The sequence below is a fragment of the Mesobacterium hydrothermale genome, assembly GCF_035818635.1.
Classification (GTDB): domain Bacteria; phylum Pseudomonadota; class Alphaproteobacteria; order Rhodobacterales; family Rhodobacteraceae; genus Mesobacterium_A; species Mesobacterium_A hydrothermale.
The window spans coordinates 1-56,052 of record NZ_JAYLLH010000019.1; the positions used below are offsets into that span (position 1 = coordinate 1).

Below are 56,052 nucleotides of genomic sequence, written 5' to 3' on the forward strand. Positions count from 1 at the left end.
GCATCAGCATGACTCGCACGGCCAGCACCAAATGGGAATCCCAATTCGGACTCGTTTGTCGCGATCAATCCACTAGGGTCTGGCGCAAAGCAGCAAGGAACATTCAAGAGGGAAACATGCCTGACCAAACCGATCGCGACGTGCTGGAATACCTGCGTGTCTATGTCATGGTCTGGCAGAAGATCGACTTTATCTGGGGCATGTTCCTGACGACCTATCTGCCGCTTATGGGGTTCATCAATTTCTATCAAAAAGACATCTCGCCTATCTTCGCGTTGCTGATGACGCTGGCAGTGGGGTTGTTTACGCTGATCAATGGCCGTGCGCTTCGGGCGCATTACGACATTGCCAACACCATGTCGGCCGAATTCCGACGCCTGAACCGCAGCTATCCCGATCTGAACGGGGCATTGTCGCGCCGCGCAAACATGATGAAGCCGGGCAGCGTGGCGTTGACGCATTACCTTGCCTTTGCCGGTTTCGTCTATCTGGTCGCGGGCCGGGTGTTGCCGGGGGTCTGCGGAACACAGACCGGATGGTCCTGTATCGGAATGTGGCTGGGGCTGTAGGTTCGCTGCCAGGATGGCGGCAGCCTGAAACGACAACGCCCCGGACAAAGCCCGAGGCGTTTTGGTTTGCAGCCAGAGGTGTGCGGGGTCAGACCAGCCGCGACACTTCTTTCGCGGCCTTCACGAAGTCGCGGAACAGCGGGTGGGGGGCGAAGGGTTTGGATTTCAGCTCTGGGTGGAACTGGACGCCGATGAACCACGGGTGGTCCTTCCATTCGACGATTTCCGGCAGGCGACCGTCGGGCGACATGCCCGAGAAACACAAGCCTGCCTTTTCCAACTGGTCGCGATAGGTGATGTCGACTTCGTAGCGGTGGCGGTGACGTTCGTCGATGGTGGTGGTCCCATAGACCTGTGCCACTTTGGAGCCTTCGGTCAGCACCGCGTCATAAGCGCCAAGGCGCATGGTGCCGCCCTTGTCGTCGCTGACCTTGCGGTTGACCTTTTCATTGCCCTGCACCCATTCCTTGAGGTGGTAAACCACGGGTTCGAAACGCTTTTCGCCTTTTTCGTGGTCAAATTCCTCGGACCCGGCGCGGGCCACGCCGGCGACGTTGCGGGCGGCTTCGATCACCGCCATCTGCATGCCAAGGCAGATGCCCAGATAGGGGATCTTGTGTTCGCGGGCGAATTGCGCGGCCTTGATCTTGCCTTCGGTGCCGCGTTCGCCAAAGCCGCCGGGGACGAGAATGGCGTCGAATTTTTCTAGGTGCGGGGCGGCGTCTTCGGATTCGAAGATCTCGGCATCGACCCATTCGACCTTGACCCGCACGCGGTTGGCCATGCCGCCGTGGGTCAGGGCCTCTGCGATGGATTTGTAGGCGTCTTCCAGCTGAACGTATTTGCCGACGATGGCGACGGTGACTTCGCCCTCGGGGTTGTGGACGCGGTCGCTGACGTCTTCCCACTTGGTCAGGTTGGGTTTCGGCGCCGGAGTGATCCCGAAAGCGTCCAGAACGGCCTGATCCATCCCTTCGCGATGATAGGCCAGCGGAGCGTCGTAGATCGACGGCAGGTCTTGCGCAGCGATCACTGCATCTGGGCGGACGTTGCAGAACAGGGCGAGCTTTTCGCGTTCCTTTTGCGGGATCGGTCCTTCGGAACGGCAGACAAGGATGTCCGGGGCAAGGCCGATGGAGCGCAGTTCCTTGACCGAATGCTGCGTCGGCTTGGTCTTCAACTCGCCAGAGGCCTTGATGTAGGGCAGCAGCGTGAGGTGCATGAAGATACACTGGCCGCTGGGCTTGTCCTGGGCGAACTGGCGGATCGCCTCGAAGAAGGGCAGGCCCTCGATATCGCCGACGGTGCCGCCGATTTCGCACAGCATGAAATCGACCTCGTCCTCGCCAATCGAGATGAAGTCCTTGATTTCATTGGTGACGTGCGGGATCACCTGGATCGTCTTGCCAAGGTAGTCGCCGCGGCGCTCTTTTTCCAGAACGTTGGTATAGATGCGGCCCGACGAAATGGAATCGGTCTTGCGCGCAGGGACGCCGGTGAAGCGTTCGTAGTGGCCAAGGTCGAGATCGGTTTCGGCGCCGTCGTCGGTGACGAACACCTCGCCATGTTCAAACGGCGACATCGTGCCGGGGTCGACGTTCAGATAGGGATCGAGCTTGCGCAGCCGGACCGAAAAGCCGCGCGCCTGCAACAAGGCGCCCAGTGCCGCCGAAGCCAGACCCTTGCCAAGCGAAGAAACCACACCGCCGGTGATAAAGATGAAGCGTGCCATGTGGCGATAACCCCGTGATATTTCAGTATATTCTGCCCGGTGACGCGCAGAAGGCGTCACAGCATCACGGGACTTGACCTATAAGGGATTCGGACGCGCCTGTCCAGACGACCGCAAGATGCTGTTGCGGCCGCGACAATTTTCCCCAAGCTGTAGTATGTTAGTCGGCTTTCGGAACCAGCGGTGCGTCGGGCGCATCGGCCGGCGGCGGCAGCAGACCTTCGGTGTCGATGGGGGCCGGTGCGCTGTCGGCCTGGCGGGCCGGTGCGCCGCCCAGGCGGTCAACGACCGAAGTGCCTTCGGCGTTCTTGGCCGACAGGAACGTCAGCGCCATCGAGGTGATGATAAACGCAATCGCCAGCGCCCAGGTGACCTTGGCCAGCGGAGACATCGCCGGACGGCTTGAAATCCCGCCACCGCCGCCGCCGATGCCCAGGGCGCCGCCTTCGGACCGCTGCATCAGAACGATGCCGATCAGCGAAAGCGCAAGCAGCAGATGAACGATAAGGACGACGTTTTCCATGGGCGGGCCTCTGGTTCCGGATGGGCGGTATCTAGAGCCTTGCGCGCGGTGCTGCAACCCCACATCCGGCCTGAATCCCGCCTCGGACGCGGCTTTCCGGCCAAGGGCCGTTGATGCGCGGCGGTTTGCCGGCGGCAAAAGGCGCGGACGCGCTATTCCTCGACGTCGTCCACGTCGGCCTGGCCCGACAGCTTGCGCCGCACCAGACTCCAGCTGAGCCCGATGCCAAGCACCAGCGACAGCGCGAAGATGCCCAGCCACAGCGTCAGGTCGCGGTTCGACAGGTCCAGCAGGCCATAGTCATACAGCACCCAGAGCAGTGCGCTGACCAGCGCCAGCACCAGCAACATCCCGAAGGCTCCGATCGACCTCAGCGTGGCGCGCAGGTAGATGATATAGCCCACCAGCAGCACCAGCCCGAACAGCACCGTCATCGGCAATTGTTCGGCATAGTTCGCCATGCCCCAGCGGACGAAATTCCATTGGGTCGGATTGTAGGTGGCCGCCAGCAGCAGAAAGGCGAATCCCCATCTCAGCACGAACCCCATCACTCGGCTCCTCATGACTTGGCTTGGGCGGACTGTCGCAAGGGCACGGGCGGCTGTCCAGCGCCTTGCGTCAATTTCGTGGTTTCGCTTGGCCGCGCGCGCCGCTATACCAGCGCCGGTTTGATACCGGACAAAGGGCCGAATTCTCATGGCAAACGTGGTTGTGGTCGGCGCCCAGTGGGGCGACGAGGGCAAGGGCAAGATCGTCGACTGGCTGAGCGAGCGCGCGGATGTGATCTGTCGCTTCCAGGGCGGGCATAACGCCGGTCATACGCTGGTGATCGACGGCAAGGTCTACAAGCTGCATGCGCTGCCGTCGGGCGTCGTGCGCGGTGGCAAGCTCTCGGTCATCGGCAACGGCGTGGTGCTGGACCCCTGGCACCTGGTGTCGGAAATCGCGACCGTGCGGGCGCAGGGCGTCGAAATCACGCCGGAAACGCTGATGATCGCGGAAAACACCCCGCTGATCCTGCCGATCCACGGCGAGTTGGACCGCGCCCGCGAAGAGGCCGCCTCGCAGGGCACCAAGATCGGCACCACCGGCCGCGGCATCGGCCCGGCCTATGAGGACAAGGTGGGCCGCCGGTCGGTGCGCGTGGCGGACCTGGCCGACGAAGCCACGCTGGTGTCCCGCGTGGACCGGGCGCTGCAACACCACAACCCGCTGCGGCGGGGCCTGGGGATCGACACGATCGACCGCGACGCGCTGATCGCGCAACTGCACGAGATCGCACCGCAGATCCTGCCCTTTGCCGCACCGGTCTGGAAGGTGCTGAACGAAAAGCGCAAGGCCGGCAAGCGCATTCTGTTCGAAGGTGCCCAGGGGGCGTTGCTCGACATCGATTTCGGCACCTATCCCTTTGTCACCTCGTCGAATGTGATCGCTGGGCAGGCGGCCACGGGCGTTGGCATGGGGCCGGGCGGCATCGACTATGTGCTGGGCATCGTCAAGGCCTATACCACACGCGTCGGCGAAGGCCCGTTCCCGACCGAACTGCGTGATGCCGACGGCGACCGACTGGGCACACGCGGCCACGAATTCGGCACCACCACCGGGCGCAAGCGCCGCTGTGGCTGGTTCGACGCGGCACTGGTGCGCCAGACCTGCGCCACCTCGGGCATCAACGGCATCTGCCTGACCAAGCTGGACGTGCTGGACGGGTTCGAAACGCTGAAGATCTGCGTCGGTTACGACCTTGACGGCGAACGGCTGGACTACCTGCCGACCGCCGCCGAGGCACAGGCGCGCTGCCAGCCGATCTACGAAGAGATCGACGGCTGGTCCGACTCCACCGAAGGCGCGCGCAACTGGGCCGATCTGCCAGCCAACGCCATCAAGTATGTCCGCCGGGTCGAGGAACTGATCGACTGCCCGGTAGCGCTGCTGTCCACCAGCCCCGAGCGCGAGGACACGATCCTCGTCACCGACCCGTTCGCAGACTGATGGCGCTCGGCTACAAGACCCGCAAGCGGCTGTCGCTGCTGATCCTGGTGGTGGGGCTGCCGCTCTATATCGTGGCGGCCGTTACCGTGGTGAACCTGTTGGACCGCCCGCCAATCTGGGCCGAATTTCTGGTCTACGTGGCGTTGGGATTTCTCTGGGCGCTGCCGTTCAAGTTCATCTTCCGCGGGGTTGGCCAGGCCGATCCCGACGAAACAGACGACTGACCCGCAGGTCGCGCTTCGCCCGAGGTTTGCGTCCCCCTGGTGTCTTTGGTTTTCCAAATACCTCGGGGGTGAATTGGCCGAAGGCCAAGAGGGGGCAGCGCCCCCTCACGCTTTTTCGCAGAAAAAGCGTCCTGTCCCAACGATCGGTTCCCGTCGCTCAGCCGTGCACGATCCACAGGATCGCAACGCCGGTTGCCAGCGTCGCAAGCCCCAGCCGCCGGATGACGTTTTCCGGCAGCGCCGACATCAGTGCCAGCATCCGTTCCAAAAGCGAAGGGGCCAGTGCATAGACCAGCCCCTCCACCACGAGGACCATTGCGATCCCCGATATGATATCGCGTGCCGTCACTCGGCCGCCCGGGAAGCGCCCTGGTCCGACTTGAGATAGTCGAAGAATTCGCTGTCGGGCGACATGACCATGGTCGAGTTTCCGGAAAGCAGCGCCTTCTGGTACGCGGTCAGCGAGCGGTAGAAGCGGAAGAATTCCTCGTCCGCGCCATAGGCGTCCGCGAAGATCGCGTTGCGGCGGGCGTCGGCCTCGCCTCGGGTGATCTCGCTTTGGCGCGTGGCGTCCGACGTGATTTCAACCCGGGTCCGGTCGGCCTGGGCGCGCACGCGCTGCGCCGCTTCGTTCCCGCGGGCGATTTCATCCGCCGCCGCCCGTTCGCGTTCCGCCCGCATCCGGGCAAAGGTCGCGTCCAGGTTCTGGCGCGGCAGGTCGGTGCGCTTCAGGCGGACGTCGATGATTTCCAACCCAAGTTTCTGCGCCTCGGGGAAGGCGGCATCGCGGATCCGCTGCATCAGCGCGGCCCGGTCGGAACTGAGGATGTCGCCCGAGGTCACCGAGCCGAGGATTTCCCGGGTGCTGGCCCGCAGGATCGAATCGAGCCGTGTGCCTGCGGTCGAGATCGCCTGGTCGCCCGAGGCACCGGTGGCTTCGCGGAACTGCTCGACACTGGTGATCCGGTAGCGCGCGAAGGCATCGACCACAAGCCGGCGGTCATCCAGCGGGGTGACTTCCAGCGGATCGACGTCACGCGACAGGATGCGGTCGTCATAACGCACGACTTCCTGGATCAGCGGCAGTTTGAACGCCAGCCCCGGTTCTTCCTTGATCGACACGACGCGGCCAAATTGCAGGACCATCGCCTTTTGCCGTTCGTCCACAATAAAGACCGAGGACAGCGCCGCGGCCAGGACGATGACCACGATGGGCAGAAGAAAGGTTGTCTTTTTCATCTCAGTTCCCCCCGGTGCTGCGGCGCAGTTCGTTCAGCGGCAGGTAGGGCACAACCCCCTGGCCGCCGGCCTGATCGTCGATGATGATCTTGTCGACGCGGCCCAGAACCTGTTCCATCGTCTCGAGATAAAGACGCTGGCGCGTCACTTCGGGGGCCTTCTTGTATTCTTCCAGGACGGCGGTGAAGCGGCTGGCCTCACCCTCGGCCTCGTTCACCACCTGGGCGCGGTAGGCCTCGGCCTCTTCCAGCGTCTGGGCGGCTTCACCGCGGGCGGCGGCCAGCACCTTGTTGGCGTAGGCGTCGGCCTCTTTTTCCAGCCGGTCGCGCTGCTGTTCGGCGGCCTGCACTTCGCGGAAGGCGTCGATCACCTGTTCCGGCGGGTCGGCCTTGTCAAAGTTCACGCGGACGATGTTCACCCCGGAATCGTAGCTGTCGAGCGTTGACTGGATCAGGTCCTGCAACCGGCTGGCGATGACGCCACGGTCGCGGTTGAGGATCGGGGCCAGGTCGGATTGCGCGATGATTTCGCGCATCGCCGATTCACTGACGGCACGGATGCTTTGCTGCGGTTCGCGCAGGTTGAACAGGAATTTCGCCGGGTCGTTGATGTTCCACACCACCTGGAAATCAATATCGACGATGTTTTCATCGCCGGTCAGCATCAGCCCGGCTTCGCTGCCGCGCCCGCCAACGCCGATATCCTCGGTCTGTTCGCGGGTGACCGGGATCACCTCTGCGGTGACCAGCGGCCAGGGGGCGAAGTTCAGACCCGGGTTGCCGGTCTGGGAATAGGCGCCGAGAAACAGTTCCACCGACTGTTCTTCCGGCTTCACGGTGTAGAAGCTGGCAAAGCCCCAGAGCACGACCGCGCCAAGCGCCGCCAGCCCGATGGTGCCCTTGGTGAAGGCCGGACCGCCACCGCCACGGCTGCCGCCGCCGCCGGTGCCGCCCTGGCCGCCACCCTGGCCGCCCATGAGAACGCGCAGCTTTTCCTGCCCCTTCTTCACCAACTCGTCGATTTCGGGGATCTGGGGCGGTTCGCCACCGGGACCACGGCCACCGCCGTTGTTGCCCCGATTGTCGCCGCCATTGCCCCGGTTGCCGCCGCTATTGCCGCCGCCACCCCAGGGCCCGCCGCTGTGTCCTGCCATTGAAAACCTTTCCTTGATACCTTGATCTTGCGATGTGTTAGGAAGCTGCCCCTAACCTGTGTGCTTTCGCCCGGATTTCAAGCGCTGCGCACCGGGTTCCGCATCGTGACCATCTCTTCCGACATGGTCGGGTGCACGGCCACGGTGCGGTCGAAGTCTTCCTTGGTCGCGCCCATCTTGATCGCGATGCCGGCAAGCTGGATCATTTCGCCCGCGCCGGGCGCGACGATGTGACAGCCCAGCACCTTGCGCGTCGCCCGGGACACCACGAGTTTCATCATCACCCGGTCGGGTTTTCCGGCGAAACTGGTCTGCATCGGGCGGAAGCTGGTGGCGTAGACCTCGATCTCTTCCTGCTCGCGGGCGGCTTCCTCGGACAGGCCGACGGTGCCGAATTCCGGCTGGGTGAACACGGCCGAGGGGATCAGGTCGTGATCGACCGGGGTCGGGTTGCCCTTGAACACGGTTTCGACGAAGGCCATGCCTTCACGGATCGCCACCGGGGTCAGGTTGACCCGGTCGGTGGCGTCGCCGATGGCATAGATCGAGGGCACGGCGGTCTGGCTGTAGGCATCGACCTTGACCGCGCCGCCGCGGGCCAGTTCCACGCCCGCCGCTTCCAGCCCCAAACCGGTGGTGTTGGGCGCGCGACCGGTGGCGAAGAGCACGAGGTCGAACACCTTTTCATGCCCGGTGGTGGATTTCACCCAGAGCGGGCCGCGCGGGGCATCGGACGGCGCGGCCGGAGACAGCTCTCCGGCCGGGTGGCCCAGGGCCACGTCGCCTTCGGCCAGCGTGCCGGAGCCCAGGTGTTCCTCGGTCGCGGGGGCCATGTCGAGGATATTGGTGCCGCAATGCAGGTCGATGCCGTTTTCGCGCATGCTGTCGGCGATCAGGCCGCGGGCCTCTTCGTCGAAGCCGCGCAGAACCTGCGCGCCGCGGTAGAACTGCGTCACCTCGACTCCCAGCCCGTTGAGGATACAGGCGAATTCGCAGGCGATGTAGCCGCCGCCGACGATCAGGATGGATTTCGGCAGGGACTTGAGCTGGAAGAGGTCGTCGGAGACGATGCCGAGATGCGCGTTGGGCAGGTCGGGGCGCACCGGGCGGCCGCCGGTGGCCACGAGGATGTGCTTGGCGGTGATGTCTTCACCGGTGGACAGCGTGACGGTGTGGGCGTCCTTGACCGTGGCGCGGGCGTCGAAGGTGGTGACGCCGGCATTTTTCAGCAGGCTGCGGTAGACGGATTCGAGCCGGTCGAGTTCGGTGTTGAGCTTGCCGGAAAAGGCGGTCCAGTCGAAGCCGCCACGGGTCATGTCCCAGCCATAGGCCTGCGCCTCGGCGTCGAGCCCGGCATAGGTCGAGGCGAAGACCATCAGTTTCTTGGGCACGCAGCCGCGAATGACGCAGGTGCCGCCATAGCGGCTTTCCTCGGCAAGCGCGACGCGGGCGCCGGTTTCGCTGGCCGCCACCCGCGCGGCGCGAACCCCGCCGGAACCGCCGCCGATGACAAAGAGATCGTAGTCGAATGCGCTCATCTTCCGTGCCTTCCTGACGCTGTGCGGTCAGAGGTATTCCACAACGCGCGGGCGATGGCCAGAGCCGGGTGCGGGCATCGCCGGGAGTTTATCGAGCGGTGCGGGCCTGCGGCCCGCGCAGGGTAAGCCCGGTGCGGGCGCATCGGGCGGGGGGCCGATTTTTCTGCGAAAAATCGGCGTCGGGGGCGCTGCCCCCCTGCCGCCTGCGGCGACAGTCCCCCGAGGTATTTGGCAAACCAAAGATGTCGCAGCGGGGTCTAGTCGCCGAGGTCGCTGAACAGGTTGTCGGTTTCGGCGAAGTCGATCTTTTCCTCGGTCGCGGTGCCTTCGTTGATGTCGCGCAGTTCGACCCGGCCGTCGGAATGGCCGATCACCACCACGTCGCAGATGTCGATGAAGAGCCCGTTTTCCACCACGCCGGGCATCTGGTTCAGCACCATCGCCAGCTGGCGGGCGTTGCCGATGCGGTTGAGGTGCAGGTCGACGATGTAGTTGCCCTCGTCGGTGATATAGGGCTTGTCGCCGTTCATCCGCAGGCTGGAGGCGCGGCCCATCACGTCCATCGCGACCAGGGTTTCCTCGATCAGGGCCTGGGTGGTGCGCCAGCCGAAGGGGATGACCTCGCAGGGGAGGGGGAAGGCGCCGAGATGTTCGACCTCTTTCGCGGCGTCCGCGATCACGATCATCTGGTCGGAGGCGGTGGCCACGATCTTTTCCTGCAGGAGCGCGCCGCCGCCGCCCTTGATCAGGTTCAGTTCATCGTCGAATTCATCGGCGCCGTCGATGGTGAGGTCAAGCCAGCGCGCCTCGTCGAGCGAGATCACGTTGATGCCCATGTCGCGGGCGAGTTCCGCGGTGCGGGCCGAGGTCGGCACGCCCTTGATCCGCAGCCCGTGGTCGCGGACCATTTCGCCCAGGCAGCGCACCAGCCAGGCCGCCGTGGATCCGGTCCCAAGCCCCACACGCATCCCGTCCTCGACAAAGTCCGCTGCCCGGCGGGCAGCCACGAATTTCGCACGGTCGATGGGCGAGAGCTCTATTGTCATTCTGGGGCAACTCCGTTTGTTCACGCACTGTTATAGGCATAAATCACGCTTTGGGCGAGGGGCAATCCCATGTCCGATGTCAAACCCGGACGCGGATCGGATCCCAGCCCAGCTGGAAGGTCGCGTTGGTGGCAGGTACCTTGGTCAGCTTGCAGGTGGCCATGACCCCCTTGGCGACCACCGGCTTGTTGAAGCCGGCAAAGGTAAAGAACTGCAACCCGCGCACGACTTTCTTGCCGCCGAGCTTGACCCAGCCCTTGTTCAGGGCTTCCAGGTTTTGCAGGTGGCGAATGTTGCTGTCGCTGGAATAGACGCCGCAGACCGCCATCTTGCCGTCGCGAGGGATCACCGCCCAGGCGAAATCCATCTTGCCCATCTGGCTGTTCCAGACAAATTCGCCGGTCGTGAAACGGTCTGTTACGGGGGTCTGGAACAGAGCATCCTGTGCGGCGGCGGGGCCGGCAGACAGGATGGCAGCGATCAGGGCGCGTTTGAGCAACGGGCGTTTCCTCTTTTCCGTGTCTGCCGATCAACCTAGGCGTGACGTTGGTGCGCATCAACTGCGGATCTGCCCGATGTCCGGGGTGGTGCGGGAATGTCGCATATGGGGCATTGCGTGGCGGCGGGTTCGGGTAAAACCGGGGCATGTACCGTTTGCACTATGCCCCCGACAACGCGTCGCTGATCGTCCGGCTGGTTCTGGAAGAACTGGGCGTGTCCTATGAAACCGTGCTGGTGAACCGCGCCGCGCGGGAACAGGAAAGCGCGGGGTATCGCGCACTGAATCCCGCCGGGCTGATCCCGGTTCTGGAAACGCCCGACGGGCCGCTGTTCGAGACCGGCGCGATCCTGATGTGGCTGGCGGACACCCATGGGCGGCTGGCCCCCGCGCCCGACAGCCCCGGGCGGGCCGCGTTCCTGCGGCGGCTGTTCTTTGTGGCGAACACGCTGCACCCGATGCTGCGGATGACATTTTATCCCGGCAAATACGTGGGCCACGATCCCGCGGCGCAGGCAACGCTGGTGACGACGCTTCAAAGCCCGCACCCGGTGGACATGCGTCTGCCGGGCGCGCTGGCGCTGCTGGAGCTGGACAGGGCAGACGAGCTGAGCGTGCTGGACCATTACGTGGCGTGCCTGCTGCGATGGTGCGCGTTGTACCCGGTGGGGCAAACGGGCTGGTTCGACCTGGCGGACTACCCGGTCTTGCGGGCGATGGTGACGCGGTTGGAACAGCGGCCGGCGGTGGCCGCGGCGCAGCGGGCCGAGGGGCTGGGGGCGCATCCCTTACAGCGCCGGACTATGCCACCCCGCCCGAGGGCAGCGCGACCTGAACCAGCTTGCCCGAAACATGCATCCAGATGTCGTTTTCGGTGGTTCACCGGGCCGGGGCGCTGTTACCTGTTGGGACAGGTTGCAAGGGAAAGGCGCGCGATGTTTCTGTCGGTGTTCGATATGTTCAAGGTCGGGGTCGGGCCGTCGTCAAGCCACACGATGGGGCCGATGGTGGCGGCGGCGCGGTTCCTTGACCGGATGCGGGACTCGTCCTTTGGCTTTCACGGCCTGAAGGCGTCGTTGCATGGGTCGCTGGCCTTTACCGGCGTGGGGCATGCGACGGACCGGGCGACGATCCTTGGACTGGCCGGGTTCGTGCCCGAAACCTATGATCATGCAGCCGCAGAGGCGGCGCTTGCGGCTAATCGCGACACCGGGATGCTGGAGCCCGCGGGGCTGCCGCCGCTGAAGTTCGATCCGAAAGCCGATCTGGCCTTTGATTTCGGGCCGGCGCTGGCCGGCCATGCCAACGGGATGATCCTGTCGGCCACCGATGCCCAGGGCGACGTGATCTTGCAGGAAACCTATTATTCCATCGGCGGCGGCTTTGTCATGACCGAAGCGGAACTGGCGGCGGGCAAGGATACCGATGACGGCGCGCCGGTGCCGTACCCGTTCAAATCGGCCGCCGAGATGCTGGAGATGGCGCAGATCTCGGGCAAGTCGATCGCCGAGATGAAGCGCGCCAACGAGATTTCGCGCGGGTGTGCCGACAGTCTTGACCGCGGTGTGGCGCGGATCTGGCAGGTGATGAACGATTGTATCGAGCGCGGGCTGGCCACCGACGGCATCCTGCCCGGCGGGCTGAAGGTCAAGCGCCGGGCGCATGGCATTCACCAGGCGCTGCTGGCCGAACGGGGCATGAACCTGACCGCGCCGCACACGATCAACGACTGGATGAGCGTCTATGCCATGGCGGTGAACGAGGAAAACGCCGCCGGCGGGCAGGTGGTGACCGCGCCGACCAACGGGGCGGCGGGGGTGGTTCCGGCGGTGATCCGCTATTGGCTGGACCATGTGCCGGGGGCCAGCAGCACGAAGATCCCGGAATTCCTGCTGACGGCGGCCGCGATTGGCGGGCTGGTGAAGTTCAACGCCTCGATCTCGGGCGCCGAGGCCGGGTGCCAGGCCGAGGTCGGCAGCGCGGCGGCCATGGCGGCGGCGGGGCTGGCAGCGGTGATGGGGGGCACGCCCGAGCAGGTTGAAAACGCTGCCGAAATCGCGCTGGAGCATCACCTGGGCATGACCTGCGACCCGGTGAAGGGGCTGGTGCAGGTGCCTTGCATCGAACGCAACGGTCTGGGCGCGATCAAGGCGGTGTCGGCGGCATCGCTGGCGCTGCGCGGTGACGGCACGCATTTCGTGCCGCTGGACGCCGCAATCGAGACCATGCGCCAGACCGGACGCGACATGCACGAGCATTACAAGGAAACCTCGCTGGGCGGACTGGCGGTGAACGTGCCCAATTGCTGACGGCCAGGCGGTCGGGGCTGTCGCGTTTCCCGTCTGGACAGCGCGGAATCAATGCGCACAGTTGCGGCGAACCACATTGGATTGTCCCCGATGACCCAATCCACTGACCGCACCATGTTGGGCGTGGGGTTCATGGTGGCTTTTGCCATCGTGGCCCCGCTCATGGATGCCTTTGCCAAGGCCACCCCGGCCGAGATCCCGGTGGCGCAAGTGCTGTTGGCGCGGTTCGGGATCCAGTCGCTGCTGTTGGCGCCGCTGGCGCTGGGCATGGGCATTCTGACCCGGCCAACCCGGCACGAGGCGCTGCTGCACCTGGCGCGGGGCGGGGCGTTGCTGGCGGCCACGGCATTCTTCGTCGCTTCGCTTCGGGCGATGCCGATTGCCAACGCGATTGCAATCTTCTTCGTCGCGCCGTTCTTCGTGACGTTGGCGGGCGGACTGTTTCTGGGCGAATCCATCGGCCCGCGTCGGGTCATCGCCTGCCTTGTGGGCTTTGGCGGGGCGCTGCTGGTGATCCGGCCCAGCTTCGATGCCTTGGGCCTGGCGGCGTTTTTCCCGCTGGGGACGGCAGCGTTTTTCACCGCCTACATGCTGCTGACCCGGACGATGTCGCGGCGGATGCACCCGGTGACCTTGCAGACCCATACAGCGTTGGCGGCGACGCTGACGATCGGTCCGGTGCTGTGGGTGTTCGATGGCAGCGGGGTCGCGTTGCTTGATCCGGTCTGGCCGCAGGGGGTCGCGGTCTGGACGCTTTTGGGGGTTGGGGTGATCGCCACGATTTCCCACCTGTTCATCAGCTATGCGCTGCGGTTTGCCCCTGCCGCCACACTGGCACCGCTGCAGTACCTGGAAATCGTGGGGGCCACCGCGATTGGATATGTCGCCTTCGGAGAGTTTCCGCAGATGCTGACCTGGCTGGGGATCGCCATCATCGTCGGGTCCGGGATGTACGTGATCGCGCGTGAGCGCACGCTGGGCAGGACGCCGCCGCCACCGCCCAATCCGGCCCCGTGATATGGCGTGTGACGCGCGTCGGCGTCAATTTCCGTGCAGATTGACACGACGGATGCCGTTGCACTTTGCCTGACCAGTCGATTAGCATTTGGGCATGGAACAGGACAGGCCCGTTCTTGGGATCCTTTTGATGCTTGGGTTTTGCGCGGTGGCCCCGTTGGCCGACGCCGTGGCAAAGATTCTGGGCCCGCATGTTCCGATCGCGCAGCTTTTGCTGGTGCGCTTCGGGGTGCAGTTTCTGATCCTTCTGCCGTTCATGGGGCGCACGGGCCGGGATTGGCGGATGTCGCGGCGGGTGGCGGTCCTGGCCTTTGTGCGGACGATCCTGCACATCCTGGGGATCGGGATGATGGTCACGGCACTGATCTATCTGCCGTTGGCCGACGCGGTGGCCATCGCCTTTGTGCTGCCGTTCATCATGCTGCTTCTGGGCCATTACGTGCTGGGCGAAGAGGTCGGGATGCGGCGACTTTCGGCTTGCGCCGTGGGCTTTGCCGGGACGCTGCTGATCGTGCAGCCGGCCTTTGCCGATGTTGGCTGGCCGGCGCTGTTGCCGTTGGGGGTGGCACTGAACTTTGCCGTGTTCATGCTGTTGACCCGGCAGATTGCCCGGGACACCGATCCGATCGCGCTTCAGGCGGTCAGCGGCGGCATGGCGATGGTGGTGCTGATCCCGCTGATCCTGGTGCTGCCCGCGGGGCTGTTGCCGGGGGGGAAATGGGTTGGCGTGGATATGCCGACATGGGGGCTTTTGCTGGTGCTCGGGACGCTGGGCACACTGGGGCATCTGCTGATGACGTGGTCGCTGCGCTTTGCGCCATCGGCCACGCTGGCGCCGATGCAATACCTGGAAATCCCCTTTGCCACGCTGTTTGGCTGGCTGGTTTTTGCCGACCTCCCCGACGGGCTTGCCGTTGTCGGTATCCTGATTACCGTGTCGGCGGGGCTGTATATCCTGATCAGGGAACGGGCGGCCAGCCGGGCGCTTGCGCCAAACCTTGCAAAGCCTGCTCCAGCCGCGCCCGCGGCAGAATGATCGCCATGCCGGGCATGTCGAAGGTCAGTTGAACCGGCCCGGTGGCCCGGTTCGACGTCCCGACCCGGCCGCAAGGCGAAAAGGTGATCCCGTCAATCGGCCAGTGCAAACCGGCAGACCGCCCGGTGACCTGCGTCATTGGGAACAGCGACACCCGGCAGCCATCCGGAAGATCAAGCGCCAATTCGGGCGGGGCGGCAAAGATCACGTCTTCGGCCCCGATCAGCACGCAGCGCTTGGCGGTCTGGCAGGTCAGGGCGTTCATGGCCGCCAGCATGTGATCGGCGCGCGCGCCCAGAAAGCCGACGCCCAGGATCAGCGGCGCGTCGATGGTGGCAAGGCATTTTTCGAAATCGGTGCTGTCCTGTTCGGCGATCTGGTGAATGCGGTGATCCGGGATCATCCGGCGCGCAGCCAGCGACAGGGAATCCATGTCGCCGATCACCGCGTCGGGCATGTGATCGAATTCCAGCACCGTATCGGCCCCGCCATCGGCCGCCACCAGCGTTTGACAAAGCGCCAATCCGCTTAGAAAGGCCTGTTTGTCGACAGTTCCGCCACCGACCAGAAAAACTGGTGTATCAGTGGAAACAATAGCATCGGTCATGGCAATTTGGCCTTATTTGGCGAAACAGATCACAAAGAGGTCCCAAAATGATACCCTGCGGGGCATAGATTCGGGCAGCTTTGGTCTTGGTAAACGTGCTAGATGCCATACCGCAAGGTAGTGAAAGGTAGGCAGCGATGGTGAACTCGAGCAAGGTCCTTACCGTCTCTTATGGGACGTTTTCGTGCACGCTGGAAGGGTTCGACGACAGCTTCACGATGATGAAGGCGATTGCGGAGTATTTCCGCGATCTCGCTGCGGACGATCGGTATTTCGGTGCCGAACCGCCCACCCCTGATGCCGAGATGCTGGCCCGGATCGCCGAACGCGAAGTCGAGCGCCGCGTCGAAGCCCGCCTTGAAAAGGGAAGCATCGTCCTGCGCCCATCGCTCGCCGCGCAGGACGTTGCCCCCGTTGCCCAACCCGCCGCTGCCGCTCCGGCTGAACCGGAAACGGCCAAGTCTCCGGATGCCGCGCCGGTTGCCCCGGCGGCTGCCGTTGCCGCGGCCGCCGTTGCCGGTCTGGCTGCCACGGATCCGGACACGCAGGACAACGATGCGCCTGTCGCCGCGGTCGAGGCCGCAGAGGCAGAGGCAGAGGCGCAGGTGACTGAGACGACCGCCGAAGCGGACGTGGCTGTTGCCGACACCGCCGAAGACGTGACGACCGAAGCCGAGGCCGACGACACCGATGCCGCCGACGCGGTCGATCTTGCCGGTATTTCGGCCTTGATGGCCGCAGAGGATGCCATCGAATCCGATGCGCCAGAGATGACAGACGACGCTGACGACGACGACATGGATGCCGCGCCCGATGCGGCCGAGGCCCCGGTCATCCCGGCGGTCGCGTCGCTGAGCAGCGAAAGCGTTGCTGCCAAGCTTCAGCGCATCCGCGCGGTGGTTTCGCAGCATGATGCGCCGAAGGAAGTCGTCGCCGATTTCAGTGAAGACGAACATGCCGAAACGCTGGACGACGGCATCGACGACGATCTCGACATCGCCAATGTCAGCGCGCTGTTGTCCGAACAGGCAGAGGCAGAGACTGAAGCCGATGACGCCGTCGCGGAAGAGGAGAACCTCTTTGCCGAGGAAGACGAAGGCGACGAAAACTCGATCGACGCGCTTCTGGCGGCAGTGTCCGACGAGATGGACGACGACACGGACGACGTGGACGATATGCTGTTCGACGACGACGGCGACGATGTTGCCGAAGCCGAAGAAGACGATCTTGTCGCCGCGGACGACGACACGCCCAAGGGCGAAGTCGACGCTGCCGTTGCCGCGATGGCCGCGATCCTGGATGAGGACGTGGCCGAGGAGGACGACTGGGACGACGAAGACTTGCTGTTCGATGACGAAGAAGCGGACACCGACGCGGTAGCCGAGGCAGACGATGACGACGACGGGTTGAGCCTGGGCGTTGCCGCTGCCATGGCCGCCGCCGCTGCCCCCGCCGCGGTCGAACCGGTTCGCGCAGCGGTGCAGGCCCGTGTCGCCAAGATCAAGCGCGCCGACTTTGACGCCGCGGTCGCCCGTGGGGACCTGGAAGAGATCGTGGACGCGGCTGAAGACGATGAAGCCCCCGCCGAAGCTGTCCGCCCGCGCGTGCCATTGGCCGAAACCTCGACCCTGTCGGACGAGGACGAAGACGACCTGGCCCGCGAACTGGCAGAGCTTGAGGCGGAAATCGCCGCAGAGGAAGCTGGGGACCTGGACGAGGACACAGACGAAGACGACCTGCCGGAAACCGCCGAAGAGGCGTGGGACGACGAGGACGAAGACGATTGGGACGACGAGGACCTGACCGAGGCCGCGTCTGCGGAAGATGACGAGGACGACTGGGACGACCTTGACGCGGCAGAGGCCGAGGACTGGGACGAGGAAGACGACCTGCAAGAGGCCGCCTCTGCCGAGGAGGACGACTGGGACGAAACCGACGACCTTGACGACTGGGGCGACGAGGACGACGACCTGGACGACGTCGCCGCCGCCCCCGCGCCGGTGCGCCCGACCCGCCCGACCGCTGCGGTCGACGAGGACGACGACGACGCGGACGATTGGGACGACGAAGACGACCTTGACGACGTCGCCGAGGGGGAAGGCTGGGACGACGAGGACGATCTGGCCGACGACTGGGACGATGAAGACGACGACCTGGACGACGTTACCGCCGCCCCGGCACGCCCCGCGGCACCTGCCGCCGAGGACGAGGCGGACGACTGGGACGACTACGACGAGGAAGACGCCGAAGAAGACCGCAAATGGGCCGAGGCCGAGGCACGCATCAAGGCGGAACAGGCTGCCCGTGATGCCGAGGACGTTTCCAGCCGCGAAAAGGACGAGATGGAAGCCACCATCGACCGACTGGCCCGTGAAAGCGTGCGCAAGACGGTAAAGATGACCAGCCCGGCCCGCGTCATGCTGACCGAGGGCAAGGTCGAGGACGGCGACACCTCTGTCTCGCGCTTGCTGGATCAGACCGACAGCGAACTGCGTGAACCCGAAGGCAACCGCCGCCGCAGCGCCATTGAGCATCTGCGCGCCGCCGTTGCAGCGACCCGCGCCGATCGTATCCTGGGCCGCCGCCGCGACGAGGAAGGCGTGAAGGCCGCCTACCAGGAGGACCTTCAGGATGCCGTGCGTCCGCGTCGGCCGCAGGCCGGGGGCAAGACCGCGCGTCCGACCCGCCCGGACACGGGCCAGGAGCGTCCGGCCCCGCTGAAACTGGTTGCCGAACAGCGTATCGACGCCGAAGAGGCAGATGAGGCCCCGGCACCGCGCAAGGTTGCGGTACGTCCGCGCCGCCCGGCCGGCGGCTTGCCCGAACAGGCCGAGGATGACATCCAGGCGGACGGCGGGTTTGCGGAATTTGCCGAAAGCGTCGGGGCCAGCGAGTTGCCGCAACTGCTGGAGGCCGCCGCCGCCTACATGAGCTTTGTCGAAGGCCGTGACCAGTTTTCGCGCCCGCAACTGATGAGCAAGGTGCGTCAGGCCGAGGCCAGCGAATCCAGCCGCGAGGACCGGCTGCGCAGCTTTGGCCAGCTTCTGCGTGAAGGCAAAATCCAGAAAACCCGCGGTGGCCGGTTCACCGCCAGCGAGGATATCGGCTTTCGTCCCGGTGACCGCGCCGCGGGCTGATCGCTGATCGATCCCCCCTTGAACACGTTTGGCGACGGCCCCCGATTGGGGGCCGTTTTGCCGTCCTGATCCGGCGTTTGGGGGGATGCCGTGTTCACGACCGGGTGATTTTGCGCTTTGTCTCTTTCGTGTTGCGGGAACGCGCCTATCTTTGCCACAGTAGGCTTGCCGGTGCGCGCAAAAGCTGTGCGCTGGCTGCATTCACGAAGGAGTTCGATTTGAAACACCAGACCCTCGCCCTGACCCAGGACCGGACCGCGACCTTCCGCTTCTTCTGGCTGTCGGCGCTTTCCATGGTGATAATCCTGTCGCTGTCGGTGATGGCACACGCCCGTGGCGCGCCCGAAAGCTTTGCAGACCTGGCGGAAAGCATCAGCCCCTCGGTGGTGAACATCACCACCTCGACCACGGTCGCGGGGCGTACGGGGCCACAGGGGATCGTGCCGGAGGGCAGCCCGTTCGAGGACTTTTTCCGCGAATTTCAAGACCGTAACGGCGAAGGCAATCGTCCGCGCCGGTCTTCGGCCCTGGGCTCTGGTTTTGTGATTTCGGAAGACGGGTTCATCGTCACCAACAACCACGTGATCGAAGGCGCGGACGAGATCGAGATCGAGTTCTTTTCCGGCCGGACGCTGTCGGCAACCGTGGTCGGCACCGACCCGAAGACCGACATCGCGCTTCTGAAGGTCGAGGCCGACGGCCCGCTGCCGTTCGTGGGTTTTGGCGACAGCGACACCGCGCGCGTCGGCGATTGGGTGATGGCAATGGGCAACCCGCTGGGGCAGGGGTTCTCTGTCAGCGCGGGGATCGTTTCGGCCCGCAACCGGGCGTTGTCGGGCACTTATGACGACTACATTCAGACAGACGCGGCAATCAACCGGGGCAACTCCGGCGGGCCGCTGTTCAACATGGATGGTCAGGTGATCGGCGTGAACACCGCGATCCTTTCGCCCAATGGCGGCTCGATCGGGATCGGGTTCTCGATGGCATCGAATGTGGTGACCAAGGTGGTCGACCAGCTCAAGGAATTCGGTGAAACCCGTCGTGGCTGGCTGGGCGTGCGCATTCAGGACGTGACGCCCGACGTGGCCGAGGCGCTGGGCCTGGAAGAACCGCGCGGGGCGCTGGTGTCCGACGTGCCCGATGGCCCGGCCAAGGATGGCGGGATTGAGGCCGGCGACGTGATCCTGGATTTCGACGGTCGCGCGGTGGATGACACCCGCGGGCTGGTGCGCCAGGTCGGCAACGCGCCGGTTGGCAAGACCGTGCGCATCGTCGTCAACCGCAACGGCGAAAGCAAGACACTGAAGGTGACGCTGGGACGCCGCGAAGAGGCTGAAACTACCGATGCCGGCGACACCGCCGCCCCCGCCGGCCCCGAAGCACCGCAGCAAATGGACCTGCTGGGCATGACGTTGAGCCCGCTGACGGACACGCTGCGCGAAGAGCTGAATCTTGGCGACGGGATCGAGGGCCTGGCCGTGATCGAGGTGTCGGAAGCTGCCGAAGCCTTTGAGAAAGGGCTGCGCAAAGGCGACGTGATCACCGAGGCCGGGCAAAGCCCGGTGCGTGCGCTGAGCGATCTTCAGGACCGCCTCACCGAAGCGGAAGAGGCCGGGCGGAAATCCATCCTGCTGCTGGTGCGCCGTGGCACCGATCCGCGCTTCGTCGCGCTGACCATCGGACAGGACTGACGGCCGACAAACCGGAAATGCAAAAGGGGCGCCGCGCAGGCGCCCCTTTTTCATGGGGCGTTTACATGGCCTATTCCGCCGCCAGCGCGGTACCGCAGACCGCCGGACAGTGCCGCGCCTTGCGCCACAGGGCGAACCGCGGGTCGCGTTCGGAATAGATGCAATCGGCCAGACGAATACGCTGTCCGGCGGCCATCGGCCGTTTCAGCGTCAGCCCGTCGCACAATACCAGGGGCAGACCTTCGTCCATGGCATATTCGGTTTGGCCGTCCAGGGTTTCGGTGCAGCCGAAGGCGGCCTTGCCCTGCACACCGTCCAGCCGTTCACCAGCCACAAGATCGCGTGCGGCAAAGGCCACCAAGGCGCTGCGGCTGCCAAACCACGGCGCCAGCATCGTGCCCGGGGCGGCAGCCGGCAGGGCGCGCGCAGTGTCCAGGATCGCCGCCGCCCCGGCCGGGACCGGAACATGGTAAAGCTGATGTCGGTCGCGTTGCGCGTCCGGGGTCAGCCCGGGGCAGGTTGTACCATCCGGCGCCAGGGCCCGTACAAAAACGGCGGGTGCGGCGTCCGGATGGGTGGCGGTGAGCAAGCCCAGCGCATCGTCTGCGTCCGTTTGCGGCAGGTGCAGCAGCTCATCAACAGAGTCGAGGTCCAGCGGGTCGCGCCGGGCGATGCCGCCAAGCGCGTTGGACAGACAGCCAAGAACGGATTTTTCACGGTGTTGCGGCGGGTCGGCGCGCAGGATCCCGGCCACTTGCGGAACGAGCCCATGGCCCGCCAAACGGCGGTTCAGCGCCCAAAGCGCGCCCGCCGCGCCGCCGTCTTGAAGCGCATAGCCCAGGTCGCCCGCGCGGGCGATATCCAGCAACCAGGCGCCATAGGCCAGGTCTGCGGACGGGTCCGTCATCACCACATGGGTGCCAGCCACAAGCGCGGCTTCGGCCAGGATCGCGGCCTCTGCCGGGGGCAGATCGGCAAGGACGAGCACATCCGCCGCTTCACAGGCGGCTGCCAGGTGCAGGTCCTGGCAAAGCGCGACCTGTCCGCAGCAGATGGCGCGGTGCACCTCGGCGCAACTGTCGGTCAGCCGGGTGGGCAGGCCCGCAGCCTCGGCCCCGTTCTCGGCCCTGGCGCGGCGGCTGTCGGCCATCAGCACCAGACGCAGCCCGTCGGTCTCACGCGCCTGTCGCGCCAGCCCGGCCCCCAGCGCCCCGATCCCGGCAATGGCGATCCGCAGCGGACGGTCAGCGGCAATGGAAAGCGTGGCGGCCATGGAGAGACTCCTTGCAAGACGAAACCCGAACCTGATGTCTTGCAGGTGTCTGCGGAGTTTTTCAGGCACCAAAATGGCAATGCCACGTCGCCGCCGCGCAGCATGAGGCGTCAGCGCAGACGATCCCCCGTCTGCATCTTTTGCTTTTCAAATACCTTGAGGAGGTGGGGGCAGAGCCCCCATCGGCCGATCCTTTCCGCCGTCACTCGCCCCGGTTCACCGCGACCAGCCCCAGTTCACGGGCGGTGTCCATCGAAAGTTGCGCGCTTTTCAGGCCGCGTTCGCGCTGGAACCGGCCAAGGGCGTCGCGCGTTGCATTGTCCATCGTTCCGGTGATCGCGCTTTTGTAATAGCCACGGGCAAAGAGCGCGCGTTGTAGCGACGACAGGAATTCCGGCGTCATGGTGGACGGGCAGGGGGACTCGAACCGGTACTCGCCGCGAGGTTTGACCAGCTTCGGCACCGGCCCGTTGCGATAGATCGGCGGTTGCAGCACGTTGCCCCACTTGTCGACCTGCGCCGGCACCACCTGCACCTGGCCCATGACCTGTTCATATTCGGCAGGGGTGGTTTCCACTGCCCAGCAGGTGCCGGAGGAGTCCTTTTGCGGCGCGGCCACGGGGGTGTTGCGCGACGCGGCATCCCCGGTCGCGGGCGTTTCCATGCAGGCCGCCACAGCCAGCAGCGCGGCAAGGGGAGGCAGGATTTTCATGTCGACTGCACGTGCCTGTCTGTTGCACTTGTTGTTGCCGCGCACCCTAGCGGTTTTGGCGTACCGAGGAAAGCATTCCGACGGTCGCCGGCGGATGTCCATGGGGCTGGCGCGGCGCGCAGGCCACGCTTTGCCACGCATCGTTGCGCCCGCAAAACAGACAACACCACGACACGGACGGAATTTCACGCAAAAGGGGCTGGCAGGTGCCGTGCAGTGGCACTAGGTAGGGACGGAACAAAATTCTGGAGCGGTGGAATGGCGAAAATCACCTATATCGAACATAACGGCACCGAACATGTGGTCGACGTGGCCAACGGCCTGACCGTGATGGAAGGCGCGCGCGACAACAACATCCCTGGCATCGATGCCGATTGCGGCGGCGCCTGTGCCTGTTCGACCTGCCACGTCTACGTGCATCCGGACTGGGTGGAAAAGCTGCCTGCGAAGGACGACATGGAAGAGGACATGCTGGACTTCGCCTTTGAGCCCGATGCGGCACGCTCGCGCCTGACCTGCCAGATCAAGGTGACTGACGCGCTGGACGGCTTGATCGTGCAGATGCCCGAAAAGCAGATCTGATGCCCGGGGGCGCGCCGCGACGGCCCGCCCGCCCGTGGCATCGCCTTGCCCGCGTCGCGGGACTGGCGATGTGCCTGTGGACTGCGGGCAACGTGGCGGTTGCGCAGGCCATCGCCGACGCGCGCTATGGCGCGCCGACCACGCGCTATGCCCATGGCGTGCTGGGCGACGCGGTCGAGTGGGGCGCGCTTGAGATGCGCCTGGCCGACGGCAGGACCGTTCGGCTGGTGCTGCCCGAGACACGCGTTTTCGAAGACATTGCCCCCCGGTTGGTCGATCTCGACAGCGACGGTGCGCCCGAGGTGATCGTTGTGGAAAGCGACAACCGCCTGGGCGCGCGGCTGGCGGTTTATGGATCTGGCGGGATGTTGGCGGCAACGCCGTTCATTGGCCGGGCCTATCGCTGGCTGGCACCGATCGGGGCGGCAGACCTGGACGGCGATGGCGCGGTCGAGATCGCTTTTGTGGACCGGCCGCATCTGGCCAAGACCCTGCGCATCTGGCGCTACCGGGCCGGTGCGCTGGCGGAGGTGGCCAGCCTGCCGGGCCTGACCAATCACCAGATCGGCTGGGACTTCATCGCGGGCGGGATCCGCGATTGCGGCCAGGGCCCCGAGATGATCACCGCCGACGGCGATTGGCGCCGGGTGATGGCGACGGGATTTGGCGCGGGGCGTTTTGCCAGCCGCGAGATCGGTGCCTATGCCGGGCCTGACAGCCTGCGCGCCGCGCTGGACTGCCGCTGACAAGTCGTCCCGGGCGGGATCGCACCCGGCAACGGGGCCCGCGGCATCGCGCCGGGTCAGTCGTTGGTGGGCGGATCCAGCGCGTCGATCATCGCCGGCAAAAGGGTCGCGGGAAGGGTCGGCTGTTTCTTCCAGGGGGCATTGCCCTGGATCAGCAGCACGCCAAGCCCCGCCAGCATCAGCATCGGCAGCGCGGCGGCGGCCATCCGGTCGCCTGAGATGCCGCTGACCGCGGCGGCGATCAGGATGCCGAGGCTGAACAAAAGCGAAGACGCCCCGATCGCGAACATCGCCCAGCGGGCGCCGCCGGTTTCGCCGATGGCCACGGGCAGGTCTGGCGTGTTTTCCGCCAGGTGCGTCGCCAGCGCACGGCACAGCGCATGGTGGGCGGCGCGGTCGCTGTCGGTCACCGGCAGGCTGGCATCCCGGTTCAGCCCGATGTGCACGACGCGCTTGCCGGTGTAAAGGTCGAGCCGCCGCATCCGCTGGCCCCTGATCACGTGATCAACCAGCGCAGCCCGGGTCACGTTGGACAGTTCCAGCGTGCCATGCGGCCCGTGCAAGAGCCCCGGTTCCAGCCGGTAGGTCACCTGCGCGCGCAAGGGCGCAGGGCGGAAGCTGAAGCTTTCAGCCCGCATCAAGCGCGCGCCAACCGATGTCGCGGCGGCAGAAGCCTTCGGGCCAGTCCACCGCATCAACCAGCGCATAGGCGCGGTCGCGCGCTTCTGCCAGGGTCGCGCCGCGCCCGGTGGCGTTCAGCACCCGGCCGCCGGTGGCGATGACGGCGCCGTCCCTTTCCGAGGTTCCGGCGTGGAACATCATGTGGAAACTGTCCTCGGGCAGCCCATCAAGGCCGCCGATGACGCTGTTCTTGACATAGTCGCCGGGATAGCCGTTTGCGGCCAGCACCACGGTCATGGCGTGATCGTCGGCCCAGTTCACCTGCGCCTCGGCCAGCCGCCCTTCGGCGCAGGCCAGCATCAGGTCCAGCGCCTGCGCGCCCAGCCGCAGCATCAGCACCTGGCATTCCGGGTCGCCGAAGCGGACGTTGTATTCCACCAGCCGGGGCTGGCCATCTTCGATCATCAACCCCGCATACAGCACACCCTGGTAGGGCATCCCGCGCCGCACCATTTCCGCCATGGTCGGACGGACGATTTCGGTCAGCGCCTTTTCGGCGATGGCGTCGGTCAGGACCGGAGCAGGGGAATACGCGCCCATGCCGCCGGTGTTGGGACCGCTGTCGCCTTCGCCGACGCGCTTGTGATCCTGTGCGGTGCCGATCGGCAGGCAGACGTCGCCATCGACAAGCACGAAGAAACTGGCCTCTTCGCCCTGCATGAATTCCTCGATCACCACCTCGGCCCCTGCGGCGCCGAAACTGCCGCCGAACATGTCGTCGATGGCGGCCTCGGCCTCTGCGACCGTTTGGGCGATGATCACGCCCTTGCCGGCGGCCAGCCCGTCGGCCTTGACCACGATGGGTGCGCCCTGGGTGCGGACATGGGCCTTGGCGGCCTCTGCCTCGGTGAAATGGCCATAGGCGGCGGTGGGGGCCTTGGCCGCGTCGCAGATATCCTTGGTGAAACTTTTGGAGGCTTCCAGATGAGCGGCGGCGGCGGAGGGGCCAAAGACCAGCAGCGCGGCTTCGCGCAGCCGGTCGGACACGCCGGCGGCCAAGGGTGCCTCAGGCCCGACGATGACGAAGTCGATGGCGTTTTCGCTGGCGAATTCGGCCACTGCGCCGCCATCGTTGATATCAAGGCTGGCACATTCGGCGATCTGCGCGATCCCGGCATTGCCCGGTGCGACGATCAGCTTGTCGCATTTTGGGTTCTGCATCACTGCCCATGCCAGGCTGTGTTCGCGCCCGCCGCTGCCGAGGATGAGGATATTCATGGGCGTTCGTCCTTTGTCTGTGATCGCCGTCCGCCTGCGGCGGAGCGGGGGCGCTGCACCCGGACCCCCGGGATATTTTCCGCCAGAAGAAGCAGGAGGCGGTTTTGCTTCGTCGCAGCCTCCTTTACGGTAGGCGGGCAGGCAAGGGCAAGCGAGGCGTCATGGATCTGATCGACGAAGGCACGACCGGGAACGCCCCGGAATTCACCGTCTCTGAATTGTCGGGTGCGGTGAAACGGGTGATCGAGGGCGAGTTCGGATTCGTGCGCGTGCGCGGCGAGGTCGGGCGCGTCAGCCGACCGCGTTCCGGGCATGTCTACCTGGACCTGAAGGATGACCGGTCGGTGATTTCCGGGGTGATGTGGAAGGGTGTGGCGGCGCGTTTGGACCAGCAACCCGAGGAAGGGATGGAGGTGATCGCCACGGGGCGGCTGACCACGTTCCCGGGACAGTCGAAATACCAGATCGTGATCGACGATATCCGGCCTGCGGGCATGGGGGCGCTGATGGCCATGCTGGAAAAGCGCAAGGCGGCGCTGGCGGCGGAGGGGCTGTTCGCGACTGAGCGCAAGAAGGCCTTGCCGTATTTGCCCGAGATTATCGGCGTGGTGACCTCGCCCTCGGGGGCGGTGATCCGGGACATCCTGCACCGGTTGCGCGACCGGTTCCCGCGCAAGGTGCTGATCTGGCCAGTGGCCGTGCAGGGGGCGGCCTGCGCGCCCGACGTGGCCCGGGCGATTGCCGGATTCAACCGGCTTTCGCCGGGGGGCGCGCTGCCGAGACCCGACCTGATTATCGTTGCGCGGGGCGGTGGTTCGGTCGAAGACCTGTGGGGGTTCAACGAGGAAATCGTTGTGCGCGCGGCGGCGGCATCCGAGATCCCGCTGATATCCGCCGTCGGGCATGAGACCGATACCACGCTGATCGACTTCGCGGCGGACCGGCGGGCGCCGACACCGACGGCAGCGGCGGAAATCGCCGTACCCGTTCGGCTGGACCTGTTGTCGTGGGTGGGTGAGGCCGAAGCACGGATGCGACGGGCCTTGGGCCAGGGGCTGGACCGGCGCGGGCAACGGCTGCGGGACCTGTCGCGCGGGTTGCCGCGGTTGCAAACCTTGCTGGACGGACCTTCGCAGCGGTTCGATCTGTTGGCAGACCGCCTGCCCAAGGCATTGCGCGGGAGCGTCGATCGCCGCCGGGTCACGCTGTCCGAAACATCGGGCAGCTTGCGTCCGGGCCTCTTGACCCGAGCGCTGGCGGCAGAGGTGAGAGGTCTGCGGGAAACCGGCGTGCGGCTGGCGCCTGGGTTGAGCCGGGTGATCTCTGCCAAGACGGAAGCGCTGGGCCGACGCGCCGACCGGTTGACACCGCGCCCGATCCTGCGCGAAATCGCGGTCGGCAAGAACCAGCTGGAAGGGCTGTCCCGGCGCCTGGCGGAGGCGGGGCAGGCTCAGGTCAAGGGGCCGCGCGACCGCCTGGCTGCGCTCGGACGGCTGCATGAAACGCTGGGGTATGAGGCCACGCTGGAGCGCGGCTTTGCCGTTGTGCGCGGCGATGGCCATGTGGTGACCACCAAAGTGGATGCAGAAGCCGCTTCGGGACTTGAGATCCAGTTTGCCGATGGTCGAATGAAAATCGGCGGGGCCGTGCGCAAATCGAAGCAGGTCATGGACAAACCCGAACAGGGATCACTGTTCTGACGTTCCTGGCTTTCATCTTTCCAAAAATACTCAAAACGCGACGCTTGTCATACAGTGCGGCCTTTTGAGTACTTAGAGAAAGATGAAAGAGATCAGACCCCGACATCCGGGCCGAGGCACATCATCGGTTCGTCGTTCTGGCGCGCCTCATAGAGTATCGTGGCCGTGGGATCGTTGGCAAAAATCGCGCGCAACCCGCCGCTTTCGCGATAAAAGCTCCAACACTGAGGAGTTGGCGTGTCTTCGTAGATGAAGCAGATCAGGCCGGCGTCTTCGTACCAGAAGCCGTCTTTGCACTTGCCATCGAGGAATGACCAGCGCACGCGGCGATTGTCGAGGTATTCCTCGACCCCGTAGGCCTGGCCATCCTGTCCGAAATAGAGCGTCTTGCCCGTGACATAGGATTCGAACTCGCTGGCTGAAAGCGGCTCTGCCGCTTGCGCGGACAGGGCGGTCAGAAGGGTCAGGGCGAAGGCGATGATACGTGTCATGGGATCAGTCTGACAGAAACGCGTGGTTTTCGGAACTGTATCGGCGGTCACATCTGCGTTGTGCCAGCCCATTTTCGCGCCCGGTGATCCATCACGCGGCGCCAAAGCGGTGGGACAAGCGCGATGACAGCCATCACTGGCAGCGCGTAGGGCAACACAGGCATTGATGCCGGGTGCAGTTCCAGCGCCGGATAGCGGCGGCCGGGATGTGCGTGGTGATCGGAATGCCGGGGGGCGTTCAGCATCAGGGCCGAGGAAAACCAGTGTGGCGCGTTCCAGCTGTGCGCGGGGCCGACCGGTTCCGGGCGACCGTCGGCGCGGTTTGTGCGGCGCAGGCCATAGTGCTGGACGTAGTCCGAGAGCAAGAGTTGCGCTTGGGCATAAGACGACAGTGCGAGCAGCCACAACAGGCCGGGCAGGCCCGCCACCGCCGTGGCGAGCGCCCCTGAAACGAGTGCGCCCAGGGCATACGTGACATAGGGGTGCAGACCGGCCTTGGCGCTCCGCTTGCGCAGGGCGGCCTCGGCGCGCCAGCCTTCGCGGAACGAACCGTGCCATGCCCTGAGCGCGAAGCGCCAGAAGCTTTCGCCATGGCGCGCGGAGTTCGGGTCGGCATCGGTGGCGGCATGAATGTGATGCACCCGGACGTGGGCCGAAGCGTGGTGGCCAAAAAGAACAGAACAATAGACCGCGACGCCCAGCCGGTGAAACCATCGGTTGGACCGGTGGATCAGTTCATGTGCGTTTGAATTTCCGACCTGACCAAGAAACAGACTGAGCGCGACGAAGATCAGAGCCTTTTGCGTGGTGCCGGTGGCGGTCTGGCTCAGCACGTGGATCCCGCCGAACAGCAGCGGGAATTGAGCCAACGCCAGTGCAACCGACAGGGGATCGGCGGCGGGAAACTCGGCGCTGTCCGGGGCTTCTGGCGCTGCCAGTGCGGCGATCTTGTCCATCAGGAAGGTGAAAAGGGTGATATAGGCCAGTGCCAGGCCCGACCATGCGCCGCCCACGGTCAGCGCAAGTGCCAAAAGCGCCACCATGGTCAGGGTCACTGCGCCGAAGCGGATCATGCGATGTGTCGTCCTTTTGTCTGTCGCTTGAACATAGCCGGTCTTTCCGCCACCGATAGGACCAAAGCGGGGCAATTCCGGGAAAGGCGTGGCATGGTCTGGGTATTCGGTGGTATCGCGGCGTTTGCGGCGCTGGCCTATGGCTCGGCGTTCTGCTGGCGCCACGACAGCGCTTTGAAGACAGCGGTCAAGACCACGTCGACCGCGGCCCTGGCGATGGCTGCATGGTGGGGCGGGGCGCCGGGGCTGCTTGTGGCGGCGCTTGTGGCGTCGGCCTTTGGTGATTTTGCCCTGTCGCGCCCGTCAGAACGGATGTTTCTGGCCGGCATGGCCAGTTTTGCACTGGGTCACGGCGCCTATATCGGGCTTTTTGTACAGACCGGTGCGCATCCGGCGGCGCTGGGTACGGTTGTTCCGGCTCTTCTGGCGGCTGGGCTTGTGGGGGCGGCCATTGTTGCGGGGCGCCGGTTCGTGTCCGGGGCCGGGGCGCTGGCGGCGCCCGTGGCGGTCTATGCCGGTGTGATCTGCCTGATGGGACTGGCCGCGCTGGCGCTCGGGTCCGGGCATCTGCTGGTTCAAAGCGCGGCCTTCGCCTTTGTTGCGTCGGACATGATCCTGGGCGAGCAACTCTTCGGCATCAACCGCGGGCGCTGGGCCGACCGGTTGCTCTGGCTGCTTTACTGGGGCGCGCAGGCGCTGTTTGTTCTGGCGTTCCTGCCCTGATCCTCATCTTGCCCAAAATATCCTGGGGGTGAGGCCGCAGGCCGAGGGGGCAACGCCCCCTCTCGACTTTTCTTTAGAAAACGTCGTTCAACGCAAGTGTTCGTCGAAAAACGCCACGGTCCGGTCCCACGCAAGCTTGGCCGCGGCCTTGTCATAGCGCGGTGTGGAATCGTTGTGGAAACCGTGGTTCACACCCGGGTAGATATGGGCGGTATAGGCCTTGGCGTTTTCTTTCAGCGCAGCCTCGTAGGCGGGCCAGCCTTCGTTCACACGGGTGTCCAGTTCGGCGTAATGCAGCAACAGCGGAGCCTGGATGCGCGCAACGTCCGCGGCGTTCGGTTGCCGGCCATAGAACGGAACCGACGCGCTGAGTTCGGGGTAGGCCACCGCAAGCGCATTGCAGACCCCGCCGCCATAGCAGAAGCCGACGCAGCCAACCTTGCCGGTCGTCGCTTCATGCGCGGCCAGCCACTCATACGCGGCGAAGAAATCGTTCATCAGCTTTTCGCGGTCGACCGTACGTTGCAGGTCGCGGCCTTCGGCGTCATTGCCGGGATAGCCGCCGACGCTGGTCAGACCGTCGGGTGCCAGCGCGATGAACCCGGCCTTGGCGACGCGGCGGGCGACGTCCTCGATATAGGGGTTCAGGCCACGGTTTTCATGGATGACAACGACAGCCGGGGCCGGACCTTCCACGCCTGTCGGGGTCACCATGTAGCCGCGGACCTGCCCGTGGCCGTTGGGCGAGGGGTAGGTGATGTATTCCGGCAGGATGTCGGGGTCGGTAAAGCTGACCTGCTGGGCCAGGGCGTAATCCGGCGACAGCATGTTCAGCAGCGCCAGCGCGGTCACGCCACCAACCGCGAATTTCCCGGCACGGTCGAGGAATTCGCGCTTGGTGATCTTGCCATGGGCGTAGAAGTCGTAAAGGTCCAGAAGTTCCTGATCGAAATCTGCCGCGGTCATGCGGCGCGGTGGGGTCTGGTCGTTCATCGTGTCTCTCCCTGAAAGGACCGCCTTGCTGCGGACGGGTCCTTGCGAAAGGATAGGGGGAAACCCTGACAGGACCACAGCGAAAACATGCAGACGACTTTCACGATTCCGACAGACGGGCAGGGCCTGTATGAATTTACCCGGCAGGTGGCGCGCTGGGTAGAGGGCGACGGGCTGCTGACGCTTTTCGTGCGCCACACCTCGGCCAGCCTGCTGATCCAGGAAAACGCCGACCCCGAGGTGAAATCCGACCTGCGCGCGTTCTTTCACCGGCTGGTGCCGCCCACGACCGACCCGTCGATGTCCTATCTGACCCACACCTATGAAGGCCCAGACGACATGCCCGCCCATATCAAGGCGGCGCTGCTGCCGGTGTCGCTGTCGATCCCGGTGCAGGGCGGGCGCATGGCGCTGGGCACCTGGCAGGGGATATACCTGTTCGAACATCGCAGCGCCCCGCACCAACGCCAGGTTGTTGCCCACCTGGGCTGATCCCGGGCAGGGGACGCGCGAAAACCGTTGAAATCGTGAAGAAACCCATGCAGGTGTAGCGAAACAGAGCCGGAATGCCAGTGCCATGACAGACACCCCTTCCTCGCGTTTTAAGCGCGCGCGCAAGACCCTTCTGATCGGGGGCGGTGCGGTGGTGGTGCTGGCCGGGCTCGGGTACTGGGCGTTCCCGGTGCCGCCGGCGCTCAGCTGTGGCGGGGTGCCGGAAAAGGGCCGCTGCCTGTTCCTGGGCGCACCGCTGCAAATCGCCGGGACGCCGGTGTTCCTGCCGCCGAAGCAGCAGGCGTTCTTTCCCACGCAGGCGCCGCTGGAATTCATTGACGCGCGCGGCACCGTCTGGATCGCGCCGCCCAACACGCTGACCGATGGCGCAACGATCCCGCCTTACTTCGAACCGCTGGTGGGCGACCGGCAAAGTCGCGAATACCTGTTGGCGGCGGCGCTGCACGATGCCTATTGCGGGATCGGCAACGACGCGCTGGAAACCTTCCAGACCCGGCCCTGGCCCGAGGTGCACCGGATGTTCTACGAGGCGCTTCTGGTCAACGGCACCACGCCGGCGAAAGCCAAGATCATGTTCGCCGCCGTCTACCTGGGCGGGCCGCGCTGGAACGACCCGGAACGGTCGCTGGACAGGGTGAGCGTAGCGGCGCTGCAGCAGGAACTGGAATGGTGCCTGAAATGGCTGGACGGCGCCGATCCGTCGGTTGACCGGATCGAGGAATGGATGCGGGGCCGCGAAGCCGCGCTGCGCAACGGCACCCAGGCAGAGCCCGACTGGGAGGCGCTGTTCGCGGACCGGGCCTGAGGGCTGCAACGAAAGGAACGGCGATGGTCAGACTGCGGCGGCGGATCGGTCTTGCGCTGTTGGCCTTTGCCGCTGTGGGCGCGGCCTATGTGCTGCAACCGTCCCCCGGAGAGACGCGCTGCACCGATGTGGCGGGCGCTGACCGTTGCCGGTTCGACGGTACGCCGCTCGATCTGACCGGGGCGCCGGTTTACCTGCCGGGAAAAGAAGAGGCGTTCCTGCATACCGCGCATGCGCTGCGCTTTGTCGGTCCCGACGGGGTGGTCTGGACCGCGCCGGCCGGCACGCTGACCGATGGCGCGACGATCCCCCGTTTTCTGGAACCGTTGCTGGGCGACCGGCAAAGCCGCGATTACGTTCTGGCGGCCACCTTGCACGATGCCTATTGCGGCGAAGGCAACGAGGCGCTGCCGACCTATCATTCGCGCCCTTGGCCACAAGTCCACCGGATGCTCTACGACGCGCTGCGGGTGAATGGCACGCCGCCTGACCGTGCCCGGATCATGTTCGCCGCCGTCTACCTGAGCGGGCCGCGCTGGGATGCCTCGGGCAAGCTGATCGACCGCGACAGCGAGGCACGGATCAAGCTGGCGTTGGCGGACTTCCTGCGCTGGGCCGAAAAGGCCGACCCTGAAATCGAGGCGGTGGAGCACTGGCTGGAGGGGCAAGACAGGGATTGATCCCCTTGCCCTGTGCCCCGTGACATGGCCAGAATGTCAGGAAACACTGGGGGCACGATGGACACGATGGATCAGAACCTGTTGGGACAAGAGGCCGACGCTTGGGTCGACGCGCACAAGGCGGCGCTGTCAGACTGGTGCGCGACGATTTTCGATTTCGCCGAACCGGCGTGGCGCGAATACCGGTCCGCCGACTGGTACGTGACCCGTCTGCGGGCCGAGGGCTTTGAGGTCGAGGAAGGGTCCGGCGAGATGCCCACCGCGTTCTGCGCCCGCTGGTCGAAGGGCGACGGGCCGGTGGTGGGCCTTTACGGCGAATATGACGCCGTGCCCGGCAACTGCCAGGCGGCGCGCCCCGAACCCGCGCCGCGCGACGGCGTGTCGTGGCTGGCGGCTGGACATACCGACCCGCATTCGGGGCTTGGGATCGGCAGCCTGGGCGGCCTGCTGGCGACCAAGCACGTCATGGAAAAACATGGCATCAAGGGCGGGCTGCAGTTCACCGGCGAACCGGCGGAAAAGGTGCGCGGGTCGAAACCGATCCACGCGGCGAAAGGGTACTATGACGGCTTGGCGGCAATGCTGTCGTTCCACCCGTTCTACATGCTGCCGCTGTGCAATACCGTGCGCTGGGACACGCATTGCGGCGCGGGCTGGTCGATGATCTATCGCTTTCGCTGCGACGAGGCGCATCTATGGGGCGCCAAGGACGGGGCGCCGATCCCGCAAAGCCATTCGGACATCCGTGCGCCGGGGGCGAACGACGCGCTGGTGATGATGTACCAGACCGCGCGCACCCTGCGGGATTCGATGCTGCCCCATCGTGGCGGCTGGTCGGTGTCCGAGGCGATCCTGTCCACCGGCCAGGCGACGGCCGACAACCTGCCGGGGCTGTGCGCTGACCTGCAATACATGATCCGCGTGCCGGATGTGGCGCTGGCCGAACAGATCACCGGCATGCTGGACCGCGTGGCGGATCATTGCGCGGCGATGACCGGCTGCACGGTAGAGCGCCACTGGGTGTCGAAGTCGCGCCCTGGCCTGGCCAATCACGCCATGGCCCGGGTGGTCTGGGGCGCGTTGCAGGACGTCGGCGCGCCGGTCTGGGACGACGGCGCGCTGGACGTCATGCGGCAGGTGCAGCGGGCGTGTGGTGTCGAAGGTGTGGCGGACCCGCTGATCGACGCCTGTACGCAACTCGTGGCACCGGAAGAGGCCGAGGCGATCCTGCGCCGTGACCTGCCGCCGTCGCAAAGCCATTCGACCAGTGACGACTATACCGACATGTGCTGGCATGTGCCGACCGCGCGGTTCTACATCGCGCGTCCTGCGCTGAAGGGCGGACCGTACCCGGCCTGGGCAATGAATGCGCTTGGCGGGATCCCCGCGACGATCGACCCGATGGTGCAGGTGGCGGCACGGGTGCTGGCACGGTCGGCGCTGCGCATCCTGACGGATGACGCAGCCCGCCAGGCCGCGTGGGACGAGTTCGTCGCGCGCAAGGCCGAGGCAGATATCCCGCCGCTCTGCGACTATGATCCGCCCGTGGGATTCGGCTGGCCGGAATACGTCGACACGCCGCGCGGGCGCGGCTGGCACATCCCGGGGTGACACTGGCCCCGGTTCAGATCGTGATCACAACCTTGCCGGTGCTCTTGCGCGTGCGCAGCAGGTCCAGCCCCTCGTTGGCGCGGTCGAGCGGAAGGGCGTGGCTGACATGTGGTTTCAACCGGCCATCGCTGTACCAGGCGAAAAGCTGTGCCAGGCTGTCCGTCACCACCTCTGGCCGGAAGCCCAGGTAGCCGCCCCAGTAAAGCCCGTGCACGGTCAGGTTCTTGACCAGCAGGTGGTTGGCCTTGATCTGCGGCACGTCCCCGCTGGCAAATCCGATGGTCAGGATCCGCGCCTCGGGGCGGCATGAGCGGAAGGCGGCGGTGAACTGGTCGCCGCCCACCGGGTCATAGACCACGTCGGCCCCGCCAAGCGCCTTCATCTCGGCGCGGATATCCTGTGTGGTGGCGTCGATCAGATGGTCGGCCCCGGCATGCTGCGCCACTGCCAGCTTGTCGGTGCCCCGGGCGCAGGCCACCACACGGGCGCCCATCAGTTTGCCGATTTCAACGGCTGTCAGGCCGACGCCCCCGGCAGCGCCCAGAACCAGCAGCGTTTCGCCCGGCTGCAACCGCGCCCGGTGTGACAGCGCAACGTGGCTGGTGCCATAGGCAACCTGGAAGGCGGCGGCGTCCACCGCGCTCATCCCGTCGGGCAGGACCACCGCGCGGTCGGCATCGAACACGCCGTAGTCCGCCAGCCCGCCCTGGCCGCCAAAGACCGCGACGCGTTGGCCGGGGTGCAGATGCGTGACGCCCTCACCAACCGCGTCGATTGTTCCCGCGACCTCCATCCCAAGGGTGAAGGGCAGGGCGGGCGTATCCTGGTAGGTGCCTTTGACCATCAGCAGATCGGCGAAGTTCAAGCCACAGGCTTCGATCTTCAGGCGAATCTTGTTTACGCTAACGTCAGGAATGGGCAGGGTTTCCACCCTCGGGGCAACGTCATGTTGCGATACGACCAGTGCCTTCATGTCTTGCAATGTCCCGGAGTTTTGTGCATTTTCGAGAATTGTAGGTATCTCAATGGCTTGTGTCGGCACAGTGCCGTACCGCGCGTTCACGGAAATGTGAGTGATTTTTCGCGCTTTGGTTGAATTCTTAACTTTCTCTACACCCTGCCTCAAATCAACGTGTTGCCAGAAAAGAAAAATACCTTATAACGGGTTTCAAGCTGTTGGGGTGCACGGCTTCTGAAGAAACATTCTGGTTGCGGCGGGGCTGCGTGCTTTGCCGGTGGCTAGGACAAACACTGAGGAAAGTTCGCTTGGCACATCCTGTAGACTTACATGTGGGAAAGCGTATCCGCCAGCGGCGGTGGCTTGTTGGTGTGACCCAGCAGCAACTGGCGGAACGGGTCGGAATCAAATTCCAGCAAATCCAGAAATACGAAACCGGCGCCAATCGCGTCAGCGCCTCGCGTCTGTGGGATATCGCAGACGCGCTTGACGTACCGGTCAGCTTTTTCTTCGACGGGCTTGAAAGCTCTGACACCGAAAACGCGGAAACCCACGACAGCGTTCCCGCCGACCTGATGGGCGACAAGGAAGCGCTGGATCTGGTGCGTTCCTATTACGCGATTCCGGAAAACCAGCGTCGTCGCCTGTTCGAACTTGCCCGGGTGCTGTCAGACGTGGCTTGAGCACAGGCCTTGCCTGATGTAGCCCGGGGGTAAAGCCCCGGGCACAAGGGACAGGGAAGTATGAACGCCAAGACACGCGAAGACCTGATCGAAACGGCACACGCGTTGGCCGATGCCGCGCGCGCGGCAATCCTGCCGCATTTCCGTACGCGGCTTCTGGCTGAAAACAAGTTGGACGGCGGGTTTGATCCCGTGACTGTGGCCGACCGTGCCGCCGAACGGGCGATGCGGGATGTGCTGGCGGTGCGTCGACCGATGGACGCAATCCTTGGGGAAGAGTACGGGCAGACGGCCGGTGACAGCGGTCTGACCTGGGTACTGGACCCGATCGACGGGACCCGTGGTTTCATGAGCGGCACGCCGACCTGGGGGGTTCTGATCGCGGTGTCGGACGACACCGGCCCGATTTTCGGGATCGTCGATCAACCCTATATTGGCGAACGTTTTGTCGGCGGGCTGGGGCAGGCAAGTTGCACCGGGCCCCTTGGACAGACCGGGCTGGGCACCCGGCAGACCGCGACGCTGGACGACGCAATCATCTTTTCCACCTTCCCCGAGGTCGGGACCCCGGACGAGGGTGCGGCCTTTTCCCGCGTGTCGCAGGCGTGCAAGCTGACTCGCTATGGCACCGATTGCTATGCTTATGCGTTGATTGCAGTGGGGCAGATCGACCTTGTGATCGAGGCCGGATTGCATGCCTATGACATCCAGGCACCGATTGCGGTGATCGAGGCTGCGGGCGGCATCGTCACCAACTGGACGGGCGGCAAGGTGCACATGGGCGGGCAGGTGCTGGCCGCTGCCAATCCGGACATCCACGCCCGGGCGCTGGCACTGCTTCAGGCGGGTTGATGCCTTGGGGGACTGCGACTAGGGTGGTCCCTGGTCGAGTCCTTTACCCGTCTTCTGTCGGCCAATGTCACATTCCAAAACCGAAACGGGTCTGACTGGAGTGTGCAAATGGCTGAACTGCTGATCCGAAATGCGACAACCGTCCTGACGATGGACGACGCCCGTACCGAATTGTCCGGGGCCGATGTGCTGATCCGCGACGGGGTGATTGCGGGCGTGGGCCACGGGCTGGCCACCACCGGAGACACGGTCGACGGCGCGGGCTGCGTGGTGACGCCGGGGCTGGTGAACACGCATCACCACCTGTACCAGACCCTGACCCGGGCGGTGCCCGGCGGGCAGGATGCGTTGCTTTTCGGCTGGTTGCAGACGCTTTACCCGATCTGGTCGCGTTTCGGGCCGGAAGAGATGTTCGTCTCGGCCCAGGTCGGGCTGGCCGAACTGGCGCTGTCGGGCTGTACGCTGACATCGGATCACCTGTATCTCTATCCCAACGGCGCGCGGCTGGACGATACGATCGCCGCCGCCCGCGAGATCGGTCTGCGGTTCCATCCGACGCGCGGTTCGATGAGCATCGGAGAATCCAAGGGCGGGTTGCCGCCGGATTCCCTTGTCGAAGACGAACGCGCGATCCTGGAGGACTGTATCCGGGTGGTCGATGCCTTTCACGATGCGTCGGAGGGTGCGATGGTGCGGGTCGGGCTTGCGCCTTGTTCGCCGTTCTCCGTCAGCCGCGACCTGATGCGCGACGCCGCGCTGCTGGCGCGGGACAAGGGGGTCACGTTGCACACGCACCTGGCCGAAAACGACGAGGACATCGCCTATAGCGAGGCGCAGTTCGGCTGTCGCCCCGGCCAATATGCCGAAGACCTGGGCTGGACCGGGCCGGATGTCTGGCACGCCCATTGCGTGAAGCTCGACGGACAGGAAATCGACCTGTTTGCGCGCAGCGGCACCGGCGTGGCGCACTGCCCCTGTTCCAACTGCCGGTTGGGCAGCGGGATTGCCCCGGTGCGCGCCATGCGCGATGCAGGCGTCAAGGTCGGTCTGGGCGTCGATGGATCGGCCAGCAATGACAGCGGCAACCTGATTGCCGAGGCGCGTCAGGCGATGCTGTTGCAGCGGGTCAGCCGGGGGGCCGATGCGATGAGCGCGCGCGAGGCGCTGGAAATCGCCACGCGGGGCGGGGCGCAGGTACTGGGGCGGAACGATTGCGGCCAGATCGCCGTGGGCAAGCGCGCCGATATCGCGATCTGGGACGTGACCGGTGTGGAAAGCGCGGGAAGCTGGGATCCGGCGGCGCTGTTGCTGGCCGGTCCGATGCGGGTGAAGCACTTGTTTGTCGAAGGCCGCGCGGTGGTTTGGGACGGGCAGATGACCGGCATTGATTTGCCGATCCTGATCGAACGGCAAAACCGGTTGGCACACCGTCTGGCCGAGTCGCTATAGTGGTGCCAGTCCACTTGAGGGGAGTGCCCGTGAAAATCCACCTGATAGCCGCCCTTGCCGGCAGCATCGCCCTTTCCGCCTGTGTTCCAGTGCCCGTTCCCGGCAGGGAAAAACCGGTGCAGGTGACGCCTGACACGACAAGCGCCGCGGGCCGGGCGATCAATGCCTTTCGCACCGCGAACGGGCTGAGCGCGCTGGGGCATTCGGATACGCTGCAACGCGTGGCACAGGCCCATGCCGATGATATGGCAAGAACCGGTGTGTTATCGCACAAGGGCAGCGGGGGCAGCACGCCAGCGTCACGCGCGAAGGCTGCGGGCTATCGCTATTGCTCGATTGCCGAGAATATCGCCGAAGGGCCGCGGGATTTGGCGACGGCGATGAAACTTTGGGAAGAGTCCGGCCCGCATCGCGCCAATATGGTCAAGCCGGAACTGTCCGATTTCGCGATCGCGCAAAGTGGGGTTTACTGGGTGATGGTGCTGGGACGACCGGGCTGCTAAGCGCCCGCAGTCTGTGGTCCTGATCCGGGAGGGACGGCATAACAGCCTGTCCCTTTTTCCGTTCTGGCGCCGATGCGAAATGTGGGTCTGTGCGCCTTGGATGTGCCTGTACGAAAATACGCAGGCTGTACCTGAATTGAGTGAAATGTCTTGAGCGTTCGACTGATGCCCGTTTCCGAAGGGGCGTCAGTGATGATTTATTCTGCGTAATCAGGCGCTTCGCTGTCGTTCCCGCCGAAAACTGCCAGGTCCAGAGCTGCAACTGTTGCCATGCCGATGAGGAAGATCATTGTGTGTATCCTTCTGTATTCGGCCCCCAGGAACTGAATACGAAAAAGGCCGAATTGTGGCAAGCAAAAGTCGCGATTTCGACCTAATTTGCCTTGCTCGCCACAATTTTATATTAATTTCGAGATTAATGATGAAAATTCTCCAGAATTGTTGACTCTAATTCGAGGTTTATGGGGAAATGCGGAGAAATAATAGATTCGAAATCTGACCCATATGGGGCAATTGGGGCGCGCTCTGCCTTAATTCAAAGATGGGAGCCAGATACAAAAAAGCCCCGACCACGAGCCGGGGCATCTTTTTTGCCATGGAGTTGGTCAGGCCGTCGCGCGGCCCGCGATCCAGACCTCCGCAACCGCCCGGTCGTCGCCCATCATGATGGTCGGAAACACCGCTTCCCAGATGTCGTCGGCGCAGGCGCTGCGTTGTGCGATGGCCATTGTCGAAGACAGGTCGAGCGCGATCAGGTCCGCTTCCATCCCCGGCGCGATCCGGCCGATCTTGTCGTCCAGCCCCAGTGACGCAGCCGACCCGGCGGTCGCCAACCACAGCAATTGCGCCGCGTGCAGCGGCGTGCCACGCAACTGCCCGATCTCGTAAGCCGCGGCCATGGTGCGCAGCATCGAAAAGGAGGACCCGCCGCCGGTGTCGGTGGCCAGCCCGACACGCTGACCCGCGGTCATCAGCCCGGCCATGTCGAACAGGCCAGAGCCGATGAAGGTGTTGGACGTAGGGCAGTGCACCAGTGCCGCGCCGACCTCTTTCAGTCTGTCTTTTTCGCGCGGTTCCAGGTGGATGGCGTGGCCGTAAAGGCCGTTTGCCCCCAGCAGTCCGTGTTCTTCGTAGGTGTCAAGGTAATCGCGTGCCTCGGGGAACAGCGATTTGACCCAGGAGATTTCCTCGGTCTGTTCGCTCAGATGGGTCTGCATCAGGCAATCGGGGTGTTCGGCCCAAAGCGCGCCCAGTGCCGCCAACTGGTCGGGTGTCGATGTCGGCGAGAACCGGGGTGTGATGACGTAGGACAGCCGGTCAACCCCGTGCCAGCGGGTCAGCAGCGCCTTGCTGTCGTCATACGCCGATTGCGGCGTATCGCGCAGCTCTTCGGGTGCGTTGCGGTCCATGCATGTCTTGCCCGCCAGCATCCGTTGGCCGCTGTCCCGGGCCGCGGCAAAGAACGCGTCGACGCTTTCAGGGTGGATGGTGCAATAGCTGCACACCGTCGTCGTGCCATGCGCCCGGGTGAGCGCCAGGTAACTGTCGGCGACGGCACGGGCATATGCGGGATCGGAAAAGCGCATCTCCTCTGGGAAGGTATAGCTGTTCAGCCAGTCGATCAGCCGCTTGCCCCAACTGGCGATCATCCGCGTCTGGGGATAGTGCACATGCGCGTCGATGAACCCCGGCAGGATCAGGTGGCGGCCCATATCCTGCACCGTGGCTTGCGGGTAGTGCGGCAAAAGCGAGTCGGCCGGGCCGGTGGCCACGATCACCCCGTCTTCGACAATCACCGCGCCACGAGGCTCGACATGGGCGGCGGACACCGGGTCTTCTTCAAAGGGCTGGGCCCGATAGGTCAGCACCTGTCCCAAGATGGCTGTGGTCATGACTGCTCCTGTTGTGCGCAGGTGAACCTAGGCGGCACCGGTTCAAAGGTAAATTCAGATCCGCCCTATTGCTTTCTTGATCCATTCAATAGAGTTGCTTGGAAAAGTGAAGAAAAAGGGGGCGCCATGACCGACGAACCCGCCGAACTCGTGGAAGAGCGCGAGGAAGAGGCAGATGACAGCTATGCCCTGCCGCGCAAGGCTGTCGCGCAGATTCTGTATGCCGTCGATACAAACGACCGCGATCAGCTGATCGAGCTGATGGAGCCGCTGCACGCGGCCGACATCGCCGACATGCTGGAACAGATCAACGCCTTCGACCGGATGCGGCTGATCAAGCTGTACGACCGGGAATTCGACGGCGAGATCCTGTCGGAACTCGACGAAGCGATCCGCGAAGAGGTCATCGGCATCCTGCGACCCGAGGTCCTGGCCGAAGCGGTCCGGGAAATGGACAGCGATGACGTTGTCGACCTACTGGAAGATCTGGAAGAGGAACAGCAGGAAGCGATCCTTGAGGTCCTGGAAGACGCCGACCGGGTGGCTGTCGAGCAGTCGCTGACCTATCCGGAATACTCTGCCGGGCGCCTGATGCAGCGCGAAGTGGTGATGGCGCCCGAACATTGGAACGTGGGCGAGGCAATCGATTATCTTCGGAATACCGAGGACCTGCCCGAGCAGTTCTATCATGTGATCCTTGTCGACCCGAAACTGCGCCCGGTCGCGAACGTCACGTTGGGGCGGTTGATGTCGTCACGGCGCGAGGTGCTGCTTGGTTCGATCGCCGAGGATACGTTTCACATCATCCCGGTGACCCGGCCAGAGTCCGAGGTCGCCTATGCGTTCAACCAGTATCACCTGATCTCGGCCCCGGTGGTGGATGAAAATGACCGGCTTGTGGGGGTGATCACCATCGACGACGCCATGGCGGTGCTGGACGACGAACATGAGGAAGACATCCTGCGCCTCGCCGGTGTGGGTGAGGAAAGCCGTCTGTCGGACAGCATTCTTGAAACAACCAAGCTGCGTTTCCCCTGGCTGGCGGTGAATCTTTTGACGGCCGTGTTGGCGTCGCTTGTGATCGCGCAGTTCGAAGCGGCGATTACGCAGGTGGTGGCCTTGGCGGTGCTGATGCCCATCGTGGCATCCATGGGCGGCAATGCCGGTACCCAATCGCTGACCGTCGCGGTGCGTGCGCTGGCCACGAAGGACCTGACCGGGTCCAACGTCTGGCGGGTGATCCGACGCGAGGCGTTCGTGGGGTTGGTCAATGGCGTTGCATTTGCGGTCATCATGGCGTTGGTCGGATTCTTCTGGTTCGGCTCGCCGCAACTGGGCGCGGTGATTGCGGCGGCGATGATCATCAACCTTGTGGTTGCGGGGCTTGCCGGCATCATGATCCCGGTCATCCTGGAAAAGGCAGGGGTCGACCCGGCACTGGCCTCTGGCGCCTTCGTGACGACGGTCACGGATGTGGTCGGGTTCTTTGCATTCCTGGGGCTGGCCGTGGTGGTGCTGCTATGACACTGGAGGAGGTCAAGAAGGCCGCGCGCAAGGCGGCCTTTGCCCGCCGCAAGGCGGCCCATGCCGCTGATCCCGGCACCGGGGCAGGGGTTCTGTCCAGTTTGCTGGCGGGCTATCGCGGCGTGCCGCTGTCGGGTTACATGCCGATCCGGTCCGAGATCGATCCGCTGCCCGCAATGGCAGAAGCCGCCGCCCATGGCCCGGTCGGTATCCCGGTGATCGACGGGGCCGGACTGCCGTTGCGCTTTGCCCGGTGGGAACCGGACATGCCACTGGTCGACGGACCGTTTGGCGCGCGCATCCCCGAGGTGCCAGAGTTTTTCGACCCGGAAATCCTGATCGTGCCATTGGTGGCGTTTTCCCGGACGGGCGGGCGGTTGGGCTATGGCGGTGGGTTCTATGACCGGACGCTGGAACGGCTACGGGCGAAACGCCCGACGCTGGCCGTGGGCTTTGCCTATGCCGCACAGGAAGACGCGGACATCTCGCTGGAGCCGACTGACCAGCCGCTCGATATGATCGTGACCGAATCAGAGGTGCTGACCCCCTGACGGGGTGTGGCATTTGGCGGGGGGCACGGACGGAAATTTGAATTGCAGTGGCCCGCAATCACGGCTACCTGAGGCCCATGTCGATCTGGGAATATGCAAATCCGGTCAAGTTCATCCGCACGGCGGATCGCCTGCTGCCTTGGGTCTCCGGGCTGGCAGTGATCACGCTTGCCGTGGGCCTGATCTGGGGATTTTTCTTTACGCCGGAAGATTACCGTCAAGGCTCGACGGTCAAGATCTTCTACATTCACGTCCCCGCCGCGATGATGGCGATCAACATCTGGGTCATGATGCTGGTGGCATCGCTGATCTGGATCGTGCGTCGGCACCATGTTAGCGCGCTGGCCGCCCGCGCCGCTGCACCGATTGGTGCGGTGATGACGCTGATCGCGCTGGCCACTGGTGCGATCTGGGGGCAACCGATGTGGGGCACATGGTGGGCCTGGGATCCGCGGCTGACCAGCTTTCTGATCCTCTTCCTGTTCTACCTTGGGTACATGGCGCTGTGGTCGGCCATTGAAAACGATGACACGGCCGCCGATCTGACTTCGATCCTGTGTCTTGTCGGCTCGGTCTTTGCGCTGCTCAGCCGCTATGCGGTGCTGTTCTGGAATCAGGGGCTGCACCAAGGGGCGTCTTTGTCGATTGACAAGGAAGAGAACGTTGCCGACGTGTTCTGGTACCCGGCTTTGGTCAGCATCGCGGGTTTCATGCTGTTGTTCATCGCACTGGTGCTGCTGCGCACCCAGACAGAAATTCGCGCCCGGCGAACCCGCGCGCTTCTGGCCCGGGAGCGCCAGGCATGATGCCGGAACTTGGAAAATACGCTGTCTACGTGTTGTCATCCTATGCGGTGACGCTGGTGCTGATGATCGGTTTGGTCGTGCTGAGCATCGCCCGGTCGCGCCGCGTGCGCGCAGAGTTGGACAAGGTCGAGAAAAGGATCAAGGGCAATGGCTAAGATTTCGCCCCTGATGATCGTGCCGCCCCTGCTTTTCGCGGCGTTCGCCGGAATGGCGTGGTGGGGCATGAAGGAAAACACCGGCAGCCGCGAACTGCCGTCGACCCGCATCGGCCAACCCGCGCCGACCGTCAGTGCCGGGCCGCTTGGCTCTTATCCGCAGGTCACGCAGGACACGCTGACCACGGGTGAAGTGACGCTGGTCAATTTCTGGGCTACCTGGTGCCCGCCCTGTCGCGCCGAACACCCCAAGCTGCTGGAAATGCAGACGCAAGGGCTGCGCATCGTGGGGATCAACGTCAAGGACAGCGAAAGCGCCGCGCGCGGCTATCTTGATGAAGAGGGCAATCCGTTCATGGCGTTGGGGTTTGACCCGCAGGGGCGCATGGCGATTGACTGGGGCGTGACCGGGCAGCCGGAAACGTTCATCATCAGCGGCGATGGCACCGTGCTGTTCCGGTTCTCTGGTCCGCTGGTCGGAAGCGATTACGAACAGCGGTTCTTGCCGCAGTTGCAAAAGGCCCTGGGCGCAAGCTGATCCAGCCCGCCCGGTCCTGTCGGAAAAACGAAAAACGCGCCACCCAAACGGGAGGCGCGTTTTTTTTGTTCATCTATTCAAGCGTCTTAGCGCATGTGGTGCAGCGCCGCGGTGTCAAAAGTTCCGACAAATCCGCTTGCGACTGCCAGCACCAGAAGGGCGCCTGCCTGAACAATTGACAGGGTTTTCATTGCGAATGCCTCTAGGTTCCGTTCCTGAGACCGAGATGTATGCTGCGGTGCAAAAAGAAAAGGGACGACTGAGGGGGTGCGACCAAATGGGTCAGCCCTGTTTACTTAACTGTTGAAAAATCCGGCGGCACGCTCTTGCCGGGCCCGTGCCGTGTGCACGGGCCGAAACGAAAACGCCGGCCCGTGAGCGGGGCCGGCGTTTCTGGTTTGAAGCCCAGGCGGATCCTGGATCAGCTGGCCTTTGCCAGGTCGCGCAGCACATAGTGCAGAACGCCGCCGTGTTCGATGTACTCGATTTCAATCGCCGTATCGATCCGGCACTTGATCTGGATCGACTTGCTGCTGCCATCGGCATAGGTGATGACGCAAGGCACCTCTTGCAGCGGTTGGATGGTGTCCAGGCCGTGAATTGAAACGGTTTCATCGCCGGTCAGGCCCAGCGACTTGCGGGTTTCGCCACCGGTGAATTCGAACGGGATCACGCCCATGCCCACCAGGTTCGAGCGGTGGATGCGTTCGAAGGACTCTGCGATCACCGCCTTGACGCCCAGCAGGGCCGTGCCCTTGGCCGCCCAGTCACGCGAAGACCCCGCGCCGTACTGTTCGCCACCAAAGATCACCAGCGGCGTGCCAGCCTCTTGATAGGCCATCGCGGCATCGTAGATCGAGGTCTGTTCGCCATCGGGACCCTTGGAATAGCCGCCTTCGACCCCGTCCAGCATCTCGTTCTTGATGCGGATGTTGGCAAAGGTGCCGCGCATCATGATTTCGTGGTTGCCACGACGCGAGCCGTAAGAGTTGAAGTCCTTGGGCGCCACCTGGCGATCCACCAGGTATTTGCCGGCCGGGGTGGTGTCCTTGAACGACCCGGCCGGGCTGATGTGGTCGGTGGTGATCATGTCGCCCAGAACCGCCAGGATGCGCGCGCCATCGATGTTGGTGATCACGCCCGGTTCCTTGGACATGCCCTGGAAATACGGCGGGTTCTGGATATAGGTCGAGGTCGACGGCCAGTTATAGGTTTCGGCGTCGGTGGTTTCCACGCCTTGCCACTTCTCGTCACCCTTGAACACGTCGGCATACTTGGTCAGGAACGCGTCGCGGGTCACGGTCTGTTCCACCAGTTCCGCCACTTCCTGCGAGGTCGGCCAGATGTCTTTCAGATAGACATCCTTGCCATCCGGGGTCTGCGCGATCACGCCGTTGAACAGGTCGATGTCCATGGTGCCGGCGATGGCATAGGCCACGACCAGCGGCGGCGAAGCCAGGTAGTTGGCGCGCACGTCAGGGCTGATCCGGCCCTCGAAGTTGCGGTTGCCCGACAGAACGCTGGTCGCCACCAAGTCGCCCTCGGCAATCGCCTTCGAGATTTCCGGTTGCAGCGGGCCAGAGTTGCCGATGCAGGTGGTGCAGCCGTAACCCACCAGGTTGAAGCCCAGCTTGTCCAGATCGTCTTGCAGGTTGGCCGCCTCAAGGTAGGCAGACACGACCTGCGACCCCGGCGCCAGCGAGGTCTTGACCCAGGGCTTGCGGGTCAGGCCAAGCGCGGCGGCCTTGCGCGCCACAAGGCCCGCACCGATCATCACATAGGGGTTCGAGGTGTTGGTGCACGACGTGATCGAGGCGATCACCACCTTGCCCGATTCCATGGTGTAATCTTCGCCTTCGACAGCCACTTCTTTGCCCATCGGGCGCTTGAATGTGTCTGCCATTTGCTGGCGGAACGCGTCTTGAGCGTTCGACAGCGGGACATAGTCCTGCGGGCGCTTCGGGCCGGAAATCGCGGGCACGATGGTGCCCATGTCCAGATGCAGGGTGTCGGTGTAGATCGGCGCATAATCTGCGTCGCGCCAGAACCCGTTTTCCTTGGCATAGGCTTCGACCAGCGCGACGCGGTCTTCGTCACGGCCGGTGTTGCGCAGGTAGCGCAGGGTTTCATTGTCGATCGGGAAGAAACCACAGGTCGCGCCGTATTCCGGCGCCATGTTGGCGATGGTGGCGCGGTCTGCCAGCGGCAGACGGTCGAGGCCTTCGCCGTAGAATTCGACGAACTTGCCGACGACGCCCTTGGCACGCAACATTTCCACGACCTTCAGGACAAGGTCGGTGCCGGTGGTGCCTTCGACCATAGCGCCGGTCAGTTCAAAGCCGACAACCTCGGGGATCAGCATGGAAATCGGCTGACCCAGCATGGCGGCTTCGGCTTCGATGCCGCCCACGCCCCAGCCCAGAACGGCTGCGCCGTTGACCATGGTGGTGTGGCTGTCGGTGCCGACCAGAGTGTCGGGATAAGCGACCATGTCGCCGTTCTGGTCCGTGTCGGTCCAGACGGTCTGCGCCAGGTATTCCAGGTTCACCTGATGGCAGATGCCGGTGCCCGGCGGCACCACGCGGAAGTTGTTGAACGCGTTCTGACCCCACTTGAGGAAGGTATACCGCTCCATGTTGCGTTCGTATTCGCGGTCCACGTTCATCTGGAACGCGCGCGGGTTGCCGAATTCGTCGATCATGACAGAGTGGTCGATGACCAGATCAACCGGGTTCAGCGGGTTGATCTTCTGCGGGTCGCCGCCCAGGGCCTTGATGCCGTCGCGCATGGCGGCCAGATCGACCACGGCGGGGACGCCGGTGAAATCCTGCATCAGAACGCGGGCCGGACGATAGGCGATCTCGCGCGGGTTTTTGCCACCCATCGCGCCCCAGTCTGCAAAGGCCTTGATATCGTCCACGCTGACGGTCTTGCCGTCTTCGAAGCGCAGCATGTTTTCGAGCACAACTTTCAGCGCGGCAGGCAGGCGAGAGAAATCGCCAAGACCCGCGGCCTGTGCTGCGGGAATCGAATAGTAGGATACGGTGTGATCACCCACGCTCAGCGTTTTGCGCGTCTTCGCGGTGTCCTGGCCGACAGTAATGGTCATGGCTGGGCTCCCAGGTTGCAGGTCGATGTTTGACTGCTTACTGCCCTAAGGGACCACTCTGATCAAGAGGGCTCGCGCAGTTTTTGTATACTATCGCACACAAAGTCGCAGCGCACGCGCAGCAAACACTCTTGCTGGCTCTCGCAAAACCTTGATTGGTTATTTCAGAGACGTTTCAGTATCCCATGCAAGGGGACCACAACTGAACAGGATGGATATGCGGCAGCTGCTGAAATGTTGTGCGGTGATTTCGCTGGTACTGGCTGGCTCTGCTCAGGCGGACTCGGATCCGGTGGTGGTCGAACTCTTTACGTCGCAAGGGTGTTCGTCCTGTCCGCCGGCGGATCAGTTGCTGATGGAACTCGGCGACCGCGACGATGTGATTCCGCTGGCGCTGCATATCGACTATTGGGACTATATCGGCTGGAAGGACATCTTCGCCCAACCGATCTTTACCAAGCGGCAAAAGGCCTATGCCCGCTCGGCGGGACGGACGATGATCTATACTCCGCAGATGATCGTCGGTGGCGAAGAAGACATCGTCGGCAATCGCCCGATGGAACTGGCCGACCTGATCGCCAAGCACAAGGCCAACCCGTCGCCCGTGGGGCTGACGATCACGCGGCAGGGTGATGATCTGCACATTGTTGCCAACGCGAAGCAGCCGTTGGGGCCGGTGGACATTCACCTTGTCCGGTATGATCCGCAGCAAACCGTGACGATTAATCGCGGCGAAAACAGCGGTTTGACGACGACCTACACCAATATCGTGACCGACTGGCAGCGGCTTGAGCCGTGGGACGGGCAGGGCACGCTGGACCGTGTCGCCCAGATCAGCGGCGACGCGCCGGTGGTGGTGCTGGTCCAGAAGGCGTCTTACGGGTCCATCCTGGCCGCCGCGCGCCTGCGCTGACGCGCGGGTTTCCAACGGCGGTGAATCCAGAACCATTGTGCCGGGTCGGCGGTGATCCGTGCCTCGAGCCGGCGCGTGGCTTCCGTCATCATCTCGACGGGGTCGCCATGGGGCACAGGGGCCTCGAACACGGCTTCGAAGCTGACACCATCGGGCTGGCGAATGCCAAAGAACGGTACCAGCAACGCGCCGGTTTTCACCGCGATCTCGGCGGCAGAGGTCAGGGTCGGCGCCGGTTGGCCCATGAAGGGGATCGGGACGCCCGCGCTGTCGTAAATGTCGAACAGCAAGACACCCATGCCGCCGTCGCGGATGTGCTTGATCAGCCCCATCGTTCCGCGCCGCCCCTGTTCGAAAACCGGGCCGGACAGCGCGTGCATGTTCTGTGCATAATGGGCGTTGAAGAACGGGTTCGACATCGGCCGGTAAAGCCCGCCGATCTGGTAACCGCGCGCCACAAGCGCCGCGCGCGGTGCTTCGAAATTGCCGTAGTGCCCGGTGACGAACAGAACCGGACGGCCTTCGGCGCGGGCTTTTTCGATCTCGGGCAGGCCCGGACCGCTGACCCTGGCACCGGCCATGCGGTCGCGCAGGCCCAGAACATCGTAGTTCTCGATCATTGTGCGCCCGGCGTTGTCGGCCACGGCATCGGCGATCCGGCGGCGGTCGACTGTCGGCATGTCGGGCCAGACATGGGTCAGGTTCGCCTCGGCCCGTGCGCGATACCCTACCAGCGGCGACAGCACCCGCGCCACCAACCGCCCCATCAGCCATAGCCGCAGCCGCAGAGGCAGGCGCAACAGCAGCCAGATCAGCCCGCGCAGCACCGCGTCGGTCAGGCGGTCGGACAGGCTGCCGGTGACGGGGGCGGAGGATGGAGCGGACAAAGGGGCCTCGGGTCTTGGGTCGGGACCACCAGATAGGCCCTTGGCCACTGCGTGACAAGCGTCGCGTCCGTGCCTGATGGCCCAGAACCGATTGCGGTCAGTCCCGGGCAGGCCTCGGGCAGTCTTCGGCCAGACCCGCGCTTGCCCTAGCCGTCATCCTTGGGCCGGATCAGGGTGATTTCCCCGCTGGCGGCCATGTCCCGGATCGCCGCCACGATGTCTGACATGGCGGTTTCGGCCTGCTGGATGTCGACCTTTCCGCGATCCTCCGCCTCTGTTCGCAGGGTTTCCGCCATGCGTTTCGACATGTTGCGCAAGATGAATTCGACCGCGATCCGATCCTGTTCGGCCTCTGCGCCGGCCAGCGCAGTGACGATCACCCCCTGATCGACGTCGCGGATGATCTTGGGCACATCCAGCGGCTCCAGCCGGTCGGGGATATTGGCAAATGTAAAGATGGCCCGGCGCACGGCATCCGCAAAGGCCTGATCGGTTTGTTCCAGACCTGTCAGCACGTCTTCGCGAGTCAACGAATTGGAATAGTTCAGGATTTCGCCGACCCGATCTACCGGTGTCGTGGTAAAGGCGCGCGGCGGGTCCTCCTCCAACTGGGTTACAAGGCTGGAGCCGATGCGGTTGACCGCCTCCGGTGTCACATTGGCTGTCATCGAAACGGCATAGGCAATTCGGCGGGCCCGGTCGCCAGGCAGGCGGGCCAACAGGTCGGCGGCCTTGGATACGTCAAGCTTGGACATCAAGACCGCCGCCACCTCAATGCTTTCGGCCATGGCAAAGCGCTGCAACCGGTCAAGGTCCAGCGCCGCGATCTGCCCCCATGGGTCCCCATGGCGCGCCGCCCCGGTTTCCTTGCGCAGCCGCCGCGCCATCTGCGGATCCAGCTTGCCTTCCAGCGCGTTCAGCGCCCCAGCGATGCCACCGGGAAAACGCAGCCCGATGGAATCAAGCTCATCGGCAAATTCCTCCATCACGGCGCGCAAGGTTTCCCTGTCGACATAGCGCATGGCACCCAACTGCTGGGTCAGTTCGACCTGCAGCGCCTCCGGCAGCACGGCCAGCGGCACGTCGGCGCCTTCCTGCAACAGGAACTGCACCACGATGGCTGCTTTGGCCTTGCGCGACAGCCCCGCAACCCCGGTCCCGGCCCGCGGCGCAGCCGCGGGGGCAGAAAGCAAACCCATATTCGTTCGTCCCCGAATCCTCTGCCCACCGGGATAGCGCGCGGGGGGTTAACGAATGGTCGACTAAAATGAAAAAGGGCGGCCCCGGGGCCGCCGCTTCAGATGTTCGAGTATGATGCGGCTCAGCCGGTCACGGTCTTGCAGGTGCCGGATTCAGCGTCATAGATTATGCCGTCGGCGCAGCTCATCACGTGGCGCTCGCCGGAGCACTGGGCGAAACCGGCAACCGGTGCCACCGCCAGCGCGGCAATGGCCAGAAGCGTCTTGATCTTCATGCGGGAACCTCCCTTGTTGTCGATGCAAGCAAAGGTAGCACGGAACCCGTCCACGTCAAAACACTGATGCACGGGCATGTCACGGGCAGGTGCCCGCTGCCGGTTTTGCGGGCATCAATCGAGGAAGGCCTTTTCCACCACATAGTGTTTCGGATCGGAATTGGCCCCTTCCTCCAGCCCGTAATCTTCCAGCATGTCCTTGATTTCAAGGTTGAACGCCAGGTTGCCACAGACCATCGCCCGGTCGGTTTCCGGTGTCAGCTCGGGCACACCCAGATCGGCAAACACATCGCCAGACCGCATCAGGTCGGTGATCCGACCCATCTTCGGGCTCTCTTCACGCGTGGTTGTCGGGTAATAGCGCAGCTTCTCGTGAAAGCCCTCTCCGATCAGTTCCGCCAGCATCTCGTCATTGCGGATCTCGTCGATCAGCTCCTTGCCGTATTGCAGTTCGCCCACTTCGCGGCAGGTGTGGGTGATGATGACCTCGTCGTAATCCTCGTAGGTCTGCGGGTCGCGCAGCAGCGACGCAAAGGGCGCAAAACCGGTGCCGGTGGCAAAAAACCAGATTCGTTTGCCCGGCAGCAACGCATCATGCACCAGCGTGCCGACCGGTTTCGGGCGCAGCACGATCTGGTCGCCCGGTTCGATATGCTGCAGCCGACTGGTCAGCGGCCCGTCCTGAACCTTGATCGAATAGAACTCCAATTCCTCGTCCCAACTGGGCGAAGCGATGGAATAGGCGCGCAGCAATGGTTTGACCTTGCCGGTCTTTTCGTCCTCGACCATCAACCCGATCATCACGAATTCGCCCGACCGGAACCGCAGCGTGGCCGGCCGTGTCACCCGGAAGGAAAACAGCCGGTCGGTCCAGTGCTTCACCTGCGTGACGGTTTGGGCGTCGGGGATCACAAGGGTCTTGGGCTTGGCAGAGGCAGCGCTATCGGTCACGGGCGTCTTCTTTCGATCAGTTAGGCCTGTCGCCGGGTTTAGAGCGACATATGATATTCAGCTTTGATTTAAGTCAGGTGGCGCGCGGCATCCAGCCCCGCGACGCAGCATGAGCCGTTTGCGACGTTTTCCCGCCACAGCATCGGTGCTTGCAAGGAATCGGGAAATTGTCCCATACCGCCGGAAGAAACTGCTCCGGACCGGCCCCATGCCCAAGCTTGACGCGCTCGATCTGCGTATCCTTGACCTTTTGCAACACGACGCCAGCCGTTCGCTGGAAGAGATCGCCCGCGCTGCGGGCAGTTCCAAGACCCCGGTCTGGAACCGCATCCGCAAGCTGCGCGAAGCGGGCGTGATCAAGGCCGAGGTCGCGCTGCTCGACGCGGAATCGTTGGGGCTCGAGGCGTGCTTCTTCGTCCTGATCCGCACCAGCGACCACGACGCCGACTGGCAGGCGCGGTTTCTTGAAACCGTGCAAGCCCGCCCCGAGGTGCTCGAGGCGCACCGGCTCGCGGGTGATATCGACTACCTGTTGAAAGTCCGGGTGAAAAACGCCCGCGCCTACGACACGTTCTACCAGGCGCTGATCTCGCAGGTGAACATCCACAACGTGACCGCGCTGCTCTCGATGCAGGAAATCAAGGCCGAAACCGCCCTGCCTCTGTGAACAGCACGGGCTTGTCTCGTCTTTGGTTTTTCAAATACCTCGGGGGTTTGGGGGCAGAGCCCCCAAGCGCGGTGCAGCCGCGCTCCCCCTCCGACCCGCGGCACAGGCGCTGACCCCCGGTCCGCTTCAGACCGCTACCATCAACCGCTCCAACCCGTGGAAATGATAGCTGTCGGCATAGGTCCCCGGCATCACTCGCCGCAATCCGGGGCAGCGCTCGAACAGCACCGGCAGCGCCACCTGCAACTCCAGCCGCGCCAGCGGCGCGCCGACGCAGAAATGCAGCCCGCCGCCGAAACTCGTGTGCGTGGTCAGCGGGCGCTCCGGGTCGAACCTCTCGGCATCTTCCCAGACCCGGCCATCGCGGTTCGCCGAGGCCAGCATCAGGCCGACCTGGTCGCCGCGTCGGAACCGGTGACCGAAGACCTCGACCTCGTCATAGGCGTAGCGGGTGAACATGTGCAGCGGCGGGTCGAAGCGCATGATTTCCTCGGTCACGGCTTCGGCGTTGTCCGGCGTCACCTTCAGCCCCATCGGCAGAAGGGTGTTCAGCCCGTTTCCGATCGTGTGGACGGTCGCCTCGTGGCCGGCGTTCAGCACCAGGATGCAGGTGGTGATCAGCTCCTCGGTCGACAGCTTTTCCCCGCCTTCCTCGGCGGCGATCAGGTGGGTGATCAGGTCATCGCGCGGGGCGCTGCGGCGCGCGTCGATATAGCTGCGGAGGTAGGCAGAAAACTCCGTCGCCGCGCGCGATGCCGCGTCTTCGACCGCGCGATCCCTGCGGGCCTGGTACATCGCCACCATGGCGTTGGACCACGCCAGAAGCTGGTCCGACATCTCCTCGGGCACGCCGAGCAGACGGGCGATCACGATGACCGGCAGCTTCTGCGCAAAGGCGGGCAGCAGTTCGAATTCACACGTCGGGAAATCGTCGATCAACCTGTGGCACAGCGCCTCGATATCGGCACGCATGCTGCCCAGCTTGCGGCTGGTGAAGGCGCGCAGCACAAGCCCGCGCAACCGGGTGTGGCGCGGTGGTTCCAGTTCCAGCATGGAATGCGCCTCGACCGCGTAGAACGGGGCCAGGTGCGCAGGGATCTCGGGCGCCATCTCGGCCGGGACCTCGCGGCCGAACCGCCGGTCCCGCAGCAAGGCGTGCACCGCCGCGTGGCTGACCGCGCAGGGCATGCCATAGTCCTGCCAGAACACAAGATCGCCCGCATCGCGCATCCGCGCATAGGTCGGGTAGGGGGATTGCACGAAGACAGGATCAGTCGGGGATTGGTCAAATCGGATCATGCGCGCCACCCTGTCGCTTCGCTCTGGCCTTGGCAAGCGGCGGCCTGCTAAACCAGACACCATGACGTCACAAAGTTTCAGCCGCTCCGTCATCGTCGCCGCGTTCCTTGCGGCCACCGCGGTCTTGACCGCTGGGGTCTGGATCTATGGCTATCGTCAGGCGTTGGATCAGGTGGTGGCGCGCGGTGAATCCGACCTTGCGCTGGCCTCGGACCGGCTGGTCACGCGGCTGGCGCGATATCGCGAAACCGCCGTCTTGCAGGCACCACATCCGGCCTTGCAGGCGCTGCACCAGGGCGGGGCACGGGCGCCGGCGGATGCGCTGTTGTTGGCGGCCGTTGACAAGATCTCTGCCCTCAGCGCCTATTACGCCGATCATGATGGCCAGGTTCTGGCGAGTTCTGACACCGGCCCGCAGCCTGATCCGCAGAACGCCCCGTGGTTCCAGCGCGCGTTACAGGGCGCGCTGGGGGCCGGGTTCGGCACCGAGCCGGTGGAACTGGGGGGCACCCGCGCCTTTGCTTTCGCCGCGCCGACGTTCGGGGCCGATGGTCGGGTGCAGGGCGCGTTGGTGATCGTGGCCGATGTGGACAAGCTGGAGCGGGAATGGCGCGGCTCGCGTCCGGCGGTGCTGTTCACTGACGGAGCCGGAAAGGTGTTCATTTCAAATCGCTCGGAACTGATCGGGTGGCGTCGGGTTGACGGTGGCATGGCCACCCCCGACGGGCGGGTTGTCGGCATCACCGTGCAGCGCATCGGCGGACACGAGGTCTGGCGCCAGTCGCTGTCCGCCTATGTTCCGCATCTTGCGGTGCATCTGACCCAGCCGCTGCCGGTGGTGGGCATGACCGGCGCGGCATTGGTCGATACCGCGCCGGCGCTTCGGCTGGCTGGGTTGCAGGCAGCGGCGGTGGCCGCGCTTTGTCTGACCTTCGGTGCGCTCTTGTTTCTTGCGATGGAGCGGCGCCGGGCGCTTGCCATGGCCAACCTTGTGCTTGAAGACCGCGTTGCCGTTCGGACCCAGGCGCTGGAAGATGCCAACGCCGCGCTGCGCCGGGAAGTGGCCGAACGGCTGGAGGCCGAGGCCGCCCTGCGCAGGGCGCAGGCCGATCTGGTGCAGGCGGGCAAGCTTTCGGCGCTTGGGCAGATGTCCGCGGGGATCAGTCACGAGCTGAATCAGCCCCTGATGGCGATCCGATCCTTCGCCGAAAACGGCGTTGCGTTTCTGGAACGGGACAAGCCCGACCGTGCCCGGGACAACCTCGCCCGGATTTCCGACATGGCCCGCCGCATGGGCCGTATCATCAAGAACCTGCGCGCCTTTGCCCGCCAGGAAAGCGCCGAGGTGTCGCGGGTCGATCTTGTCGCGATCCTCGACAGCGCGTTGGAACTGACGGAAGCGCGCCTTCAGCAAGCCGAGGTAACGGTTCATTATGATCGGCCAGCAGGTCCCTTCTGGGTGCGCGGCGGCGAGGTGCGCCTGGGACAGGTTTTTGTCAACCTGATCTCGAACGCCGCCGATGCGATGTCGGGCAGCGACACCAAACGGCTGGAAATCGCGGTGCTTTCCGATCGGGGCTTGAAGGTGTCGGTGCGCGACACCGGGCCGGGGATCGAAGCACCGGAAAAGATTTTCGAGCCGTTCTACACTACCAAGGCGGTGGGCAGTGGCGATGGTATGGGGTTGGGATTGTCGATCAGCTATGGCCTTGTGCAAAGTTTCGGTGGCACCATCCGGGGCGACAACGCCCCCGGTGGCGGGGCTATTTTCACGGTCGAACTGGAACCCTGGCTGGACGAAGCCGCGGCATGAGGCAGGGTCTGGTCCCAGGGGCCGCGTTCCGTTCCAGGGACTGAATAGGGAGGGGCGGATGATCCGCAAGGTTCTGTTGGTGGATGACGATCCTGCTGTGCGCGAGGCGTTGGGCCAGACGCTTGAGCTGGCCGAGTTCGAGGCGGTAACCGCCGGGTCGTTTGTCGAAGCCAAGGACCGCATTGCGCCAGGGTTTGACGGGGTCATCGTGTCCGATATCCGGATGCCGGGGCGCGACGGGTTTCATTTGCTGGACTATGCCCGCGAACAGGATGCGGACCTGCCGGTCATCCTGCTGACCGGCGAAGGCGACATTCCGATGGCGGTGCGCGCAATGGCTGCGGGGGCCTTTGACTTCCTTGAAAAACCCTGCGCGCCGGGCGACTTGACGGCGGTGATCGAACGGGCGCTGCGCACGCGGTCGCTGGTGCTGGAAAACCGCCGGCTGAAGGACCAACTGGAAACCGGCGACCCGGCAGCAAGGCTGATCTTCGGCGTGTCCCGCCTGGCCGAGGGGTTGCGATCCCGGGTACGGGTTGCCGCGCAGGCGGGAACCGATACGCTGGTCTCGGGCGCGCCGGGCACCGGCATCCCCAAAGTGGCCGAGGTCATTCACATGTGTTCTGCCCGCGCCAAGCGCCCGCTGGAAAAGCGCGCCGCCGAAGGGCTGACACGCGCCGCCGTGGCCGAGGTGATGGAGGCCGCGCAGGGTGGCACTGTCTTTCTGGATGAAGTCGGACGGTTGTCGACTGACGCCCAGATGGCACTGATCGATGCGCTTGATGCGGGCCAGGCCCGTTTGATCGGGGGCAGTACGCAGGAACTGTCCCGCGCGGTGGAAGAGGGAAGATTGCTGGCGGACCTGTATTATCGGCTGGAGGTGATGCAGGTGCGTATCCCGTCGATTTCCGA

The 56,052-nt window shown here is 64.5% G+C and carries 54 protein-coding genes and 1 pseudogene (1 of these 55 only partly in view); 30 read left to right on the forward strand and 25 right to left on the reverse strand.

What is annotated here, in order from left to right; translation table 11 throughout:
- Positions 1-116: 116 nt before the first annotated feature.
- Positions 117-569, forward strand: a complete 453-nt coding sequence (locus tag VK792_RS13170; protein WP_326297977.1) for a hypothetical protein — start codon at positions 117-119, stop codon at positions 567-569.
- Between the two features lie 88 nt (positions 570-657).
- Here VK792_RS13170 and pyrG read toward each other — a convergent pair whose 3' ends face one another.
- The 3 genes from pyrG to VK792_RS13185 form a co-directional block, all read right to left on the reverse strand.
- The gene (gene pyrG, locus VK792_RS13175; RefSeq protein ID WP_326297978.1) at positions 658-2,301 is read right to left on the reverse strand and encodes a CTP synthase; all 1,644 of its coding nucleotides are present in this window, start codon (positions 2,299-2,301) and stop codon (positions 658-660) included.
- Positions 2,302-2,461: 160 nt separating this feature from the next.
- The gene (secG, locus tag VK792_RS13180; protein WP_326297979.1) at positions 2,462-2,824 is read right to left on the reverse strand and encodes a preprotein translocase subunit SecG; all 363 of its coding nucleotides are present in this window, start codon (positions 2,822-2,824) and stop codon (positions 2,462-2,464) included.
- A gap of 152 nt (positions 2,825-2,976) precedes the next feature.
- On the reverse strand, positions 2,977-3,372 hold the full coding sequence (locus VK792_RS13185; RefSeq protein WP_326297980.1) for a DUF6524 family protein: 396 nt from the start codon (positions 3,370-3,372) through the stop codon (positions 2,977-2,979).
- Positions 3,373-3,520: 148 nt separating this feature from the next.
- Here VK792_RS13185 and VK792_RS13190 point away from each other — a divergent pair, with 148 nt between their 5' ends.
- The gene (locus VK792_RS13190) at positions 3,521-4,816 is read left to right on the forward strand and encodes an adenylosuccinate synthase (protein WP_326297981.1); all 1,296 of its coding nucleotides are present in this window, start codon (positions 3,521-3,523) and stop codon (positions 4,814-4,816) included.
- Positions 4,816-5,040 (forward strand): DUF2842 domain-containing protein, encoded by a 225-nt coding sequence (locus tag VK792_RS13195; RefSeq protein ID WP_326297982.1) that lies wholly within the window; start codon positions 4,816-4,818, stop codon positions 5,038-5,040. The genes VK792_RS13190 and VK792_RS13195 overlap by 1 nt, the downstream gene beginning before the upstream one ends.
- A 157-nt stretch (positions 5,041-5,197) precedes the next feature.
- Here VK792_RS13195 and VK792_RS13200 read toward each other — a convergent pair whose 3' ends face one another.
- The 6 genes from VK792_RS13200 to VK792_RS13225 all read right to left on the reverse strand — a co-directional run bounded on the left by VK792_RS13200 (position 5,198) and on the right by VK792_RS13225 (position 10,515).
- Positions 5,198-5,389: a DUF2065 domain-containing protein gene (locus VK792_RS13200; protein WP_326297983.1), complete on the reverse strand. Its 192-nt coding sequence runs from the start codon at positions 5,387-5,389 to the stop codon at positions 5,198-5,200.
- Complete coding sequence (gene hflC / locus VK792_RS13205) at positions 5,386-6,279, reverse strand: protease modulator HflC (protein ID WP_326297984.1); 894 nt, start codon at positions 6,277-6,279, stop codon at positions 5,386-5,388. Before hflC ends, VK792_RS13200 begins: the two co-directional genes overlap by 4 nt.
- A gap of 1 nt (position 6,280) precedes the next feature.
- On the reverse strand, positions 6,281-7,432 hold the full coding sequence (gene hflK / locus VK792_RS13210; RefSeq protein WP_326297985.1) for an FtsH protease activity modulator HflK: 1,152 nt from the start codon (positions 7,430-7,432) through the stop codon (positions 6,281-6,283).
- A gap of 77 nt (positions 7,433-7,509) precedes the next feature.
- The gene (locus VK792_RS13215; RefSeq protein WP_326297986.1) at positions 7,510-8,970 is read right to left on the reverse strand and encodes an FAD-dependent oxidoreductase; all 1,461 of its coding nucleotides are present in this window, start codon (positions 8,968-8,970) and stop codon (positions 7,510-7,512) included.
- A gap of 257 nt (positions 8,971-9,227) precedes the next feature.
- On the reverse strand, positions 9,228-10,016 hold the full coding sequence (rpiA, locus tag VK792_RS13220) for a ribose-5-phosphate isomerase RpiA (protein ID WP_326297987.1): 789 nt from the start codon (positions 10,014-10,016) through the stop codon (positions 9,228-9,230).
- Positions 10,017-10,095: 79 nt separating this feature from the next.
- The gene (locus VK792_RS13225; protein ID WP_326297988.1) at positions 10,096-10,515 is read right to left on the reverse strand and encodes a hypothetical protein; all 420 of its coding nucleotides are present in this window, start codon (positions 10,513-10,515) and stop codon (positions 10,096-10,098) included.
- A gap of 146 nt (positions 10,516-10,661) precedes the next feature.
- Between VK792_RS13225 and VK792_RS13230 the strand changes: the two are divergent.
- From VK792_RS13230 to VK792_RS13245, 4 genes and pseudogenes are all read left to right on the forward strand, one after another.
- Positions 10,662-10,832 (forward strand): annotated as a pseudogene (locus VK792_RS13230) (glutathione S-transferase N-terminal domain-containing protein); the annotation flags it as partial.
- Between the two features lie 618 nt (positions 10,833-11,450).
- On the forward strand, positions 11,451-12,824 hold the full coding sequence (locus VK792_RS13235; RefSeq protein WP_326298063.1) for an L-serine ammonia-lyase: 1,374 nt from the start codon (positions 11,451-11,453) through the stop codon (positions 12,822-12,824).
- 90 nt (positions 12,825-12,914) lie between these two features.
- Positions 12,915-13,841 (forward strand): DMT family transporter, encoded by a 927-nt coding sequence (locus VK792_RS13240; protein WP_326297989.1) that lies wholly within the window; start codon positions 12,915-12,917, stop codon positions 13,839-13,841.
- A gap of 94 nt (positions 13,842-13,935) precedes the next feature.
- Entirely contained in the window at positions 13,936-14,877 is a 942-nt protein-coding gene (locus VK792_RS13245) for a DMT family transporter (RefSeq protein WP_326297990.1), read from the forward strand.
- Here VK792_RS13245 and VK792_RS13250 read toward each other — a convergent pair.
- Positions 14,801-15,484 carry a thiamine diphosphokinase gene (locus tag VK792_RS13250; RefSeq protein WP_326297991.1) on the reverse strand — a complete coding sequence of 228 codons (684 nt, stop codon included), beginning with the start codon at positions 15,482-15,484 and terminating at the stop codon, positions 14,801-14,803. The genes VK792_RS13245 and VK792_RS13250 overlap by 77 nt on opposite strands.
- Before the next feature lie 137 nt (positions 15,485-15,621).
- Between VK792_RS13250 and VK792_RS13255 the strand changes: the two genes are divergently transcribed.
- Positions 15,622-18,621 (forward strand): hypothetical protein, encoded by a 3,000-nt coding sequence (locus VK792_RS13255; protein WP_326297992.1) that lies wholly within the window; start codon positions 15,622-15,624, stop codon positions 18,619-18,621.
- A gap of 293 nt (positions 18,622-18,914) precedes the next feature.
- Positions 18,915-20,315, forward strand: a complete 1,401-nt coding sequence (locus VK792_RS13260) for a DegQ family serine endoprotease (protein ID WP_326298065.1) — start codon at positions 18,915-18,917, stop codon at positions 20,313-20,315.
- Positions 20,316-20,385: 70 nt separating this feature from the next.
- On the opposite strand, the gene VK792_RS13265 is transcribed toward VK792_RS13260, so the two are convergent.
- Entirely contained in the window at positions 20,386-21,588 is a 1,203-nt protein-coding gene (locus VK792_RS13265) for a hypothetical protein (RefSeq protein WP_326297993.1), read from the reverse strand.
- A 202-nt stretch (positions 21,589-21,790) separates the two neighbouring features.
- Positions 21,791-22,300 (reverse strand): peptidoglycan-binding domain-containing protein, encoded by a 510-nt coding sequence (locus tag VK792_RS13270; RefSeq protein ID WP_326297994.1) that lies wholly within the window; start codon positions 22,298-22,300, stop codon positions 21,791-21,793.
- 258 nt (positions 22,301-22,558) lie between these two features.
- Between VK792_RS13270 and VK792_RS13275 the strand changes: the two genes are divergently transcribed.
- Both VK792_RS13275 and VK792_RS13280 read left to right on the forward strand, forming a co-directional pair.
- Complete coding sequence (locus VK792_RS13275; RefSeq protein WP_326297995.1) at positions 22,559-22,882, forward strand: 2Fe-2S iron-sulfur cluster-binding protein; 324 nt, start codon at positions 22,559-22,561, stop codon at positions 22,880-22,882.
- Between the two features lie 68 nt (positions 22,883-22,950).
- Positions 22,951-23,628 (forward strand): FG-GAP repeat domain-containing protein, encoded by a 678-nt coding sequence (locus tag VK792_RS13280; protein WP_326297996.1) that lies wholly within the window; start codon positions 22,951-22,953, stop codon positions 23,626-23,628.
- Positions 23,629-23,684: 56 nt separating this feature from the next.
- On the opposite strand, the gene VK792_RS13285 is transcribed toward VK792_RS13280, so the two are convergent.
- Together VK792_RS13285 and purD are read right to left on the reverse strand one after the other, a co-directional pair.
- Complete coding sequence (locus tag VK792_RS13285) at positions 23,685-24,266, reverse strand: hypothetical protein (RefSeq protein ID WP_326297997.1); 582 nt, start codon at positions 24,264-24,266, stop codon at positions 23,685-23,687.
- A complete protein-coding gene (gene purD / locus VK792_RS13290; protein ID WP_326297998.1) occupies positions 24,256-25,527 on the reverse strand; it encodes a phosphoribosylamine--glycine ligase in 1,272 nt (423 codons plus the stop codon). The genes VK792_RS13285 and purD overlap by 11 nt, the downstream gene beginning before the upstream one ends.
- Before the next feature lie 161 nt (positions 25,528-25,688).
- Between purD and xseA the strand changes: the two genes are divergently transcribed.
- Positions 25,689-27,227: an exodeoxyribonuclease VII large subunit gene (gene xseA / locus VK792_RS13295; RefSeq protein ID WP_326297999.1), complete on the forward strand. Its 1,539-nt coding sequence runs from the start codon at positions 25,689-25,691 to the stop codon at positions 27,225-27,227.
- Positions 27,228-27,319: 92 nt separating this feature from the next.
- On the opposite strand, the gene VK792_RS13300 is transcribed toward xseA, so the two are convergent.
- Both VK792_RS13300 and VK792_RS13305 read right to left on the reverse strand, forming a co-directional pair.
- Positions 27,320-27,718, reverse strand: a complete 399-nt coding sequence (locus VK792_RS13300) for a hypothetical protein (RefSeq protein WP_326298000.1) — start codon at positions 27,716-27,718, stop codon at positions 27,320-27,322.
- 47 nt (positions 27,719-27,765) lie between these two features.
- Complete coding sequence (locus VK792_RS13305; protein ID WP_326298001.1) at positions 27,766-28,791, reverse strand: alkane 1-monooxygenase; 1,026 nt, start codon at positions 28,789-28,791, stop codon at positions 27,766-27,768.
- Between the two features lie 93 nt (positions 28,792-28,884).
- Here VK792_RS13305 and VK792_RS13310 point away from each other — a divergent pair, with 93 nt between their 5' ends.
- Positions 28,885-29,514, forward strand: a complete 630-nt coding sequence (locus VK792_RS13310) for a lysoplasmalogenase (RefSeq protein WP_326298002.1) — start codon at positions 28,885-28,887, stop codon at positions 29,512-29,514.
- Between the two features lie 87 nt (positions 29,515-29,601).
- On the opposite strand, the gene yghX is transcribed toward VK792_RS13310, so the two are convergent.
- On the reverse strand, positions 29,602-30,507 hold the full coding sequence (gene yghX, locus VK792_RS13315; protein WP_326298003.1) for a YghX family hydrolase: 906 nt from the start codon (positions 30,505-30,507) through the stop codon (positions 29,602-29,604).
- An 87-nt stretch (positions 30,508-30,594) separates the two neighbouring features.
- Between yghX and VK792_RS13320 the strand changes: the two genes are divergently transcribed.
- The 4 genes from VK792_RS13320 to VK792_RS13335 all read left to right on the forward strand — a co-directional run bounded on the left by VK792_RS13320 (position 30,595) and on the right by VK792_RS13335 (position 34,116).
- Positions 30,595-30,999, forward strand: coding sequence for a secondary thiamine-phosphate synthase enzyme YjbQ (locus tag VK792_RS13320; protein ID WP_326298004.1), 405 nt, complete (start codon positions 30,595-30,597; stop codon positions 30,997-30,999).
- An 85-nt stretch (positions 31,000-31,084) separates the two neighbouring features.
- Positions 31,085-31,825, forward strand: coding sequence for a DUF1353 domain-containing protein (locus VK792_RS13325; RefSeq protein WP_326298005.1), 741 nt, complete (start codon positions 31,085-31,087; stop codon positions 31,823-31,825).
- Between the two features lie 23 nt (positions 31,826-31,848).
- Positions 31,849-32,505, forward strand: coding sequence for a DUF1353 domain-containing protein (locus tag VK792_RS13330; RefSeq protein WP_326298006.1), 657 nt, complete (start codon positions 31,849-31,851; stop codon positions 32,503-32,505).
- Between the two features lie 33 nt (positions 32,506-32,538).
- Positions 32,539-34,116, forward strand: coding sequence for a zinc-binding metallopeptidase family protein (locus VK792_RS13335; protein ID WP_326298007.1), 1,578 nt, complete (start codon positions 32,539-32,541; stop codon positions 34,114-34,116).
- 13 nt (positions 34,117-34,129) lie between these two features.
- Here the strand turns inward: VK792_RS13335 and VK792_RS13340 are convergent, their stop codons facing one another.
- Positions 34,130-35,089 (reverse strand): NADPH:quinone oxidoreductase family protein, encoded by a 960-nt coding sequence (locus VK792_RS13340; RefSeq protein WP_326298009.1) that lies wholly within the window; start codon positions 35,087-35,089, stop codon positions 34,130-34,132.
- Positions 35,090-35,382: 293 nt separating this feature from the next.
- On the opposite strand from VK792_RS13340, the gene VK792_RS13345 reads away from it, so the two are divergent.
- The 4 genes from VK792_RS13345 to VK792_RS13360 all read left to right on the forward strand — a co-directional run bounded on the left by VK792_RS13345 (position 35,383) and on the right by VK792_RS13360 (position 38,561).
- Positions 35,383-35,757, forward strand: coding sequence for a helix-turn-helix domain-containing protein (locus VK792_RS13345; protein ID WP_494337874.1), 375 nt, complete (start codon positions 35,383-35,385; stop codon positions 35,755-35,757).
- Positions 35,758-35,817: 60 nt separating this feature from the next.
- Positions 35,818-36,609, forward strand: a complete 792-nt coding sequence (hisN, locus tag VK792_RS13350) for a histidinol-phosphatase (RefSeq protein WP_326298010.1) — start codon at positions 35,818-35,820, stop codon at positions 36,607-36,609.
- Positions 36,610-36,717: 108 nt separating this feature from the next.
- Positions 36,718-38,058, forward strand: coding sequence for an 8-oxoguanine deaminase (locus VK792_RS13355; RefSeq protein ID WP_326298012.1), 1,341 nt, complete (start codon positions 36,718-36,720; stop codon positions 38,056-38,058).
- A 29-nt stretch (positions 38,059-38,087) separates the two neighbouring features.
- Positions 38,088-38,561, forward strand: coding sequence for a CAP domain-containing protein (locus VK792_RS13360; protein ID WP_326298013.1), 474 nt, complete (start codon positions 38,088-38,090; stop codon positions 38,559-38,561).
- A gap of 605 nt (positions 38,562-39,166) precedes the next feature.
- Here the strand turns inward: VK792_RS13360 and guaD are convergent.
- Positions 39,167-40,453: a guanine deaminase gene (gene guaD, locus VK792_RS13365; protein WP_326298014.1), complete on the reverse strand. Its 1,287-nt coding sequence runs from the start codon at positions 40,451-40,453 to the stop codon at positions 39,167-39,169.
- Between the two features lie 126 nt (positions 40,454-40,579).
- Between guaD and mgtE the strand changes: the two genes are divergently transcribed.
- The 5 genes from mgtE to VK792_RS13390 all read left to right on the forward strand — a co-directional run bounded on the left by mgtE (position 40,580) and on the right by VK792_RS13390 (position 44,027).
- A complete protein-coding gene (gene mgtE, locus VK792_RS13370) occupies positions 40,580-41,977 on the forward strand; it encodes a magnesium transporter (protein WP_326298015.1) in 1,398 nt (465 codons plus the stop codon).
- The gene (locus VK792_RS13375) at positions 41,974-42,528 is read left to right on the forward strand and encodes a 5-formyltetrahydrofolate cyclo-ligase (protein ID WP_326298016.1); all 555 of its coding nucleotides are present in this window, start codon (positions 41,974-41,976) and stop codon (positions 42,526-42,528) included. Before mgtE ends, VK792_RS13375 begins: the two co-directional genes overlap by 4 nt.
- 77 nt (positions 42,529-42,605) lie before the next feature.
- Entirely contained in the window at positions 42,606-43,334 is a 729-nt protein-coding gene (locus VK792_RS13380; protein ID WP_326298017.1) for a heme ABC transporter permease, read from the forward strand.
- Positions 43,331-43,489 (forward strand): heme exporter protein CcmD, encoded by a 159-nt coding sequence (gene ccmD, locus VK792_RS13385; protein WP_326298018.1) that lies wholly within the window; start codon positions 43,331-43,333, stop codon positions 43,487-43,489. Before VK792_RS13380 ends, ccmD begins: the two co-directional genes overlap by 4 nt.
- Complete coding sequence (locus VK792_RS13390) at positions 43,482-44,027, forward strand: DsbE family thiol:disulfide interchange protein (protein WP_326298020.1); 546 nt, start codon at positions 43,482-43,484, stop codon at positions 44,025-44,027. The genes ccmD and VK792_RS13390 overlap by 8 nt, the downstream gene beginning before the upstream one ends.
- A 421-nt stretch (positions 44,028-44,448) precedes the next feature.
- Here the strand turns inward: VK792_RS13390 and acnA are convergent, their stop codons facing one another.
- A complete protein-coding gene (acnA, locus tag VK792_RS13395) occupies positions 44,449-47,136 on the reverse strand; it encodes an aconitate hydratase AcnA (protein WP_326298021.1) in 2,688 nt (895 codons plus the stop codon).
- A gap of 211 nt (positions 47,137-47,347) precedes the next feature.
- Between acnA and VK792_RS13400 the strand changes: the two genes are divergently transcribed.
- Positions 47,348-48,049, forward strand: a complete 702-nt coding sequence (locus VK792_RS13400) for a DUF1223 domain-containing protein (RefSeq protein ID WP_326298022.1) — start codon at positions 47,348-47,350, stop codon at positions 48,047-48,049.
- Here the strand turns inward: VK792_RS13400 and VK792_RS13405 are convergent.
- The 4 genes from VK792_RS13405 to VK792_RS13420 all read right to left on the reverse strand — a co-directional run bounded on the left by VK792_RS13405 (position 48,013) and on the right by VK792_RS13420 (position 51,361).
- On the reverse strand, positions 48,013-48,936 hold the full coding sequence (locus VK792_RS13405; protein WP_326298023.1) for a lysophospholipid acyltransferase family protein: 924 nt from the start codon (positions 48,934-48,936) through the stop codon (positions 48,013-48,015). The genes VK792_RS13400 and VK792_RS13405 overlap by 37 nt on opposite strands.
- 146 nt (positions 48,937-49,082) lie before the next feature.
- Complete coding sequence (locus VK792_RS13410) at positions 49,083-50,135, reverse strand: flagellar motor switch protein FliG (RefSeq protein ID WP_326298024.1); 1,053 nt, start codon at positions 50,133-50,135, stop codon at positions 49,083-49,085.
- Positions 50,136-50,257: 122 nt separating this feature from the next.
- On the reverse strand, positions 50,258-50,410 hold the full coding sequence (locus tag VK792_RS13415; protein WP_326298025.1) for an adenylosuccinate lyase: 153 nt from the start codon (positions 50,408-50,410) through the stop codon (positions 50,258-50,260).
- 114 nt (positions 50,411-50,524) lie between these two features.
- Positions 50,525-51,361: a ferredoxin--NADP reductase gene (locus VK792_RS13420; protein ID WP_326298026.1), complete on the reverse strand. Its 837-nt coding sequence runs from the start codon at positions 51,359-51,361 to the stop codon at positions 50,525-50,527.
- Positions 51,362-51,569: 208 nt separating this feature from the next.
- Between VK792_RS13420 and VK792_RS13425 the strand changes: the two genes are divergently transcribed.
- On the forward strand, positions 51,570-52,028 hold the full coding sequence (locus tag VK792_RS13425) for an Lrp/AsnC family transcriptional regulator (protein WP_326298027.1): 459 nt from the start codon (positions 51,570-51,572) through the stop codon (positions 52,026-52,028).
- Between the two features lie 126 nt (positions 52,029-52,154).
- Here VK792_RS13425 and VK792_RS13430 read toward each other — a convergent pair whose 3' ends face one another.
- Entirely contained in the window at positions 52,155-53,327 is a 1,173-nt protein-coding gene (locus VK792_RS13430) for a cytochrome P450 (RefSeq protein ID WP_326298028.1), read from the reverse strand.
- Between the two features lie 61 nt (positions 53,328-53,388).
- Here VK792_RS13430 and VK792_RS13435 point away from each other — a divergent pair, with 61 nt between their 5' ends.
- Both VK792_RS13435 and VK792_RS13440 read left to right on the forward strand, forming a co-directional pair.
- Positions 53,389-55,140, forward strand: a complete 1,752-nt coding sequence (locus VK792_RS13435) for a sensor histidine kinase (RefSeq protein ID WP_326298029.1) — start codon at positions 53,389-53,391, stop codon at positions 55,138-55,140.
- Positions 55,141-55,198: 58 nt separating this feature from the next.
- A protein-coding gene (locus VK792_RS13440; RefSeq protein ID WP_326298030.1) for a sigma-54-dependent transcriptional regulator crosses the window boundary here: on the forward strand, positions 55,199-56,052 show its 5' portion. Its footprint extends 373 nt past the window's final position; 854 of the gene's 1,227 nt are visible here — the first part of the coding sequence; its start codon is at positions 55,199-55,201; its stop codon lies off the right edge, out of view.

Excerpts from the sequence above, each read along its gene's own strand:
- VK792_RS13275 (WP_326297995.1), top strand. The coding sequence starts at position 22,559 with ATGGCGAAAATCACCTATATCGAACATAACGGCACCGAACATGTGGTC.
- acnA (WP_326298021.1), bottom strand. The coding sequence starts at position 47,136 with ATGACCATTACTGTCGGCCAGGACACCGCGAAGACGCGCAAAACGCTG.
- xseA (WP_326297999.1), top strand. The coding sequence starts at position 25,689 with ATGGATCTGATCGACGAAGGCACGACCGGGAACGCCCCGGAATTCACC.
- purD (WP_326297998.1), bottom strand. The coding sequence starts at position 25,527 with ATGAATATCCTCATCCTCGGCAGCGGCGGGCGCGAACACAGCCTGGCA.
- VK792_RS13300 (WP_326298000.1), bottom strand. The coding sequence starts at position 27,718 with ATGACACGTATCATCGCCTTCGCCCTGACCCTTCTGACCGCCCTGTCC.
- VK792_RS13235 (WP_326298063.1), top strand. The coding sequence starts at position 11,451 with ATGTTTCTGTCGGTGTTCGATATGTTCAAGGTCGGGGTCGGGCCGTCG.
- VK792_RS13410 (WP_326298024.1), bottom strand. The coding sequence starts at position 50,135 with ATGGGTTTGCTTTCTGCCCCCGCGGCTGCGCCGCGGGCCGGGACCGGG.
- VK792_RS13425 (WP_326298027.1), top strand. The coding sequence starts at position 51,570 with ATGCCCAAGCTTGACGCGCTCGATCTGCGTATCCTTGACCTTTTGCAA.
- VK792_RS13340 (WP_326298009.1), bottom strand. The coding sequence starts at position 35,089 with ATGAAGGCACTGGTCGTATCGCAACATGACGTTGCCCCGAGGGTGGAA.
- VK792_RS13335 (WP_326298007.1), top strand. The coding sequence starts at position 32,539 with ATGTCAGGAAACACTGGGGGCACGATGGACACGATGGATCAGAACCTG.
- mgtE (WP_326298015.1), top strand. The coding sequence starts at position 40,580 with ATGACCGACGAACCCGCCGAACTCGTGGAAGAGCGCGAGGAAGAGGCA.
- VK792_RS13330 (WP_326298006.1), top strand. The coding sequence starts at position 31,849 with ATGGTCAGACTGCGGCGGCGGATCGGTCTTGCGCTGTTGGCCTTTGCC.
- VK792_RS13245 (WP_326297990.1), top strand. The coding sequence starts at position 13,936 with ATGGAACAGGACAGGCCCGTTCTTGGGATCCTTTTGATGCTTGGGTTT.
- VK792_RS13250 (WP_326297991.1), bottom strand. The coding sequence starts at position 15,484 with ATGACCGATGCTATTGTTTCCACTGATACACCAGTTTTTCTGGTCGGT.
- guaD (WP_326298014.1), bottom strand. The coding sequence starts at position 40,453 with ATGACCACAGCCATCTTGGGACAGGTGCTGACCTATCGGGCCCAGCCC.
- hflK (WP_326297985.1), bottom strand. The coding sequence starts at position 7,432 with ATGGCAGGACACAGCGGCGGGCCCTGGGGTGGCGGCGGCAATAGCGGC.
- VK792_RS13390 (WP_326298020.1), top strand. The coding sequence starts at position 43,482 with ATGGCTAAGATTTCGCCCCTGATGATCGTGCCGCCCCTGCTTTTCGCG.
- VK792_RS13320 (WP_326298004.1), top strand. The coding sequence starts at position 30,595 with ATGCAGACGACTTTCACGATTCCGACAGACGGGCAGGGCCTGTATGAA.
- VK792_RS13435 (WP_326298029.1), top strand. The coding sequence starts at position 53,389 with ATGACGTCACAAAGTTTCAGCCGCTCCGTCATCGTCGCCGCGTTCCTT.
- VK792_RS13265 (WP_326297993.1), bottom strand. The coding sequence starts at position 21,588 with ATGGCCGCCACGCTTTCCATTGCCGCTGACCGTCCGCTGCGGATCGCC.
- VK792_RS13280 (WP_326297996.1), top strand. The coding sequence starts at position 22,951 with ATGTGCCTGTGGACTGCGGGCAACGTGGCGGTTGCGCAGGCCATCGCC.
- VK792_RS13240 (WP_326297989.1), top strand. The coding sequence starts at position 12,915 with ATGACCCAATCCACTGACCGCACCATGTTGGGCGTGGGGTTCATGGTG.
- VK792_RS13255 (WP_326297992.1), top strand. The coding sequence starts at position 15,622 with ATGGTGAACTCGAGCAAGGTCCTTACCGTCTCTTATGGGACGTTTTCG.
- VK792_RS13270 (WP_326297994.1), bottom strand. The coding sequence starts at position 22,300 with ATGAAAATCCTGCCTCCCCTTGCCGCGCTGCTGGCTGTGGCGGCCTGC.
- VK792_RS13375 (WP_326298016.1), top strand. The coding sequence starts at position 41,974 with ATGACACTGGAGGAGGTCAAGAAGGCCGCGCGCAAGGCGGCCTTTGCC.
- rpiA (WP_326297987.1), bottom strand. The coding sequence starts at position 10,016 with ATGACAATAGAGCTCTCGCCCATCGACCGTGCGAAATTCGTGGCTGCC.
- VK792_RS13400 (WP_326298022.1), top strand. The coding sequence starts at position 47,348 with ATGGATATGCGGCAGCTGCTGAAATGTTGTGCGGTGATTTCGCTGGTA.
- secG (WP_326297979.1), bottom strand. The coding sequence starts at position 2,824 with ATGGAAAACGTCGTCCTTATCGTTCATCTGCTGCTTGCGCTTTCGCTG.
- ccmD (WP_326298018.1), top strand. The coding sequence starts at position 43,331 with ATGATGCCGGAACTTGGAAAATACGCTGTCTACGTGTTGTCATCCTAT.
- VK792_RS13190 (WP_326297981.1), top strand. The coding sequence starts at position 3,521 with ATGGCAAACGTGGTTGTGGTCGGCGCCCAGTGGGGCGACGAGGGCAAG.
- hflC (WP_326297984.1), bottom strand. The coding sequence starts at position 6,279 with ATGAAAAAGACAACCTTTCTTCTGCCCATCGTGGTCATCGTCCTGGCC.
- VK792_RS13380 (WP_326298017.1), top strand. The coding sequence starts at position 42,606 with ATGTCGATCTGGGAATATGCAAATCCGGTCAAGTTCATCCGCACGGCG.
- hisN (WP_326298010.1), top strand. The coding sequence starts at position 35,818 with ATGAACGCCAAGACACGCGAAGACCTGATCGAAACGGCACACGCGTTG.
- VK792_RS13185 (WP_326297980.1), bottom strand. The coding sequence starts at position 3,372 with ATGGGGTTCGTGCTGAGATGGGGATTCGCCTTTCTGCTGCTGGCGGCC.
- yghX (WP_326298003.1), bottom strand. The coding sequence starts at position 30,507 with ATGAACGACCAGACCCCACCGCGCCGCATGACCGCGGCAGATTTCGAT.
- VK792_RS13415 (WP_326298025.1), bottom strand. The coding sequence starts at position 50,410 with ATGAAGATCAAGACGCTTCTGGCCATTGCCGCGCTGGCGGTGGCACCG.
- VK792_RS13260 (WP_326298065.1), top strand. The coding sequence starts at position 18,915 with ATGGTGATAATCCTGTCGCTGTCGGTGATGGCACACGCCCGTGGCGCG.
- VK792_RS13430 (WP_326298028.1), bottom strand. The coding sequence starts at position 53,327 with ATGATCCGATTTGACCAATCCCCGACTGATCCTGTCTTCGTGCAATCC.
- VK792_RS13170 (WP_326297977.1), top strand. The coding sequence starts at position 117 with ATGCCTGACCAAACCGATCGCGACGTGCTGGAATACCTGCGTGTCTAT.
- VK792_RS13355 (WP_326298012.1), top strand. The coding sequence starts at position 36,718 with ATGGCTGAACTGCTGATCCGAAATGCGACAACCGTCCTGACGATGGAC.
- VK792_RS13305 (WP_326298001.1), bottom strand. The coding sequence starts at position 28,791 with ATGATCCGCTTCGGCGCAGTGACCCTGACCATGGTGGCGCTTTTGGCA.
- pyrG (WP_326297978.1), bottom strand. The coding sequence starts at position 2,301 with ATGGCACGCTTCATCTTTATCACCGGCGGTGTGGTTTCTTCGCTTGGC.
- VK792_RS13285 (WP_326297997.1), bottom strand. The coding sequence starts at position 24,266 with ATGCGGGCTGAAAGCTTCAGCTTCCGCCCTGCGCCCTTGCGCGCGCAG.
- VK792_RS13215 (WP_326297986.1), bottom strand. The coding sequence starts at position 8,970 with ATGAGCGCATTCGACTACGATCTCTTTGTCATCGGCGGCGGTTCCGGC.
- VK792_RS13310 (WP_326298002.1), top strand. The coding sequence starts at position 28,885 with ATGGTCTGGGTATTCGGTGGTATCGCGGCGTTTGCGGCGCTGGCCTAT.
- VK792_RS13325 (WP_326298005.1), top strand. The coding sequence starts at position 31,085 with ATGACAGACACCCCTTCCTCGCGTTTTAAGCGCGCGCGCAAGACCCTT.
- VK792_RS13195 (WP_326297982.1), top strand. The coding sequence starts at position 4,816 with ATGGCGCTCGGCTACAAGACCCGCAAGCGGCTGTCGCTGCTGATCCTG.